General features: G+C 61.1%; 51 protein-coding genes and 2 pseudogenes (2 of these 53 only partly in view). 27 read left to right on the top strand and 26 right to left on the bottom strand.

Going from position 1 to position 56,735, the window contains the following annotated elements; genetic code table 11:
• Both AC4LE2_RS09585 and AC4LE2_RS09580 read left to right on the top strand, forming a co-directional pair.
• On the top strand, window positions 1-907 hold the 3' portion of the coding sequence (locus tag AC4LE2_RS09585; protein WP_491825529.1) for a nitrite/sulfite reductase. It extends 752 nt beyond the left edge of the window; only the last 907 of its 1,659 coding nucleotides appear in the window; its start codon lies beyond the left edge, outside the window; it ends in the stop codon at window positions 905-907.
• Window positions 891-1,385, top strand: a complete 495-nt coding sequence (locus AC4LE2_RS09580) for a DUF934 domain-containing protein (protein ID WP_491825528.1) — start codon at window positions 891-893, stop codon at window positions 1,383-1,385. The genes AC4LE2_RS09585 and AC4LE2_RS09580 overlap by 17 nt, the downstream gene beginning before the upstream one ends.
• 56 nt (window positions 1,386-1,441) lie before the next feature.
• Here the strand turns inward: AC4LE2_RS09580 and AC4LE2_RS09575 are convergent, their stop codons facing one another.
• Complete coding sequence (locus AC4LE2_RS09575) at window positions 1,442-6,565, bottom strand: NEL-type E3 ubiquitin ligase domain-containing protein (RefSeq protein WP_491825527.1); 5,124 nt, start codon at window positions 6,563-6,565, stop codon at window positions 1,442-1,444.
• Between the two features lie 111 nt (window positions 6,566-6,676).
• Window positions 6,677-7,711, bottom strand: a complete 1,035-nt coding sequence (sohB, locus tag AC4LE2_RS09570; RefSeq protein WP_491825526.1) for a protease SohB — start codon at window positions 7,709-7,711, stop codon at window positions 6,677-6,679.
• A 240-nt stretch (window positions 7,712-7,951) separates the two neighbouring features.
• On the opposite strand from sohB, the gene AC4LE2_RS09565 reads away from it, so the two are divergent.
• Window positions 7,952-8,266 carry an SCP2 sterol-binding domain-containing protein gene (locus tag AC4LE2_RS09565; RefSeq protein WP_491825525.1) on the top strand — a complete coding sequence of 105 codons (315 nt, stop codon included), beginning with the start codon at window positions 7,952-7,954 and terminating at the stop codon, window positions 8,264-8,266.
• Window positions 8,267-8,713: 447 nt separating this feature from the next.
• A pseudogene (locus tag AC4LE2_RS09560) lies at window positions 8,714-9,331 on the top strand (alcohol dehydrogenase catalytic domain-containing protein); the annotation flags it as partial.
• Window positions 9,332-9,373: 42 nt separating this feature from the next.
• Here the strand turns inward: AC4LE2_RS09560 and AC4LE2_RS09555 are convergent.
• The gene (locus tag AC4LE2_RS09555) at window positions 9,374-9,661 is read right to left on the bottom strand and encodes a DUF1652 domain-containing protein (RefSeq protein WP_491825524.1); all 288 of its coding nucleotides are present in this window, start codon (window positions 9,659-9,661) and stop codon (window positions 9,374-9,376) included.
• Between the two features lie 315 nt (window positions 9,662-9,976).
• Here AC4LE2_RS09555 and AC4LE2_RS09550 point away from each other — a divergent pair, with 315 nt between their 5' ends.
• The 3 genes from AC4LE2_RS09550 to AC4LE2_RS09540 all read left to right on the top strand — a co-directional run bounded on the left by AC4LE2_RS09550 (window position 9,977) and on the right by AC4LE2_RS09540 (window position 11,760).
• On the top strand, window positions 9,977-10,879 hold the full coding sequence (locus tag AC4LE2_RS09550) for an SDR family oxidoreductase (protein ID WP_491825523.1): 903 nt from the start codon (window positions 9,977-9,979) through the stop codon (window positions 10,877-10,879).
• Between the two features lie 104 nt (window positions 10,880-10,983).
• Window positions 10,984-11,409, top strand: coding sequence for a DUF1810 domain-containing protein (locus AC4LE2_RS09545; protein WP_491825522.1), 426 nt, complete (start codon window positions 10,984-10,986; stop codon window positions 11,407-11,409).
• A gap of 129 nt (window positions 11,410-11,538) precedes the next feature.
• Window positions 11,539-11,760, top strand: a complete 222-nt coding sequence (locus AC4LE2_RS09540) for a DUF6555 family protein (protein WP_491825521.1) — start codon at window positions 11,539-11,541, stop codon at window positions 11,758-11,760.
• A gap of 53 nt (window positions 11,761-11,813) precedes the next feature.
• Here the strand turns inward: AC4LE2_RS09540 and AC4LE2_RS09535 are convergent, their stop codons facing one another.
• A complete protein-coding gene (locus AC4LE2_RS09535) occupies window positions 11,814-12,323 on the bottom strand; it encodes a hypothetical protein (protein ID WP_491825520.1) in 510 nt (169 codons plus the stop codon).
• Between the two features lie 216 nt (window positions 12,324-12,539).
• Between AC4LE2_RS09535 and AC4LE2_RS09530 the strand changes: the two genes are divergently transcribed.
• The 5 genes from AC4LE2_RS09530 (at window position 12,540) to AC4LE2_RS09510 (ending at window position 19,335) form a co-directional block, all read left to right on the top strand.
• Window positions 12,540-14,333, top strand: a complete 1,794-nt coding sequence (locus AC4LE2_RS09530) for a di-heme-cytochrome C peroxidase (protein WP_491825519.1) — start codon at window positions 12,540-12,542, stop codon at window positions 14,331-14,333.
• Complete coding sequence (locus AC4LE2_RS09525) at window positions 14,330-15,508, top strand: catalase family protein (RefSeq protein WP_491825518.1); 1,179 nt, start codon at window positions 14,330-14,332, stop codon at window positions 15,506-15,508. Before AC4LE2_RS09530 ends, AC4LE2_RS09525 begins: the two co-directional genes overlap by 4 nt.
• 113 nt (window positions 15,509-15,621) lie before the next feature.
• Entirely contained in the window at window positions 15,622-16,821 is a 1,200-nt protein-coding gene (locus AC4LE2_RS09520; protein ID WP_491825517.1) for a GAF domain-containing sensor histidine kinase, read from the top strand.
• Between the two features lie 100 nt (window positions 16,822-16,921).
• Complete coding sequence (locus AC4LE2_RS09515; RefSeq protein WP_491825516.1) at window positions 16,922-17,545, top strand: hypothetical protein; 624 nt, start codon at window positions 16,922-16,924, stop codon at window positions 17,543-17,545.
• A gap of 86 nt (window positions 17,546-17,631) precedes the next feature.
• Window positions 17,632-19,335 carry an amidase gene (locus tag AC4LE2_RS09510; protein ID WP_491825515.1) on the top strand — a complete coding sequence of 568 codons (1,704 nt, stop codon included), beginning with the start codon at window positions 17,632-17,634 and terminating at the stop codon, window positions 19,333-19,335.
• A 36-nt stretch (window positions 19,336-19,371) separates the two neighbouring features.
• On the opposite strand, the gene eutC is transcribed toward AC4LE2_RS09510, so the two are convergent.
• From eutC to AC4LE2_RS09475, 7 genes are all read right to left on the bottom strand, one after another.
• Window positions 19,372-20,196, bottom strand: coding sequence for an ethanolamine ammonia-lyase subunit EutC (gene eutC, locus AC4LE2_RS09505; RefSeq protein ID WP_491825514.1), 825 nt, complete (start codon window positions 20,194-20,196; stop codon window positions 19,372-19,374).
• On the bottom strand, window positions 20,193-21,599 hold the full coding sequence (locus tag AC4LE2_RS09500) for an ethanolamine ammonia-lyase subunit EutB (protein WP_491825513.1): 1,407 nt from the start codon (window positions 21,597-21,599) through the stop codon (window positions 20,193-20,195). Before AC4LE2_RS09500 ends, eutC begins: the two co-directional genes overlap by 4 nt.
• 20 nt (window positions 21,600-21,619) lie before the next feature.
• Window positions 21,620-22,105 carry a GFA family protein gene (locus tag AC4LE2_RS09495; RefSeq protein WP_491825512.1) on the bottom strand — a complete coding sequence of 162 codons (486 nt, stop codon included), beginning with the start codon at window positions 22,103-22,105 and terminating at the stop codon, window positions 21,620-21,622.
• A gap of 49 nt (window positions 22,106-22,154) precedes the next feature.
• Window positions 22,155-23,306, bottom strand: a complete 1,152-nt coding sequence (locus tag AC4LE2_RS09490; protein ID WP_491825511.1) for an MFS transporter — start codon at window positions 23,304-23,306, stop codon at window positions 22,155-22,157.
• Between the two features lie 100 nt (window positions 23,307-23,406).
• Window positions 23,407-24,960: a galactarate dehydratase gene (garD, locus tag AC4LE2_RS09485; protein ID WP_491825510.1), complete on the bottom strand. Its 1,554-nt coding sequence runs from the start codon at window positions 24,958-24,960 to the stop codon at window positions 23,407-23,409.
• A 21-nt stretch (window positions 24,961-24,981) separates the two neighbouring features.
• Complete coding sequence (locus tag AC4LE2_RS09480; protein ID WP_491825509.1) at window positions 24,982-26,331, bottom strand: MFS transporter; 1,350 nt, start codon at window positions 26,329-26,331, stop codon at window positions 24,982-24,984.
• A gap of 608 nt (window positions 26,332-26,939) precedes the next feature.
• Entirely contained in the window at window positions 26,940-27,071 is a 132-nt protein-coding gene (locus tag AC4LE2_RS09475) for a hypothetical protein (protein WP_491825508.1), read from the bottom strand.
• A 155-nt stretch (window positions 27,072-27,226) separates the two neighbouring features.
• On the opposite strand from AC4LE2_RS09475, the gene AC4LE2_RS09470 reads away from it, so the two are divergent.
• Window positions 27,227-28,216 carry a threonine/serine dehydratase gene (locus tag AC4LE2_RS09470; protein ID WP_491825507.1) on the top strand — a complete coding sequence of 330 codons (990 nt, stop codon included), beginning with the start codon at window positions 27,227-27,229 and terminating at the stop codon, window positions 28,214-28,216.
• Between the two features lie 8 nt (window positions 28,217-28,224).
• Here the strand turns inward: AC4LE2_RS09470 and AC4LE2_RS09465 are convergent, their stop codons facing one another.
• The 7 genes from AC4LE2_RS09465 to gntR form a co-directional block, all read right to left on the bottom strand.
• Window positions 28,225-29,619 carry a TolC family outer membrane protein gene (locus AC4LE2_RS09465; protein ID WP_491825506.1) on the bottom strand — a complete coding sequence of 465 codons (1,395 nt, stop codon included), beginning with the start codon at window positions 29,617-29,619 and terminating at the stop codon, window positions 28,225-28,227.
• Window positions 29,620-30,972 carry an HlyD family type I secretion periplasmic adaptor subunit gene (locus AC4LE2_RS09460; protein ID WP_491825505.1) on the bottom strand — a complete coding sequence of 451 codons (1,353 nt, stop codon included), beginning with the start codon at window positions 30,970-30,972 and terminating at the stop codon, window positions 29,620-29,622.
• Window positions 30,965-32,740, bottom strand: coding sequence for a type I secretion system permease/ATPase (locus AC4LE2_RS09455; protein WP_491825504.1), 1,776 nt, complete (start codon window positions 32,738-32,740; stop codon window positions 30,965-30,967). The genes AC4LE2_RS09460 and AC4LE2_RS09455 overlap by 8 nt, the downstream gene beginning before the upstream one ends.
• A 318-nt stretch (window positions 32,741-33,058) precedes the next feature.
• Window positions 33,059-34,003, bottom strand: coding sequence for a DUF3618 domain-containing protein (locus tag AC4LE2_RS09450; RefSeq protein WP_491825503.1), 945 nt, complete (start codon window positions 34,001-34,003; stop codon window positions 33,059-33,061).
• Entirely contained in the window at window positions 34,000-34,365 is a 366-nt protein-coding gene (locus AC4LE2_RS09445) for a phage holin family protein (protein ID WP_491828102.1), read from the bottom strand. The genes AC4LE2_RS09450 and AC4LE2_RS09445 overlap by 4 nt, the downstream gene beginning before the upstream one ends.
• 89 nt (window positions 34,366-34,454) lie before the next feature.
• Window positions 34,455-35,129, bottom strand: a complete 675-nt coding sequence (locus AC4LE2_RS09440) for a hypothetical protein (protein WP_491825502.1) — start codon at window positions 35,127-35,129, stop codon at window positions 34,455-34,457.
• A 134-nt stretch (window positions 35,130-35,263) separates the two neighbouring features.
• Complete coding sequence (gene gntR / locus AC4LE2_RS09435) at window positions 35,264-36,280, bottom strand: HTH-type transcriptional regulator GntR (protein ID WP_491825501.1); 1,017 nt, start codon at window positions 36,278-36,280, stop codon at window positions 35,264-35,266.
• A gap of 231 nt (window positions 36,281-36,511) precedes the next feature.
• Here gntR and AC4LE2_RS09430 point away from each other — a divergent pair.
• The 4 genes and pseudogenes from AC4LE2_RS09430 to AC4LE2_RS09415 form a co-directional block, all read left to right on the top strand.
• Window positions 36,512-37,036, top strand: a pseudogene (locus AC4LE2_RS09430) (gluconokinase); the annotation flags it as partial.
• 84 nt (window positions 37,037-37,120) lie between these two features.
• The gene (locus AC4LE2_RS09425; protein WP_491825500.1) at window positions 37,121-38,473 is read left to right on the top strand and encodes a GntP family permease; all 1,353 of its coding nucleotides are present in this window, start codon (window positions 37,121-37,123) and stop codon (window positions 38,471-38,473) included.
• 145 nt (window positions 38,474-38,618) lie between these two features.
• Complete coding sequence (locus AC4LE2_RS09420; RefSeq protein ID WP_491825499.1) at window positions 38,619-38,939, top strand: hypothetical protein; 321 nt, start codon at window positions 38,619-38,621, stop codon at window positions 38,937-38,939.
• 12 nt (window positions 38,940-38,951) lie between these two features.
• Entirely contained in the window at window positions 38,952-39,230 is a 279-nt protein-coding gene (locus AC4LE2_RS09415; RefSeq protein WP_491825498.1) for a hypothetical protein, read from the top strand.
• Between the two features lie 69 nt (window positions 39,231-39,299).
• Here the strand turns inward: AC4LE2_RS09415 and AC4LE2_RS09410 are convergent, their stop codons facing one another.
• The 3 genes from AC4LE2_RS09410 to AC4LE2_RS09400 all read right to left on the bottom strand — a co-directional run bounded on the left by AC4LE2_RS09410 (window position 39,300) and on the right by AC4LE2_RS09400 (window position 42,217).
• On the bottom strand, window positions 39,300-40,718 hold the full coding sequence (locus AC4LE2_RS09410; RefSeq protein WP_491825497.1) for a short-chain fatty acid transporter: 1,419 nt from the start codon (window positions 40,716-40,718) through the stop codon (window positions 39,300-39,302).
• A gap of 118 nt (window positions 40,719-40,836) precedes the next feature.
• Window positions 40,837-41,493, bottom strand: coding sequence for a CoA transferase subunit B (locus tag AC4LE2_RS09405; RefSeq protein ID WP_491825496.1), 657 nt, complete (start codon window positions 41,491-41,493; stop codon window positions 40,837-40,839).
• Window positions 41,494-41,518: 25 nt separating this feature from the next.
• Window positions 41,519-42,217 (bottom strand): CoA transferase subunit A, encoded by a 699-nt coding sequence (locus tag AC4LE2_RS09400; protein ID WP_491825495.1) that lies wholly within the window; start codon window positions 42,215-42,217, stop codon window positions 41,519-41,521.
• A 111-nt stretch (window positions 42,218-42,328) separates the two neighbouring features.
• Between AC4LE2_RS09400 and AC4LE2_RS09395 the strand changes: the two genes are divergently transcribed.
• Window positions 42,329-43,222 (top strand): LysR family transcriptional regulator, encoded by an 894-nt coding sequence (locus AC4LE2_RS09395; RefSeq protein ID WP_491825494.1) that lies wholly within the window; start codon window positions 42,329-42,331, stop codon window positions 43,220-43,222.
• Window positions 43,223-43,322: 100 nt separating this feature from the next.
• Window positions 43,323-44,144 carry an aldo/keto reductase gene (locus tag AC4LE2_RS09390; protein ID WP_491825493.1) on the top strand — a complete coding sequence of 274 codons (822 nt, stop codon included), beginning with the start codon at window positions 43,323-43,325 and terminating at the stop codon, window positions 44,142-44,144.
• A 31-nt stretch (window positions 44,145-44,175) separates the two neighbouring features.
• Here the strand turns inward: AC4LE2_RS09390 and AC4LE2_RS09385 are convergent, their stop codons facing one another.
• Window positions 44,176-45,336: a PilT/PilU family type 4a pilus ATPase gene (locus AC4LE2_RS09385; RefSeq protein WP_491825492.1), complete on the bottom strand. Its 1,161-nt coding sequence runs from the start codon at window positions 45,334-45,336 to the stop codon at window positions 44,176-44,178.
• Window positions 45,337-45,442: 106 nt separating this feature from the next.
• Between AC4LE2_RS09385 and AC4LE2_RS09380 the strand changes: the two genes are divergently transcribed.
• Both AC4LE2_RS09380 and AC4LE2_RS09375 read left to right on the top strand, forming a co-directional pair.
• Window positions 45,443-47,581, top strand: a complete 2,139-nt coding sequence (locus tag AC4LE2_RS09380; RefSeq protein WP_491825491.1) for an ATP-binding protein — start codon at window positions 45,443-45,445, stop codon at window positions 47,579-47,581.
• Between the two features lie 76 nt (window positions 47,582-47,657).
• Entirely contained in the window at window positions 47,658-47,933 is a 276-nt protein-coding gene (locus AC4LE2_RS09375; RefSeq protein WP_491825490.1) for a peptidylprolyl isomerase, read from the top strand.
• A gap of 52 nt (window positions 47,934-47,985) precedes the next feature.
• Here the strand turns inward: AC4LE2_RS09375 and AC4LE2_RS09370 are convergent, their stop codons facing one another.
• The gene (locus AC4LE2_RS09370; protein WP_491825489.1) at window positions 47,986-48,255 is read right to left on the bottom strand and encodes a DUF1652 domain-containing protein; all 270 of its coding nucleotides are present in this window, start codon (window positions 48,253-48,255) and stop codon (window positions 47,986-47,988) included.
• 334 nt (window positions 48,256-48,589) lie between these two features.
• On the opposite strand from AC4LE2_RS09370, the gene ku reads away from it, so the two are divergent.
• From ku to AC4LE2_RS09355, 3 genes are all read left to right on the top strand, one after another.
• Window positions 48,590-49,489 carry a non-homologous end joining protein Ku gene (gene ku, locus AC4LE2_RS09365; RefSeq protein ID WP_491825488.1) on the top strand — a complete coding sequence of 300 codons (900 nt, stop codon included), beginning with the start codon at window positions 48,590-48,592 and terminating at the stop codon, window positions 49,487-49,489.
• A gap of 116 nt (window positions 49,490-49,605) precedes the next feature.
• Window positions 49,606-49,896, top strand: a complete 291-nt coding sequence (locus AC4LE2_RS09360) for a hypothetical protein (RefSeq protein ID WP_491825487.1) — start codon at window positions 49,606-49,608, stop codon at window positions 49,894-49,896.
• A gap of 194 nt (window positions 49,897-50,090) precedes the next feature.
• Entirely contained in the window at window positions 50,091-50,507 is a 417-nt protein-coding gene (locus AC4LE2_RS09355) for a response regulator (RefSeq protein ID WP_491825486.1), read from the top strand.
• Window positions 50,508-50,523: 16 nt separating this feature from the next.
• Here AC4LE2_RS09355 and AC4LE2_RS09350 read toward each other — a convergent pair whose 3' ends face one another.
• A complete protein-coding gene (locus tag AC4LE2_RS09350; protein ID WP_491825485.1) occupies window positions 50,524-50,946 on the bottom strand; it encodes a hypothetical protein in 423 nt (140 codons plus the stop codon).
• A 378-nt stretch (window positions 50,947-51,324) separates the two neighbouring features.
• Between AC4LE2_RS09350 and AC4LE2_RS09345 the strand changes: the two genes are divergently transcribed.
• Window positions 51,325-52,911, top strand: a complete 1,587-nt coding sequence (locus AC4LE2_RS09345; protein ID WP_491825484.1) for an ABC-F family ATPase — start codon at window positions 51,325-51,327, stop codon at window positions 52,909-52,911.
• A gap of 161 nt (window positions 52,912-53,072) precedes the next feature.
• Entirely contained in the window at window positions 53,073-54,266 is a 1,194-nt protein-coding gene (locus AC4LE2_RS09340) for an MFS transporter (RefSeq protein ID WP_491825483.1), read from the top strand.
• An 18-nt stretch (window positions 54,267-54,284) separates the two neighbouring features.
• On the opposite strand, the gene AC4LE2_RS09335 is transcribed toward AC4LE2_RS09340, so the two are convergent.
• Both AC4LE2_RS09335 and AC4LE2_RS09330 read right to left on the bottom strand, forming a co-directional pair.
• On the bottom strand, window positions 54,285-55,322 hold the full coding sequence (locus AC4LE2_RS09335; protein ID WP_491828101.1) for an alpha/beta hydrolase family protein: 1,038 nt from the start codon (window positions 55,320-55,322) through the stop codon (window positions 54,285-54,287).
• A gap of 199 nt (window positions 55,323-55,521) precedes the next feature.
• Window positions 55,522-56,352 (bottom strand): undecaprenyl-diphosphate phosphatase, encoded by an 831-nt coding sequence (locus tag AC4LE2_RS09330; protein WP_491825482.1) that lies wholly within the window; start codon window positions 56,350-56,352, stop codon window positions 55,522-55,524.
• A gap of 267 nt (window positions 56,353-56,619) precedes the next feature.
• Between AC4LE2_RS09330 and AC4LE2_RS09325 the strand changes: the two genes are divergently transcribed.
• Window positions 56,620-56,735, top strand: partial view of an AAA family ATPase gene (locus tag AC4LE2_RS09325; protein ID WP_491825481.1) — the start only. The gene runs 421 nt beyond the window's last position; the window shows 116 of its 537 coding nt (coding positions 1-116); the start codon lies at window positions 56,620-56,622; its stop codon lies beyond the right edge, outside the window.

Here is a 56,735-nt window from a genome sequence, read left to right as displayed (position 1 = left end):
CAAGATTCTGGTCAAAGCGCTCACCCCGGCCGTCTTCGCGGAGAAAGTCGAAGCTGAAATGGCGCACCTGCGTGGCGGCACCACTACGCTCACCGATGCGGAAGTCCACCGGGTGGCCCGCCACTTCGTCGACCCTACCTATAAAGCGTTAGACGATCAAGCTTCGGCGTTGGCTGCACTGGACACCGAGCACCCCGGCTTTGCACGCTGGCGCCAGCGCAATGTGCAGCCGCACAAGCGCCCTGGCTATGCCGCGGTCACCCTGTCGCTCAAGCCTACCGGCACCGCGCCAGGCGACGTCACCGATAAACAGCTCGATGCCATCGCCGACCTGGCCGACCGCTACAGCTTCGGCCAGCTGCGAACCTCCCATGAGCAGAACGTGATCCTTGCCGATGTGGAACAGTCGCAGTTGCACGCCTTATGGCTACAGGCACGCGAATCAGGCTTTGTCACGCCAAACATCGGCCTGCTCACCGACATCATTTGCTGCCCCGGCGGCGACTTCTGCTCGTTGGCCAATGCCAAGTCCATTCCTATCGCTGAGTCGATCCAGCGCCGCTTCGACGACTTGGATTACCTGTTCGATATCGGCGAACTGGACCTCAACATTTCAGGCTGCATGAATGCCTGTGGCCATCACCACGTGGGCCATATCGGGATCCTTGGGGTGGATAAAAAGGGCGAGGAGTTCTACCAGGTGTCGTTGGGGGGCAGCAGCGCTCGGGACGCCAGCATCGGCAAGATCCTCGGCCCCTCGTTTGCCCAGGACGACATGGCGAACGTCATCGGCAAGCTCATCGACGTCTACGTCGAAACCCGTACCGAAGACGAGCGCTTCATCGATACTTACCAGCGTATCGGCATCGAACCCTTCAAGGAACGCGTCTATGCAGCGAATCATTAAGCAGGGCCAGGTGGTAGACGAAACCTGGCACCTGCTGCCAAAAACAGCCACCTTCGATGAGCTGAGCAACTGCGACGACTACATTGTTCCGCTGGGGCTATGGCGCGACCATGCCACCGCGCTCAAGGCCCGCGATGGCGGCTTGGGTGTGTGGCTTGACGCCGACGAGGAAGCCGAAGAAATCGGCGACGAGGTCGCGAGCTTTCAAGTGATCGCGTTGAATTTCCCTGCGTTCACCGACGGTCGCAACTATTCCAATGCGCGCCTGTTACGTGACCGCTACGGTTTCAAGGGCGAGCTTAGGGCTATTGGGGACGTGCTGCGCGATCAGCTGTTCTATCTGCACCGCTGCGGCTTCGATGCCTTCGCGGTGCGCCCTGACAAAGACCCTTACGAAGCGTTGGAGGGGCTGCGAGATTTCGCAGTAACCTACCAGGCAGCAACTGATGAGCCTTTGCCCCTCTTCCGCCGTCGGTAACCCCAGGGCAAGCCGCGCTAAACCCGCGCGGCTCGCCCTGAGGTGGTCCTTCTCGATCAATCCGTTACAGCAACCCCAACGGTGCTCGACATGTCCAGGCCCAGCAGTACACGCGTGAACCGCAGCGCCAGGGCATTGGCCTCACGCCGCCGCTGTTCATTGACCCAGCCATAGACCATGCGCAGTTGTTGCTCAGTCAAGGTCGGGCGTTCCTGACCTGGGGCCTGCCACTGAACCTCAGGCAAGGCTTCGCTCACCCCGTCCAGCGCCGCTGGCCACGCGGGGGGTGGAGAAGCGGTTTCGGTACTAATGCTGTAAAGATAATTTGATGCTTCCTGCCAACGTTCTTCCAGCTCTGCAAACGCCTGGGCCTGGGCATGCTCAAGGTAGGTCCTGAACCCTGGCTGCTCCGCGACCCAGCCTGCGAAGGCCTCAGGAGTATCGGCCGCGATCACCTCAGCCCCAACCCTTACCACCGTGTCGGCGCTGAGCTGCGTGGTATAACGCATGCGCCTGCTGGGTGGCAAATCCAGGGTATTTTCCAGCGATTGACTGAGATAGAAGCGCACCTCTACTTCATCGACACCCTCGCCCAGGCGCTCATCTGCGATGTCATCGAGCGGGTCCAGTGCCGGGGGTTCGCCAGGGGCACCGGTGGTCAGCGCCTCATTACGGGCCGCCCTGGCACGCACAATGCGCCGGGCGATCTCATCCACCAATGCCCGCCGCCATAGCCTGCGCTGGAACGTCAGCAGCTCTCGCAACGGTCCATCTCCTGGCGCTTGGGAGTCGGCAACGGTTCGCCAAGCCTGTACCTCGAACTCCATGTCGTCCAGGGTCAAGGCCACGCCGTCGCCGCACGTACCCATGGTGTCTTCAGCCATCGCGAAGAGGCGCTCGCGCAACTCGCCCAGCCCCGGCCGAGGTTGATCACCTGGCTGCAGCCAAGTCTCTACCAGCGCCCAGATACGTTGCCGGGTTTCGGCAGGGGCCGCCCGATAATCTGCCGTGCCGGTTACGCGGCTGAGCAGTTGGTAGAAGTTCGCCGCAGGGCGGTCGGCGCGTTCGCTACGGATAAGCGTTTCCAATTCCGCTGGGCAGCCGACCAGCCATCGGTCATCTATAGCAGGCTCTGCCTCGCCCAGCTCTGACCCGGAGCTATCGGACAGGTCGGGGAAGAAGGTGATGTCCGCCCGTTGCAGCATCGCCTGGCTGTGTGCGTTCAGGGGGTTGGCGTTAAGGTTGAGTCGATTTCCGTAGTACTCAGACTCAACATTATCTCGGCCCTCTCGGGTCAACTGAGCAAACCGGGTTTGCGACAGGTCCGGCAGGTCCTCAATGGCATTGTCCGACAGGTTGATCTCCCGCAGGTGCAGCGGGTCGAGGTTCATCAGGTCCGTCAGGCCTGGCGGAAATTCGGTCAGGTTAGTGGCGCGCAGGTCTAGCATCAGGAGGTCATGCAGGTTGCTTACAATGGGCGCCTGCCCCAGTGGGTTGCCGCTGAGGACCAGCTCCTCAAGTTGAGGCAATTGGTTGAAGCCACCACGGGTGTGCTCGTCCAACGTAATAAAGTTGCCTTCAAAGTCGACCGCCCTGAGTGTCGGCAGCTGCTGCAACGCCTGATAATCGGCGGGCGCCAGGGTCAGGTCGACCCCAGCCAGGTCCAGCTGGGTCAAGGTTTGAGCGGCGGGTAGCGCGGCGGTAATCACTTCGTTCAGTTGCCGAGGGCCGGCGTAGTCCAGGCTCAATCGATGAAGCCTGGGTGTGTGATTGAGGTTCGGCAGTACTTCAACCCTGTTCATGCTCAAGTCGAGCCACACCAGGTTCGGGAAATTGGCTAGGAACTCATCACTGATCCGGGTCAGGTCCATGTCCACCAAGGACAGGCGATTCACATGCTCCATACGCACCGACAAACTGGGCAGGTCGGTAACTGGCACGTCGCGGATAACGATCCCGTAACCTATGGTGCCCATGCCAAGCGTTGTGAACCGGCGTTGCCATGCCAGGATCAATCTATCGGCCACCGCTCGACGATGAACGGCTTCGTTTTGCGGCGCGTTTTCCGCGACGTTGTCGTCAGCGCGCGCTACCCAGACGTCCAACTCATGGCGTAGGCGCGCCAGATCCGCGTTCAAGCGCTCCAAAGAGCGCGTCGCTTCCTCGCCTTGACCAAGGCGCGCGTGTAACTCAGCCAGCTCTGCCTCACTGACGTCAGGGTACAGCGCCCTCAGTGCTACTCGGTGCTCCAGAGGCAAGCCTGGCAGGCCCTCAGCCAACCGACCGCGCCCGCTAAGCGAGTAGCCTACCGCGCCGTTCACTCGGCTGGGCGGGCGGAAGAAGCGCCGGTTGTCCCTGGCCATGCCCAGCAACAGGCGGAGCGTATCGCGATGGTCCAGTGCGTGCGTGAGTAGCGCCTGGCGCAAGCTGGTGCCGTCGGTGAAGGTAGCCCTGGCAGTGGCGCGCAGGGTATCGGGAAGTGACGCGAACAGGGCCCTCTCAAGGCTGACGGGCGGGCTCAGTTCAAGGCCCTGCTTATCGAACGCCTGGTACTGCGCGCCCCTTCGCACGATCACCTTGCGGGGGGCGGTAGGCTCTCCTGTAGCCTGCAGCAACGGCCCATCGACGTGCCCCTCACGCAGCTCCAGCCTGATCTTGCTGGCCCAACTGCCCAACCGTGGCCATAGCCCGAATACCAACTGGTCTCGGTCTGCACTGGGCCGACCCTGCGCCAGGGCATCACAGGCGTTCATTATTCGCTGCTGGCGCAGCGCCTCGGCCGCCTGCTCGGCAATGGGCAACGGTGTACGACCAGCCTCCAGTGCGCGTCGCTGGGTGCGATTGCTGGTACGGACCAAGGTATCGACACATTCTGAAGCCAAGCCTGGGAAGTGCTGATTCAAGGTGCGCTCGGCGGTGCCGCTTGAGGTCGCGGGGGGTGTCAGACGCTTTATCAGTGCCTCACGCTGCGATTCAAGGACCCGGGCCCATCGCTGGGCAAACGATGCCTCGGCGTGCTCAGCCGGTACCAGAGACGTCTCGGCGCCGAGCAACGCCTCCAAGGTGGCTGCATCAAGCTGGGATATCAGCCGTCGAGCCCAACTGCCGTCTGCAACGTTCGCCTGGGCCAGGCGAACCTGTCGTGTGGTATTACCCGACCCGAACAGGTAACGGTTGACCTCGTCTTGGTAGGCCAGGCCCAGGTCCTCTGGCCAACCGGGCAATTTGGACAGAGCCTCGACCAGCGGCGCGGCGATGTGTTCCAACCGGCGCGTCCCCTGCAGCGCCGTCATGGCCGTCTCCAGTACCCCCTCAGCCAAGCGTCGCGCCAGCAAATGTTTTAGCAGCGCGGGCATTGCGCTGTTGTCTAGGTGCGCCTGGCGAAGCTGTTCGTCGCTGATGCCCGCAATGCGCTGGGCTTCGAGCAAGGTATGCGGTGGTAAGTCTTGGTAACGCCCATTGAAGCGCCGCATCAAGGTAACGCTGTCCCAGTCAGCCGGTTGTTCGTGAGCTGCGCGCCAACCCCCAGCGCCATCACTGGTCAATTCAGGCGTGTAACCGCTTCGCTCCGGGTGTAACAAACGGGCCGACGTCGGCGTGGCATCCGGCGCCACCTCGTAATATTCTCCGGCCAGCTTCAACCAAACCCGGCCGCCGTGCCGATAGAGGCCTGGCTCATCGGCTTCTATATGGGGCGCCGGTACGTCACGGGCGCGAAAATCGTCCAAATCGGGGCACCACAGCCGCACCTTGCCCTCGGCGTCAGTGACGGGCACCAGTCGCTCAGCGAAACCCACCGCTTTGCGAATGGCTTGCGGGCGTTTACCGATGCCGAAGAACCCGATGTTTTCGACCGCGCCAAACAGGCACTCCATGGCAGCTTCGGAATCCCCACGGCTCCATGCCTGCCCTGCCTCATAAACGCTATACATACCCTGAGCGATCATGATGGCGTCCACGATCACATTGATGCCCGGCAGCGCACCGCCGATCAGCAGCGCGATACTCGTCCCTACTTGGTTGCCGATCTCGACCCAGTGTGCATAGCGCTCAAACCGATCACGGTGGTCCACCGAGGCCGTCGGCACGGCGACGGTAGCCGCTTCCGCCAAGGTTTGCTGTGCCCATATCCGATAACTTTCTGCAAAAGGGTCGCCGCTTACCGGTACGGGTGACCAAACCAGGTGTGGCGGTAGCCAGCCGTCGGTACGGGTCGCGGCCTGTACCCGCGCAATAAACTCCGCGCGGCGCGCCAAGGGCACGAAGCCGCTGAAAAATGTGAGGAAGCCCGCCGACTTGAACTGTGCAGCCAGCGCGATGGCGAAGGCCCGCGCGTCCGCGTACTCCACCACCGAGCCCTCCGGTGCGCCAGGCAGGTAAGCCACGATGCGCTGCGGCTGCCCAGCAGGAGCCTCTTGCCTGAAGACCATCAGCCTGGATAACGGGAAATCGAATAGCGTCAGCCGCACGACGTCACCCGTGAGCGGCGCCACACCCTGGGAGGCGAGCCCCCAGTTGGCCAATAACGCCTCACCTTCGGCGCTAAGCTGGCCGGTGAGCCGCGCGACGCAGGCATCAGCGATAAACGCCTTACGTTGTGCATCGTACACATGCCAGGCGAACGACAGGGGCAACGCATTCTCATGAACGGCGGTGTCTACCTCTGGGGTGACGTGTTCGCTCAGCGCTCGCTGCAACTGGCCACCAAGGTCCAGCATTCGGCAATGAGCCGCAAAGGTGTGCGGGCGCATGGCCAATGGCCGAGAGAGGTCGGCCTTGCCATCAGCGTTAACGCCGGCAAATAGGCCAGAGCCTTCGCCATAAGCGGTTGGCAAGGTGTCGCGCTGATGGAAATTGAGCAGCGCCGCCTCAAGCAAGCTGTGTTCCAAGGGTGCCTGATCGCCCTCCGGCGCCACCCAACGCAGCACGGCCTTGGCTGGGTCTACCTCACTTCCCAGCCATGAGGCCATGAGCGGGCGAAGGCGTTCCAAGGCGAACGTCCGGACAACTGGCAGGGCCTTGCTGGCGTCCTTGAGATTGAAACGGGCAGTGTCGGCAGCCAGAGATAGCTCTCGCAAGGGCTTGAGTTGCGCCGGGGTGAGCTGGCGAAGCCAAGGGGGGAGCTGCGCCTGAATGAAGGCATGATGGGGAAGCGGGGTAGCAGAAAACACCTGGGTCATGGGAACCTCCTTTTAGGAGGCGCCGATGGTAGGTAGTGGCGGTACAACGTTGCGGTACATACCGCTACAAAGGGGCTAAAGGCAAAAGCCCCTTTGTGCTACGGGTGCGCCTTAGTAAAAACGGCCAGCAGACAGCTTGGCCCAGAGCCGGTTAAACAGGTGTTCGACAGACCCGCTTGCCGCCAGCCCCACGCGCTCGGTCAGGCTTTTGCGCTCGGCGTAATGCAGGTGAACCACCTCAGCGGTGCGTGCCTTTTCGGCCAGGTATTCATCACTGGTCTTGATCTCATCTACCAGTTTCCGCTCCATGGCCGCCACCCCCAGCCACACTTCCCCGGTCGCCACCTCATCGATCGACAACTGGGGCCGGTAATGCACGACGAAGTTCTTGAACAGTCGATGAGTGATGTCCAGCTCTTCCTGGAACTTCTCCCGGCCTTTTTCGGTGTTTTCACCGAACACTGTCAGGGTGCGTTTGTACTCGCCTGCCGTGTGCAACTCTACGTCGATGTCATGCTTGCGCAATAAACGATGAAGATTAGGCAGTTGCGCCACTACACCGATAGAGCCCAGCACTGCAAAGGGTGCGCTGAGGATTTTTTCGCCAATGCAGGCCATCATGTACCCGCCGCTGGCCGCGACTTTGTCCACACAGACAGTGAGCGGAACGCCTGCCTGACGAATCCGTGCTAACTGCGAGGAGGCCAGGCCATAGCTATGGACCATGCCGCCGCCGCTTTCCAGGCGCAGCACGACTTCGTCCTTGGAAGTGGCCAGGGTCAGCAAGGCGGTGATTTCATGACGCAAGCTTTCTGTGGCCGATGCCTTGATGTCGCCGTCGAAGTCCAGCACGAACACTCGCCCCTTGCTCTCACCACCCTTGGCCTTGGCCTTGCGCAGGGCCTTGTCTTCCTTGACCTGCTGCTTGCGAAGGCGCTTGAGTGTTTCTTTGTCCAGCAAGGTGGCCTCAAGCCGCTCGCGTAGGCCTTTGTACAAGTCGTTCAGACGGGTGACCTGCAGCTGCCCGCCGCTTTTGCGGCGCCCTTTGCTACGCAGGGACGCAAGCCCGGCGAACACCACCAGCAGGGCAATGACCAACGTGACGGTGCGGGCCAGAAAGCCCAGGTATTCGGAGAGAAACTCCACGGTGACTCCTGCAACGGGTAGAAAGTGGCCCAGCATACCGAGGAGCGCACGCTTGGCATAGCGGCGAGCCGACAATGCAGGTACCTGACGCCCGCATGGCGACGAGCGCGGTGAAACGCCCTTTTGAAACGCTTGTATGAATGTCGTTGACACGCCCTTCAGCCGTCCCTAACCTCGCTGCATTGCGCCTCGATCACGCGTTGCGCATCTTGCCCGCCATTCACTCGAACGGAGCTCTCCATGAGCGATATCCAGCAGTCAATCGAATCCATGAAAGCTAAATTCAACCCCGCCGCCGCCGCAGGGCTGGACCTCGTCTTTGGCTTTCGCATCGACGAAGACAAGCGTTACAACCTGGTGGTCAAAGACAGCACCTGCGACCTCCAGGAAGGTGAAAACCCTGACGCCAACGTGACGCTGGTCATGGACAGCGAAACCCTTGAAGGCATCGTCAGCGGTGAAACCGACGGCATGCAGGCCTTCATGCAAGGCAAACTGCGCGCCGAAGGCGACATGATGCTTGCAATGAAGCTGAGCGAGCTGTTCCCGGTTTAAACGCTGAGGCCGCGCAAAGCGCCTGCGGTGTGCTGCAGGCGCCTTGTCAGAGGGTCAGGCAGGCATTCAGTCGTTACTTAACGGTGCGGCCGGAAGCTCGGCCAATCGATCACGCAGCCACTGGTGCAGCGCCTGAACCACCGCAGAGAACTGCCTGCGGTGAGGGCATACCAGGTATAGAGGGGCCGCTTCCCCTTGCCAAGCCTCAAGCACTCTTTCCAACCGACCCAGCAGGTACCTCAGGCACGGGTGAACCCTGAGCCGATCAGGCGTGAGCGGCTTGCCTGCGCGCGCCAAATAGGTGGGCGCGGCCACTAGTACGCGGCAATTGCCAGGGGCCCAGGGGCGGGGCTATTGAAATAGAGAAGTGTTACGCCATTTTGCCTGTTTCCAGGTTAAACCAGAAAGGCTCACCATGGCCCCTTCTTCAACCTGAGTGCGTACCTGATGAAAGCTGTTGCCTACCGCCAAGCCGGATTGCCATTAGATCACCCAGACAGCCTGGTAGACCTTGAGTTACCGTTGCCCACGCCCACCCCCCGTGATCTGCTCGTGGAAGTACGTGCAATTGCGGTGAACCCTGTGGACACCAAGGTGCGCGCCGGTGCGCAGGTGACCGAGCCCCGAGTGCTTGGCTGGGACACCGTGGGAACGGCGCGGGACGTCGGTAACGATGTGTCGCTGTTCAAGGTGGGCGATGAGGTGTATTACGCCGGCGCGCTTGACCGTCTGGGTGTGCCCGAAGGCGGCGGTGAAGGGCAAAGCCTGCTTATCATGGGTGCTGCTGGGGGCGTAGGCTCAATGCTGGTACAACTGGCCCGACGCTTGACACGTCTCACTGTCATTGGCTCGGCGTCCCGGCCTGAAACCCGAGACTGGGTCACAGGCTTGGGCGCTCATCACGTCGTGAACCACAGCCAGCCGGTACTGCCTCAGCTTGAGGCCGCTGGGGTGGGCCAGGTAACCCATGCCGCCAGCCTGACGCATACCGACCAGCATATTTCAGCCTTGATCGAGGCCCTGCAGCCTCAAGGCAAGCTGGCTGTAATCGATGACCCTGCGACCTCGAGGGGTTCTAGGCCCTCGCCCGGTCGCTTGCCCGCAGGGTCAGTAGTAGCGGGCCACGCCATGGCTGGGCGGCAGGGTGTGGAACACTGATCGCGGGTTGTGCAGTTCGCTGCGTAGCTCAGCGATCAAATGGCTGATCTCGCCGCTGCTTGCAAAGCGCTCCATCGACACCCGCTCTGCGATGACGTGGACGCTTCCGGTGTGAAGGTCTTCGATTCGGATGGTGAAGCAGTCGCCCTCCACTGCCTCGCAGGTGCAATGCAGGGGTTGGAACGCGCTTTCAACGATCCCTCTCATTTCTAGCAAACTCAGGCCCAAGGGCTTCATGGTCTGTCTCCTGGCAACGGCCGGGACCCTAAGGCTGATGAAGTGAAACCATACATCCTTCCCGGGCTTGCCTTTAAGTTATAGCCCCGTAGCAGGGCCTGGGCAAACTGCAGCACTACCGTCCAGCACTCCGTGCAACATCAACACCCTTGTCGGGTTACAGGTGATCGCATCTTCTGTGCTAAATCCCTTCAGCTTGCCGGATGCGCGCCGACTGCTACGCCATGCCGCCCGTCGCAAACTGCCGACATGGCGTGAAACGCCTCGGTACTCCTTCCTTCGAATCATTATCTTCCCTGCTGACAGGAGCCTACCGTGGCGACGACATTGAACCAGTATCAAATGCAGAACCCCCTCACCCAGTACCCTGTTCCGCCCTTCGAGGATCAGCCTCAACAGGCGCCAGGGCTCGACAGCAAGATGAGCCCCGAGCCGGATCATGGGGAAGCGACCTATAAGGGCTCAGGGCGCCTTGAAGGGCGTAAGGCGTTGATTACCGGTGGCGACTCCGGGATCGGCCGCGCGACGGCCATCGCCTATGCACGCGAGGGCGCCAGCCTGGTGATTAATTACCTGCCTGAAGAAACGGCCGATGCCCGTGAAGTGATCGAGCTTATAGAGCAGGAAGGCGGTAAAGCGGTAGGCATCCCTGGTGACCTGAAGGACGAAGCGTTTTGCACCCAGTTGGTGAAAGAGGCGCATACGGCTTTGGGTGGCTTGGACATCGTGGTGAACGTGGCGGGTAAGCAGACCGCGCGGCAGGCCATCGACGAGGTGACGACTGAGCAATTCGACGCAACGCTCAAGACGAACCTGTACGCCTTGTTCTGGATCTGCAAGGCCGCCGTGCCGCTACTGCCAGCGGGTGCCACTATCGTCAATACTGCATCGATTCAATCCTATCAGCCGTCGGCCACGCTGCTGGACTATGCCACCACCAAGGCCGGTATCGTCGCCTTCACTAAAGCGTTGGCCAAACAAGTGATCGAGAAAGGTATCCGCGTGAACGCGGTGGCGCCCGGCCCGATCTGGACTGTGTTGCAGCCGAGCGGCGGCCAGCCCCAGGAGAAAATTCCACACTTTGGTGAGCAGACGCCCATGAAGCGCCCAGGCCAACCAGCGGAATGTGCTCCCTTGTATGTATTCCTGGCCTCACAGGAATCGAGCTATATCACCGGTGAAGTCTTCGGCGTGACCGGCGGCAATCCCCTGCCTTGAGTCTTCAACCTCCTGCCTGGCCGCACCCTGAGGGTCGCTGGGCAGCGAGGCGTAACGCCGGCCTGCACCTAAGCCTGTGATGGATACCCCTTTGGAGGGACACGATGACGTCAGCCTATGACCTTGAACGCTTTGTCGATGCCCAGGCCAGTACCTACGGGCACGCGCTGAAGGAACTGGAAAACGGGCAGAAGGTGAGCCACTGGATGTGGTTTATCTTCCCTCAACTCAAAGGGCTGGGGCGCAGCCCTACGGCTCAGCAATATGGCATCAGCGGTGTCGCTGAAGCCGTTGCCTACCTTGCCCATCCGCTGTTGGGCGCCAGGCTTGAAGCCTGTTGCCGTGCGCTCCAACGTCACGAAGGTAAGGCTGCAACGGCGATATTTGGCGACATCGACGCACTCAAATTGAAGTCCAGCCTGACCCTGTTTGCCCGCGCGTCTCACGGTAACGCGCTCTACACCCACCTGCTCGACTGCTATTTCGATGGCGAAGATGACCCTAAAACCCTCGAACTGCTCGGCGCCTAGCACTACCCAGACGCGGCTTGACGCGCTTAGCCATTGCCGGACGTTCCAATCAAGCGACGGCACCACTGAATTTTCTGGCCGTCGCGCTTTCTTCTGTTCATACCTAAACGGCCAGAGGAGAGGATCGCCATGAGCGCAGCGTTATTTGTCATCGATTACACACAACACGGTGCGGCGAAGTCCTTCATTATTCGGGCAGACACCATGAATAACGCAGAGGCTTGGCATTGGGCCAGTTGTGACGCCGGGGTGGGCCGAATCGGCCGTTTCGGCCTTGAAAAAGTACGCAAAACCAGCAAGCCCATGGCCGAAAAATTCGGTATTGAACAGGTGGTTTGGCGCAAGGCCTGAGGGGTATCGACGCTACCCGGCATCTCCCCCAAATTGCCTTGCGCTGACAGCCGCTAGAACAGCCAGGGGTGGTGCTCAGGCAACTGACCGGTTTCTAGCGCTTCGCGCAGTTGCTGTGGGTGCAACACCCACGCCCTGCGATCGAAGGCTTGTTGCAAGTCGCGCCACGCTACTTGCTGGCCACAGCAGCAGAACTCGAGCCGCCGCGGCAAGGTGGGCATCACATGAATACCCTTTTCGGCGGCCAGTATCTCAAGCGCTTGCCGCTCTACGCAGGTAAAGCCCAGGAAATACAAGCGTGGGCTAAAGCCCCCTGCTGCCTTGGCCAGGGGATCAGGCGCTGCCGGGGCCTGGGCGCGACGCAAGAACGCTTCTCCTGCCCTGATGGTTACTATGCCCTCTTGACGAAAGCTTGCAAACGCGCCCGTATGCTCGCGGCCCTGGATCGCCTGGCTGTTTTCCTGCCAATACAACAGGGTGTGGTCACTTAGGCCGCCAGTGCGACAACGGTAAGTGAAGCTGATAGGGGGTGCCTGTCGACGACCGAAATTACGTATGTCCATACCACTCTGCACGCCTGCTATGAGATCCAGCCTTCACGGTAATAGCCCGCCCGCTCCCATTTCAAATCCGTGCTGCCTTAAATACGTGTAGGAAAGTTCTCCCACTCCCACAGCCGTCAATAAATCCAAGGGGAAGCCTTCTACGGCGCACATATAGCTACTTGCCATCACCGAAGGGATCAGGCATAACGGTGTGCGTTTCCAAGGATGGCTTCGATGCGTACTCTCATTCGTTTGTGTATCGCGCTGCTGCTTGCCGTACCTATCGGGGCAGCGGTCCTTCTGTATTACATTGCCTACCCTGACCTACCGACCTATGCCCCGCCCGAGCGGAGGGTGTACCTGCCTCAGTGGAGCGCTGAGGACCGCCATACCTATTACCTGACACCTCAAGGCACTCAGATCAAAGGGCTGCGCTACCGTTGGTTCACCGCGCTGGAGCAGCCGTTTTCAGCCGCACCCTTCGCCCTGCAGCGCAACCTTGGCCGGTTTGGCTTCCTGTTCGACAGCCCGCCGTCACACCCCGACGGGGGCAAGCTCCCCGTAGGCTTCACCCAGCACCTCAACCCCGCCGATGGCCAGCGTTATCTGGACATTACCTGCGCGGCCTGCCATACGGGCGAATTGCGCTACAAGGGCACGGCGGTGCGTATAGATGGCGGCGCTGCGCAGCACGTCTTGCCCTCGTCGGTGCCCACCCTGCGCGGAGGCAGCTTCGGTCAGGCCCTTGCTGCCAGCCTGGCGGCCACCGCCTACGTGCCTTGGAAGTTTGACCGCTTTGCCCGCAAGGTACTGGGCGACGCTTACCCCCATGGCAAGGCCAAGTTGCGCCAGGCGTTGCGGGCGTCCCTGTTTGCCTTCGTACGCACGGCCTGGAACGACACCCATCGTGGTTTGTACCCCGTCAAAGAAGGCCCGGGGCGCACCGACGCCTTCGGGCGTATTGCCAACGCTGCGTTCGGCGACGGCCTGACTGCGGCCAATTACCGCCCAGGCAATGCGCCGGTCGACTACCCGCAGTTGTGGGATATCTGGACCTTCGACTGGGTGCAGTGGAGTGGCTCGGCGCGCCAGCCCATGGCACGCAACGTTGGCGAGGCGCTTGGGGTAGGCGCTACGCTGGAGTACCGTGATGCCCAAGGCCTGCCCTATACCGGTGACGCCCGGTACCCGTCCAGCGTGCAGATCAACAACCTGTACCTGATCGAGCAAACCCTTCAGCGTCTGGCCCCGCCCAGTTGGCCGGAGGCCGTGTTCGGCCCGGTGGACCTGCCTCTGGCCACCGAAGGGCGAGCGTTGTTCCAGGCCCACTGCGCAGGTTGCCATGCCCCACCCACCCACATGAGAAACGGCCGCCCCGAGGCAAACCTGACGTTTATCCCAACCTCGGTCATAGGCACTGATCCTACCGCCGCCGATAATATCGTCGACCGCCGTTTTGACCTGTCGGCCCTGCAGTGGACCCCCGCAGACCTGGCCGCCTTGAACGTCTACCCCAAGCCTGCTCAGGTAGACCTTCACAACGTCTCGGTCGCCATGGGCCTGGCGTGGGTGACCGCCTTCGTGGAGCGTCGCGCCTACGCCGACGCCGGTATTGCACCCGCGCAGCAAGGCGCGCCTAACGGTTTCGATCTGCCCATCGAGGTACGTGAGGCGCGGGCCTACAAGGCACGCCCGCTGGCAGGGGTGTGGGCGACGCCGCCATTTCTGCACAACGGCTCGGTCCCATCCTTGTACCAGCTGCTGTCGCCACAGGATGAGCGCGGCCAGACGTTCTACCGCGGCACTGTCGACTATGATCCTCTGCACCTCGGCTATCAGACCCAGCCCTTTGCCGGGGGCTTTTTGTACGACACACGCCTTGCAGGCAACCTCAACGGTGGCCATGAATTCCGCGACGGGCCACGCGGTGGTGGCGTAATCGGCCCCTTGCTGCAGCCCCAGCAGCGCTGGGCTCTGCTGGAATACCTCAAAGTGCTGGGTGGCCCCTTGGAGAAACACCTGCCATGACACGACGTACGCTGTTCACAACCCGCACGGCAGGCACCGCAGCAGCACTGTGGTTACGCCTGGGCCGCTTGCTGGCCTGGTCGTTGGCGGCGGCGCTGGTACTGGCGATGGCAGGCTGGACAGGCGCGAGTCTCTGGTACGCCTGGCGCTTCTCCGGGCCCGTGCCGACTGTAGAGCAGGTACCGCCCGGCGAAGCGGCCATGACCCAGGACATCATCCAGACCGCCTTGCGTATCGTGGACGCCTACCGTACCGATACCCGCTACCTGCGCGACGCCCACGCCAAGGCCCATGGTTGCTTGCAGGCCGAGGTGCAAGTAGACCCACACCTGGAGCCCGCCCTGGCCCAAGGCGTTTTCAGCAAACCGGGCACGGCCTGGCACGCTTGGGTGCGGCTGTCCAACGGTAACGCGTACCCACAGTTCGACAACATTGCCGATGCCCGAGGCATGGCGATCAAATTGCTGAACGTGCCGGGTGCCCCTCTGCTGGCCAGTCAGGCCGAGCGTCATGAACAGGACTTCGTGATGTTCAACCACCCTAATTTTTTCGTCAGCGACGTGGCCGAATACCGTCAGAACCTTGCAGCGCAAGCCGAAGGCCGGCGCGGCCTTGCGTTTTTTCCATCATGGGACCCACGCACCTGGCAAGTAAGGCACCTGCTGATTGCGCTGGCCACCCTGAGCAAGGCCCCGGATACGTCTGTCGACGGCACCTACTACTCGGTGTCGCCCTACCGCTTTGGCTCGGCCAATGCCAAGTTCCGGGTGATCCCGGAGCCCTCCGCCTGCCCTGCCTATGTGCTACCCGCGCTCAACCACAACCAGCCTAATTTCCTGCGTGAGGCGTTGTACCAACAGCTGACCACTGACCGTCAGCCGGCGTGTTTCGCCATCCAGGTGCAACTTCAGGTGCCTGACCGCCCTATGCCACTGGAGGATGCCAGCGTGCTGTGGTCGGAGCAGGATTCGCCGTTTCGCACCGTGGCTCATCTGCGCCTGCCTCCTCAAGCCTTCGACACACCTGCGCAGAACCTGGCCTGCGACAACCTTCGTTTCAGCCCCTGGCATGGCATCGAGGCCCATCAGCCGCTGGGCGGCATCAACCGCCTGCGCAAGGCGGTGTATGAGGCGGTGGCAGACTACCGCAGCGCCCGTAACGCGCAGGGCCAATGAACGCAGGAAGGCGGCGTAAAGCGCTACACCTAGGTTGAGGCATTGCGCGCGGCGGCTGTATATCCATACAACTAGCCGGTATAGTGTGCCGCTTCGCTGACCTGGATGCCCCAATGCCCGACACTTACAGTGAGTTGCTGTGCACCTCAGTGGCCCAACTTGAGGTCATCCCGACTATGCTGCGCCTAGTCAGAGAGGCGACAGGGTTACGGTTCGCAGCGGTCGCTTACGTCAATGACGCTACTTGGATGGCCTATGCGGTAGATGACGCCGCAGGCCTTGGCATTCCCGCCGGCAGCGAGCGGCCCTTGGCCGACACCCTGTGTAGGGAGGCACGAGAGCGCCGCCAGTCCTTGGTCTATGGCCCTGGGCTGTGCAAGCTTGCGTATGCAGGGTATGCGCCCCACCGGCCGTTCGCGTCGCACTACCTGCAGAGCCACATTTCCGTCCCCATCGTCGCGTCGGACGGCCGTTGGGTGGGCACCCTCTGTGCGCTGGATTCAGTCGCGGTCACGTTGGACAAACCCAGCGTCATCGAAACCCTGGAGCTGTTCGCGCAGCTCATCGCCGCGCACCTGGTGCTGCACAAGCGCCTTGAAGACAGCGAATCCGCGCTAGGGGTATCGGTGGAAACAGGCCGGTTGCGTGAGGAGTTTGTCGCGGTATTGGGGCATGACCTGCGCACGCCGTTGAGCGCGGTGCGCTTGAGTACCGAGCTGCTTGAAAGCAAAACCACGGAGGGGAGTGCGAAAAAGCTGTTATCGGCTATCCATACCAGTACCCAGCGGATGGTGGGCCTGATCGATGACGTGCTGGATTTCGCACGCTGCCGCCTCGGCAGCCAGTTCACCATCGCGCCCAAGGTACTGCCTGACCTGTTTACGTCGTTACGGCCGGTCGTTGACGAGGTACAGGCCGCCCACCCACTGGCTCATGTCAGTTACTGCTACACGTCGGCCCAACCGGTGTTGGGTGATTTCGGCAGGCTCAGCCAGTTGCTGTCCAATCTGCTCACCAACGCAATCGTGCATGGCGCCAAAGGCACTCCGGTCGTGGTCACCGGTTGGGTTGAAGGCGACTGGCTCCTGGTGTCGGTGGGCAACCAAGGCCCCGCTATCCCGGCACAACAACGCGAGCTGCTGTTCAAGCCCTTCTCCCGCGCCGAGGGTGAGCATAAAAGCGAGGGGCTGGGTTTAGGGCTCTATATCTGCTCACAGATTGCGCAGTCCCACGGCGGTACCTTGGCGGTGCAATCAGGCCCTGACCTCACCACGTTCACGGTCAAGCTGCCGCTGATGCCGGCGTCTGCGTAGGGCCATAACGTTCAGGCATCTACCATCAGTAACGCCACAGCGCACACAGCGTGCGTTGCGTCTAGGCTTGCTAGCATCCCTAAAAGCCTGACGGTGTCTCATGAAAACGTATTTTACAGTGCCTGCCTTGATGCTTACCCTGGCTGTCGCCAGCACCACGGCGGCGGCAGCGCCTGAGGCGCCGGGGATGGTTCAGGCGTTGCGAGGCACCCTTACCCGCGTACAGCCCGATCAAGTGCAGGTAGCCGCTGATAACGGCGACTCCGTGGCGCTTACGCTCACCCCCAACACCCAATACCGCCGGGTGAGCCTGGCACGGCCAGAGGACATCACCCCTGGCAGCTATGTCGGCACGGCGGCCGCCGTCCAGCCAGATGGCACCCTTAAGGCCATGGAGGTCCACGTGTTCGCCCCCGACCTGCGTGGCAGTGGCGAAGGGCACCGCCCCTGGGCTGCCGCCGGTGGCACGACGGCCACAATGACCAACGGGACCGTCGGCAACTTGGTGGTCAGTGAAGGGCGGCGCATGACGGTTAAATACGGCAACGACGAGAAAACCGTCGTGGTGCCGCAGGACGTACCGATCGTGAGCCTTCAGGCCGGGGATGCGAGCCTGCTCAAAGAGGGCGCGCACGTGGTGGTGTTCCCTGCCCAGGGCCCGGGCGGCAGTGTGGTTGCGCGCAGTATCTCCGTGGGCGAGAACGGCATCACGCCGCCTATGTAATCAACAGGGCTGTCCCGCTCGACGGTTTGCAGTTCGGCCAAAGGCTCGCCAGAATGGCCGTTTTCTACTGTTGAACCGGTGACAGCATGATCGAGGTAACCGAGGTATCCATCGCCCAATTGCGGGCGGCGCTCGAAGCGGGCCACACCACGGCCGTGGCGCTGGTACAGGCCTACCTGGCCCGGATCGATGCCTACGACCCTGCCGGTACCCCCACCGCGCTCAATGCAGTGGTGGTGCGCAATCCCCAAGCACTGGACGAAGCTCAGGCCTCCGACGCCCGTCGCGCACGAGGCGAAACCCTGGGGCCCCTCGATGGCATTCCGTACACGGCCAAGGACAGTTATCTGGTAAAAGGCCTTACCGCGGCCTCCGGCAGCCCGGCGTTTGCCCACCTGGTGGCCCAACGCGATGCGTTCACCGTAGAGCGATTACGCGCTGCCGGGGCGATCTGCCTGGGCAAGACCAACATGCCGCCCATGGCCAATGGCGGCATGCAGCGCGGCCTGTATGGCCGGGCCGAAAGCCCTTACAACGGCGCTTACCTGACCGCCCCTTTCGCCTCGGGCTCCTCAAACGGTGCCGGTACCGCCACGGCCGCCAGTTTTGCCGCCTTCGGCCTTGCAGAAGAAACCTGGTCCAGTGGGCGAGGCCCTGCCTCCAACAATGGCTTATGCGCCTACACCCCGTCCCGGGGCGTTATTTCGGTTCGCGGTAACTGGCCCCTGACGCCCACCATGGACGTTGTAGTGCCCTTCGCTCGGACCATGGCCGACCTGCTGGAGATCCTGGACGTGATCGTGGCAGACGACCCCGACACCCGTGGCGACTTGTGGCGCTTGCAGCCTTGGGTGCCGCTCCCGGCCGCTTCCCAGGTGCGGCCGGCGTCCTACCCTGAGCTGGCGTCCGGCCCAGGGGCGCTGACGGGCAAGCGCTTTGGTGTGCCGCGCCTGTACATCAATGCTGACCCTGACGCTGGCACCAGCGAACGCCCCGGTATTGGAGGGCCCACCGGGCAACGCATACACACCCGCCCCTCGGTGATCGCATTATGGGAGTGTGCCCGCCAGGCGTTGGAAGCGGCTGGCGCACAGGTGATCGAAGTGGACTTCCCCTTGGTGTCCAACTGTGAGGGCGACCGCCCCGGCGCACCCACGGTATTCAACCGTGGCATCGTGTCCGAAGCCTTTCTGCACCATGAGCTATGGGACCTGACTGCGTGGGCGTTCGACGACTTTCTGCGTGCAAACGCGGACCCACAGCTCAATCGGCTGGCCGACGTAGACGGCCCGCTGATTTTCCCGCACGACCCTGGCACCCTGCCCAATCGCGAGGGTGACCTGGCGGCTGGCATGGACGAGTACGTGCGCATGGCACAACGGGGCATCACCCCGTGGAACGAGCTGGCGACACTGCCCGACGGCCTTCGTGGCCTGGAGCAGACCCGGCGCCTGGACCTTGAAGACTGGATGACCCACCACGGGCTGGACGCGGTGGTCTTCCCCACGGTCGCTGATGTAGGGCCGGCCGATGCCGATGTGAATTCAGCCTCGGCGGACATCGCCTGGAGCAACGGCGTGTGGGTTGCGAATGGCAACCTTGCCATCCGTCACCTGGGGGTCCCCACGGTGACAGTGCCAATGGGCTTAATGGCCGACATCCACATGCCCGTGGGCCTTACCTTCGCTGGCCGTGCCTATGACGACTCAGCCTTGCTGCGCTTTGCCGCCGCGTTCGAATCGACCGACAACCGACGCAACGTACCGCCCCGCACGCCACCACTGGCTTGACCCTAGGGCGCTGCAACGTGTCCGGCAGGGTGCGCGCTAACGTGGTGGCAACAGAAAATTCCCACCCGCTGCAGGCCCGGTTCCACCCTCTAACACCGGCACAGGCGCCTCATCCTTGAGGCGCACGCCCGACAGCTTGCGAGTACAGGCTTCGCGCATCAGGTAGGCCAGTTTATGCGCAGCGGTTGCGTAGCTCAGCCCCTCCGGCCGCACATTGGATATGCAATTTCGGGCCGCGTCCGTGAGGCCGGCACGGGGTGCCCAGGTGAAGTACACGCCCAAGCTGTCAGGCGAACTCAAACCTGGACGCTCCCCGATCAGGTTGACCACCATACGCGCGCCCAGGCGCTCGCCAATTTCATCCGCAACCGCGACGCGTCCCTGGCGGACAATCACCACCGGCCCCAGCGCCCAGCCTTGTTCGCTGGCCACGTGCTGAATGTGTGTGAACATCGGCACTGCATGACGCTGCACGGCAAGCGACGACAACCCATCCGCCATGACCACCACCACATCAAGCCCCTGCCCAAGCGTGTGGGCCAGTGCATCGAGCTGCGCTGCACTGTCTGGCGCCAACTGCCGGCCCAGGTCGGGGCGCTGCAGATACTGGGGGCGGTCCTGCGCCGCACTGTGGGCCTGCACCACCTGCACCCCAAGAGGCGCAAGCTCAGCGGCGAGCGCCTCGGCGTCCAGCGGAACATGAACCGCATCGCGTGCCATGGCGTGAGCGAGCTGGAAGTCCAGGTGGGCTGCCGTCGGCAGGCTGGTGCCAGCGTGCCCTAAGGCAATGCGCGCGGGGGTCAGGCGGCGCAAGGCCTGCCAGGCATCGGGTGTCACCCCGCCAGACGTGTCATCGCTCATGGCCTATCTCCCGCCAAAGGGGCCAGTACCGACGCAAACGCCACAGGCAGGTCGCTGCCCAACCGCAGTACACCGCCGGCGTGCTGCAAAATACCGGTACGCGCCAGCCAGGCTTCGAACTCAGGCGCTGGCCGCAAACCGAGTACCTGCCGGATATAAAGCGCGTCGTGGAACGACGTCGTTTGATAATTCAACATCACGTCGTCAGAGCCGGGAATGCCCATGACAAAATTCACCCCGGCGGTGCCCAGCAAGGTGAGCAAGGTGTCCATGTCGTCTTGGTCGGCTTCGGCATGGTTGGTGTAGCAGATGTCACAGCCCATGGGCACACCGAGCAATTTGCCGCAGAAGTGATCCTCCAGGCCGGCGCGGATGATCTGCTTGCCGTTGTAAAGGTATTCAGGGCCGATAAACCCGACCACGGTGTTCACTAGAAACGGCTTGAAATGCCGGGCGACGGCGTAGGCGCGTGCCTCGCAGGTTTGCTGATCCACACCGTGGTGCGCATTGGCGGATAACGCACTGCCCTGCCCCGTTTCGAAGTACATGACGTTCTGCCCCAGCGTGCCGCGTTTGAGGCTCAGGCCGGCTTCATAGCCTTCTTGCAGCAGACCAAGGCTAACGCCAAAGCTTTCATTGGCCGCCTGGGTGCCGGCAATGGATTGAAACACCAGGTCCACGGGCGCACCCTGTTCGATGGCAGCAATGGATGAGGTGACATGGGTGAGTACACAGGCCTGGGTAGGAATGTCGTAGCGCTGAATCACCCCGTCCAGCATCTTGAGCAGCTCTACAATGGCCGCGAGGCTGTCGCTGGCCGGGTTGATCCCGAACATGGCGTCGCCGTTGCCATACAGAAGGCCGTCGAGCAAGCTGGCGGCAATGCCGGCCGGGTCGTCGGTCGGGTGATTGGGCTGCAAACGTGTAGACAGCCGGCCTCGCAGGCCCAGCGTGCCTCGAAAGGCAGTCACTACTTGGACCTTGCGCGCGACCAGGATCAAATCCTGCACCCGCATCAGCTTGGATACCGCCGCCACCATTTCAGGTGTAAGCCCCGGTGCCAGCCCTGCTAATACCTCGCCGGTTACAGCCGAGCTTAATAACCAGTCACGAAAGCCACCGACCGTGAGGTGCCGCACCGGGCCAAAGGCCTGAGCATCGTGACTGTCCACGATCAGGCGCGTCACCTCGTCGGTTTCGTAAGGGATCAGCGCTTCTTGGACAAAGTGCGTGAGCGGCACATCGGCCAGCGCACATTGCGCCGCTACCCGCTCGACATCACTGCTGGCAGCAACGCCGGCCAACAGGTCACCCGAGCGCGCGGGGCTCGCCTTGGCCATCAGGCTGGCCAGCCCTTCAAAGTGCCAACGCTGGCCGCCTACGGTGTGGCTGAACGTCGTCATGGTGCGGGCCTCCGGCCGGGTTAGCGCTCAAGGTCAAGGCGCTGATGCCACTGAGCGATGGACTCTTCGGGGTAGGCGTCGAAACGCTTGTCGTTAGGCCCTCCCGCCACCTGCACCCAACTGGCCTTGGACTCTACCATCAGGTGGGTATGCTCCGGCGGAACCGGCAACTCGGTATCGATGGCGCTGGCGAAGGGGTGGACCAGCTCGGGCCATTCAGGGCTGAACAACCACAAGCCACTGCCGCAGTGCCTGCAAAAATGCCGCTCGGCCGTGCTGGGGGTCGTCCCGCCCTGCTCGTTGGGCATCAGGGCATGGTAGATGCTGATCGCCTCGCGCCCCCTCACGTCAAGGGTAGTGGCATCGCCGCCCAAGTTGATCGCATACCCGCCGCCGCCTTGAGTCTTGCGGCAAATCGAGCAGTAACAGCGCTGATAAGGATAGGGGTGGGCGCTGTCAAGGCTGAAGTGAACGGCGCCGCAGTGACAGGATCCTTCAAGGTGCATAGGGGTACTCCAAAGGCTAGGCGTTGCTCCAGAAATAGATACCAAGGCCTCAGTCACGCAGGTAGCGAGCACTGAGGCTGACGAACACCAGCAGGGGTAGCAGGCTGGCCAAGGCCCAGCTCAGGGTTGTCCAGTGCGCCAGAAAACCAATGGTCGCCGGGCCCAGCAAAATGCCTGCGTACCCCAGGGAAACCATCGCCGGTACGGCGGATGCCTGAGGCATGCGTTGCTGCCGGCCCACGGCAGAAAACAGCACCGGCACGATGTTGGAACAGCCGGCGCCGACCAAAGCAAAGCCCACCAGGGCCGCAGGCCAACCTGGTAGCAGCAAGGCCACGGCAATGCCGGCCGCCGCGCATGCCCCACCGAACAGCACAACCTTGACGCCCCCCACGCGGTTGACAAAAGCATCCCCCGTAAGGCGCCCCAGGGTCATGGTCGTGGCAAACGCGGCGTAGCCCAGGCCGGCCACGGCCGGGGCCATGTCACGGGTAGACACCAGAAACACCGCGCTCCAGTCCAGCATAGCCCCCTCAGTCAGGAACACGATAAAGCACACGGTGCCCAAGAACAGGACAATCCCCTTAGGTACCGCAAACAACGGCCCATCGCGCTCAGCCCCTTGGCGCAGAAACGCACCGCCTGAGTGCCACAAGGCAACCGCTACCAGGGCCACCGTCATCAGTGCCGCACCTGCCGGGGGCACACCCAGGCTCAGCAGCGCAGTCATACCGGCCGCACCTGCGATTCCGCCCAGGCTGTACATGCCATGGAAGCCTGACATCACGGCTTTGTCTGTGGCTTTTTCGACCATCACCGCCTGGATGTTCATGGCGCAATCCAGCAGCCCCATGCTGGCGCCAAACAGGGTCAAGCCGATCGCCAGGGACGCAATACCCGGCGCGACCGCCAGGGTCGGCAACAACACGCACAGGCACAGGGCGCTGACGATCATCACCCAGCGACAGCCACGATGGGCCGTAAGGTAGCCGGCGAAGGGCATGGCCAAAATCGACCCTATGCCCAACCCCAGCAGTAACAGGCCCAGGGTGCCGTCGTCCAGGCCTGCGCGGGCCTTGGCCAAGGGCACCAGTGGCGCCCATGAGGCCATGACGAAGCCTGCGATGAAAAAAGCGACACGGGTAGAAACCCGCTGCGGGCGCCCTAAGGCAGAGGTGATAACGGCAGACGCGGTGTTCATGGCTGTCCCTGGCAAAAACCGTCACCTTGCAATCGCTGTGGGACAAAAGCAAGGTGACGGCCGCGCGCCAGGAAGGTTCCTCGCGCGCTCGGCTCGGGGCTCAGGTAATAGGCGCCGGGTTGAACAGCACGATGTCGTTGTGCAAACGGTGCTGCTCTGCCCAGGTACGCTGGCGGCCACTGGCGACGTCCAGATAATAGTGGAACAGCTCCCACCCCAACGTTTCGATAGACGAACGCCCCGTGGCAATGCGCCCCGCGTCGATGTCGATCAGATCCGGCCAGCGCTCGGCCAGTTCGGTACGCGTGGACACTTTCACCACCGGTGCCATGGCCAGGCCATAAGGGGTGCCACGGCCGGTGGTGAACACGTGCAGGTTCATGCCGGCCGCCAATTGCAGCGTACCGCAGACAAAATCACTGGCGGGCGTGGCGCAATAGATCAAGCCCTTGCCGCTTATCCGCTCGCCAGGCCCCAGCACCCCATTGATCGCAGAGGAGCCAGACTTCACGATTGAGCCGAGGGACTTTTCTACGATGTTGGACAGCCCGCCTTTTTTATTTCCCGGCGTGGTGTTGGCGCTGCGGTCGGCCGCACCCTGATCAAGGTAGCGGTCATACCAGTCCATCTCCCGGACTAACGCCTGGGCCACGTTGTGATCTTGTGCCCTGGAGGTGAGCATGTAGATGGCGTCACGCACTTCGGTGACTTCCGAAAACATCACCGTCGCCCCCGCGCGAATCAGCAAGTCAGAGGCAAAGCCCAATGCAGGGTTTGCGGTGATCCCGGAGAACGCGTCACTGCCCCCGCACTGCATGCCCAGGATCAACTCAGCAGCAGGTACAGTTTCGCGCCGCCGCCGATTGAGCTTTTCCAGGCGGGCCTCGGCCAATGCCATGATCTGCTCGATCATCTCTACAAACCCGTGACCGGAATCCTGCAGGCGGTACAGCCAGGGTTCGCTCAGGTCCACCGAGGCGTCGCCCTCGTGCATCACCTGTTCGGCCTGAAGCTTTTCACAACCCAGGCCGATTACCAGAGCCTCGCCCCCCAGGTTGGGGTTACGCGCCAGGTTGCGCACGGTACGAATGGGGATGTAGGCGTCACGGGCGTTGATCGCAACGCCGCAGCCATAGCTATGGGTGAGCGCAACCACGTCGTCCACGTAGGGGTAGCGTGGCAACAATTCGTCACGGATGCGCTTGACAGCATGGTCAAGCACGCCGGTCACGCACTGCACCGTGGTGGTGATGCCCAGAATGTTACGCGTACCCACGGTGCCATCGGCGTTGCGATAACCTTCGAAGGTATAGCCCTCCAAGGGCGGCAGCGGCGCGGGCACGGCGTTCGACATCGGCAGGCTGTCCAGAGGCGGAGCCGACGGCATGGCCAGTTGGCTTTCTTTTACCCAACTGCCTTGGCGCAGGGTCTCCAGCGCATACCCAATCACCTGCCCGTAACGGCGCACCTCGCCCCCTTCAGCGATCTCCACCAGGGCTACCTTATGGCTTTGGGGTATGCCCTCGACCGTGGTCAGGCCGCCGGGAAACACGCTGCCCTCGGCCACGCCTTGGTCGTTGACCACTACCACTACATTGTCAGCGTCGTGTAGGCGCACGTAGCGCGGCGAATCGGAATGTTCAATCAACTGCATGGGGTTGGCCCCTTATGATGTTCAGGCTTTCACAGGTTCTGGTTCAGTCAACGGTTGGCCGTTGGTATCACGCAACTGCACGCGACGGATCGGACCTACGATGACCAGGTAACTCAACACTGCGACCAGTGCGTTGGCACCAACGTACACCAGCGCCCATTTAAAGGAGCCAGTGGTCGAGATCAGGTAACCAATAACGATAGGGGTAGTGATCGAGGCGATGTTGCCGAACATGTTGAACAGCCCGCCACTGATGCCTGCGATTTGCTTTGGCGAAGTGTCGGACATCACCGCCCAGCCCAGCGCCCCTACGCCTTTGCCGAAGAACGCCAGGGCCATGAGGCTGACCACCAGCCAGTCCAGCTGCACGTAGTTACACAGCACCATAGTGGTAGACAGCAGCAAGCCACAGACGATTGGGAGCTTGCGGGCGAAGGTCAGAGAATGCCCGCGGCGCAGCAGCCAGTCGGAGATCACCCCGCCCAGTACCCCACCAATGAACCCGCAGATCGCGGGCAGCGAGGCCACGAAGCCGGCTTTGAGGATGGTCATGCCCCGCTCTTGCACCAGGTACACCGGGAACCAGGTGAGGAAGAAATAGGTGATGCCGTTGATGCAGTACTGACCCAGGTAGATACCCAGCATCATGCGGCTGGTCAGTAACTGGCGCACGTAGCCCCATTGAGGCCCTGCCTGCTTCTTGCCCGCCTGATCCATGTCCACCAGGCCGCCGTTGTCGGCGATCAGCCGGTACTCGGCCTCCCCGATCATGGGGTGTTGTCCTGGGTTGTGCACGAACTTGAGCCAGACCGCCACGAAGACCACACCCAAGCCGCCCATGACGACAAACACATGCTCCCAGCCCCAGGCGTGAACGATCCAGCCCATCAGCGGGGCGAACAGCACGGTGGCGAAGTATTGGGCGGAGTTGAAGATGGCCGAGGCGGTGCCGCGTTCAGCGGTGGGGAACCAGGCCGCTACGATGCGCGCATTGCCTGGGAAAGACGGCGCCTCTGCAAAGCCCACCATAAAACGCAGGGTAAACAAGGCCATGACGGCGGTTGCAACGGGCATGAACCCTACGAACCCTTGCAGGATCGTGAACACTGACCACGTAAAAATGCTCAGGGCGTAGATCTTCTTGGAGCCGAACCGGTCTAGCAGCCAGCCGCCGGGAATCTGCCCTGCTACATACGCCCAGCCGAAGGCCGAGAAGATAAAGCCCAAGGTGAGTGGATCGATGCCTAAGTCTTTTTGGATGCTGGAACCTGCGATAGAAATCGTCGCGCGATCCGCATAGTTGATGGTCGTAACCACAAATAACAGGAACAAAATCAAATAACGCACATGCGTTTTCTTGCTGGCGTGCATGCAGTCCACTCCCCACTTTTTATCTTTATTCGGGCTACCGCCTTCGAGGGCGGCATGGAGTGCTACGTTATCGTACAAGTACACAGTCGGCTAGAGTGGACGACAGATTTTTTTCCCTGAGCCAGCCATTTTTCATGTTTTAACGGGCGAGGTTGTCCTACAGGTATGCGTTTTTTCTGCTTTGAAGCTGTTGAAGCCTGTCCACGCATCCGATACACCAGCAGGCTGTGCAAGTTCAGCGCACAACGCCAGACCGCGACCTTAGCTGCCCTATTGCTGAGCGGGTGCGTACAAGGGCCGTCCCCGAAATACACTGCCTTCGCGACGCCGGCGGCAAGGTGGCCTACCCACGCTGTGACCAATAGCGCGCTGGCTATCAAGAAGCCGCACGGGGTGGAGCGGATCACCAATGGCCCAGCGCACCATCTAAGACCCCATGGGCAGCATCACGCAGGCATAAAGCACAGGTCGCGATAGGCGCCGCTGCTGAGCCTTCAGCCCCTCAGCCGCCAGCCACGCAGGGAGGCGGGCCACTGCGCAACGCCGAAATACGGCTGCCTGCACCTAGACCCGGCGAGTCATTTGCGTTCTGAGCACGTCCCCTCGGCTCATGCAGGGTTTGTGAGGGCTTCATCAGGCTTAGGTGCCTGGGTGTCGCCGCCCTCTTCGTCTTGTTGCGGCTCATTGCCGTATTCGTCGTAATCGTGCGGCAGCTGGGTTGGTACTTGTTCATCGGCCACGGTGGCCTCCTATTCATCAGTGTGTGCAGTGCTTCGACGCATCATCTTGACTGAGCGTTCCGTTCGGCGGCTTGTCGAATACCTTACAGAGCCGCAGTCAGCCACTACACTCAGCAAGGCTGTACGGTACGCAGCTCACCCGCCATGGAGCACACATGAATCAAGCCGTAGAGGGCACGGACGCGGTGCTGGATAAGCTGTATTGGGGGATTATCGCCGCACACTCGGCCATTCGGCCTGCGGTGGTGGTGACCCCGCTTACCTATAGCGAGCGGTTGTCAGCTGCCATGGGGTGCGAGGTGTACCTCAAGTGCGAGCACCAGCAGCACAGTGGCTCCTTCAAGTACCGGGGCGCTTATAACAAGCTACGCCTGTTATCCGCTGATAATCGAACCAAGGGCGTTTATGCGGCCAGCTCAGGTAACCATGGGCAGGCCATGGCACTGGCCGGCCGGTTGGCCAAGGTGCCTATTACCCTTTACACGCCCGCCCGCATATCGCCCTACAAGGTAGAGGCCATGCGGGCGCTGGGGGCCACGGTGGTACAGGTGGCAGGTAGCGCGCTCGAAGCGGAGCTGGCCGCTGCCCACGAGGCTTCTCGGCGCGGGCTGACGTACGTTTCCCCCTATAACGACCTGGACGTAATAGCCGGGCAAGGCACGGTTGGGGTGGAAATGAATGAACAACAGCCAGACCTCGATGCCGTGTTCGCGTCCGTAGGGGGCGGTGGCCTTGTTTGCGGCCTGGGCACGGCGTTGTCTCGGCTCAACCCTGGTGCAGAGATTATTGGCTGTTCGGCCGAGCGTGCCGCAGCCATGCATCAGTCCCTAGAGGCCGGCCGGATCTTGCCCATGGACGAGCAGGATACGCTCGCCTACAGCACGGCAGGGGCCCTGATGCCCGGCTCGATCACCTTCAGCCTGTGCCAGCGGCTCCTGGATCGCCGGGTACTGGTGAGCGAGGAAGAAATCCGCCAGGCCTTGCGGGGGGTGGCCATAGACGAACAATGGATCGTCGAAGGCGCGACGGGCGTTTCCCTGGCCGGTGCCCTGAAACTAGCCCATACCCTGCGCGGCAAGCGCATCGCTATCGTGCTTTGCGGCCGCAACATCGACTGGCCGATGTTCATGCAGGCGGTGTCCTGAGGCAGAGGCTAGAACAGGCTTTCAACCTGCGCTAGCACTGCCCTGTCCATCTGACCAGTGTGCACATGCAGGGTTACGTAGCTTTGGAGCATGTCCAGCTTGGCATTAAGTAAGTCCCGCCGTGCCTCGAACAACCGCTGTTGCGCATCCAGAATGTCTACGGTTGACCGCACTCCGCCCTGAAAACCTTTTTCGGTAGACACCAGCGCACGCTGGTTGGACTCCACCGCACGCTGGGTCGCGCGGCACTTGGCATAGCCTGCCACTACGCCGGCGTACGCGGTTTCAACGTCCTCGGTCAACTGTTGCCGTTGGGCATCGGCGTCCGCTTCGGCGCCGGCCAGGGCGGCCGTGGCTCGGCGCACCGACGCATTGGTAGCGCCTCCGCGATACAGCGGGATGTCCAGGTTCAAGCCCACGTAGTAGCTGTCCTGGCGCGGTGAAAGCTCTTGGTACTGGCTGTTATCCCGGCGGGTCAGCTGCGTGGTAAGGGACAGCGTTGGGTAATGCCCGGCGCGCTCCGCTTCTGCCTGGGTTTCGGCCACTCGCACCTGGGCCAGGCGTGCCGCCAGCTCAGGGCTCGCGTCGCGGGCCAGGGCCGTCCAGTAAGGAAGGTCATATTGAGCAGCCAGCGGGCTGGTGTCTGGCGGTAGCTCCCGCATGGCCTGGATTTCAAGCAGCGGCAGGCTGCCCCTGCCAGAGAGCGTGCGCAACGCTGCCACGCGCTGGGCCTGGTTCTCGGCCTCCTGCGCTTCTACTAGGTCATAACGGGCCCGCGCCTCGTCCACGTCCGTTATGGCACCCTGCCCCTTGTCGAACAGCCGCTGGCTTTGCTCCACCAGGCCACCGATGGCGGCCTTCTGCTGGGAAATCAACTTGAGCTCGTTTTCGACACGGGCTACGGCGAAATAGGCCTTGGCTACACGGTCGAACAGCGCTTGATTGGCCACCTCATACTGCACCTCGCCCAGCTGGCCGCGGGCCTTTGCGCCCTGATAAGCCGCCCAACGCCCCTTGTCATAGATGGGTTGCTGGGCAACCAGCGACAAGGTATTGGATTGATAGTCGTCGCTGTCCACGTAGCTGGCATCGGTGCCGCCGTCCGTGCGGCCACCCTTACCATAGCGCGAGCTTAACGACAGTTGCGGCAAGAGGCCGCCGCGGCCAATGGCCTCTTCGTTCTGCGCGGCCTTATGGCTGAAATCAGCCGAGCGGATGACCGGGTCATTCAGGCGGGAGGCATCGTACAGTGCCAACAGGCCCAGTCGGCCCCTATCAGCAGAAGGGGCCTGCGGTACACCTTGCAGGGGGGAGGCAGCCTGCGCCTGAGGCTCAGGCCGAGGCTGGGCCTGCACCTGTATGGCCAGGCACAGGAGCGCGAGCGGGAACCAGCGGGTACTCATTTATTCTTCCTTGAAGGCTGCAAGCAAACGCTCGCGCAAGGGTTTCATCAGATAGTTGACCAGGGTGCGTTCGCCGGTCACCACGGTCACGTCCGCCAGCATACCGGGCTTGATAGGCAAGCCTGCCTCTTTAAGCGTTGGCAGGGTATCCGGGGGCAACTGGACTTTGGCCGAGAAGTACGGCTGGTGCGTTTGCTCGTCGAGCAGTTGGTCCGCCGAGACGGTCGCGACCGTTCCGGTCACCGTAGGGGTGTCAACGCGCTGTAATGCCGTGAAGTGCACCTGCACCGGCAGGCCGGGGCGCAGCTTGTTGGCGAGCATCGGCGGGAAGCGCGCGGTAATGCCCAAGGGCGTGTCTACCGGTACCACTTCCATCAGTGCCTGGCCGGCCGTGGCTACCCCGCCAATGGTGTGCACGGTAAGGTTCATCACCTCCCCGGCCACCGGGGCGTGCAGCGCGCCGTTTTCCACCTCGAAGCGCAAGCCCCTGATCTGGTCGGCGTAACCACTGGCCTCGGCGGCTACGTCACTGAGCTGGCTTTCGGCATCACGGCGGAACTCTTGCTCCTGCTGCATGCCCTTGAGTTTGCTTTCGTTGATGGACTGCTCGGTCTTGCCAATGTCACCGATGGACGATGCAATCTGGCCAGAGAGCTGAGCGGTATTGCGCTCTGCCTCGAACAGCTTGGCGCGTGGCACGTAGCCATCTTGGGCGAGATCACGTAGGCCGCTCAGCTCCTGCTGCTGGAAGCCCATCTGTGCGTCGTAGTTGCCCTTGACCTGGCGGTAGGCGCGCAATTGCTGATTTAGCGAAGCCACTTCGTGATCAACGATGCCCTGACGGCTGGCCAGCTCGGCCTTACGGGTAAGGAAGAGGTTTTGTTGCAGCGCCATGGCCGCCTTTGCCCGGGGGTCATCGGCGTGTGCCAATAAATCCTGTGGCCACTCGATGGTGTCTTGGCGAAGGCGTTCGGCGGTAAGCCGGGCTTCAGTGGCACGGGCGGTAAGCAGCTTGCCCAGGGTCACATCCAGTTGGGCCTGCGCCTGTACGGTATTAAGCTGCACCAGCAACTGGCCCTGGCTGACCAGGTCACCCTCGCTCACCAGTATCTTCTCGACCACTCCGCCCACCAGAGGCTGCACGGTCTTGCGTTCACCCACGACCACCACTGTGCCTTGCCCGACCATGCCTTGGTCCAGGGGTGCCAGGAACGCCCATAGCAGGAAGCCGCCGAACGCGATCGCTAAAAACAACATGCCTTTGCGGGCGGTGCTGGCCGCATCGGCGTTAGCGCTTTCGTTATTGACAGGGCCCACCGGCGCAAGCGGGCGTCGAGCAGTGACATCACGCATCGTTACGTGCCTCTTTGGTGGGGGCCGCTGGGCCAGGGGTGGGCGCTGGCACGGGAGGCTGGGCCTGGCCCTGGGCAGGACGATTGGCGTGTGGCAACACCGCCTTGAGGACCTGATCGCGGGTGCCAAACAGTTGCTGGCGCCCTTCGTTGAGTACCAGAATTTTGTCTACCACGCCCAGTACGCTTGGCCTGTGAGTGATCATGATTACCGTACTGCCGGCGGCTTTGAGTGCGCGCAGGGCATGCACCAGTGCCTGCTCACCTGCTTCATCCAGGTTGGAGTTAGGTTCGTCCAGCACGATCAGCGCCGGGTGCCCGAACACCGCCCGTGCCAGCCCGATGCGTTGCTTCTGGCCACCGGACAACCCCTGCCCACCAGCACCCAGCACCGTGTCGTAGCCTTGAGGGAAGCGCAGGACCATCTCGTGAATACCGGCATAACGGGCCGCCTGAATGATCGGCTCAGAATCCAGCGCGCCAAAGCGTGCGATGTTTTCCGCCACGCTGCCATCGAACAGCTCGATGTCCTGTGGCAGGTAACCCAGGTAGGGCCCTAATGCTTCGGGGGCCCACTGGTCCAAGGGCGCACCGTCCAGGCGAACCGAGCCTTCAAGCGTGGGCCACACGCCGACCAGCGCCCGCGCCAAGGAAGACTTGCCCGATGCGCTTGGGCCAATCACCGCCAGAATTTCGCCTCTGGCCAGTTCGAAGTCCACGCCGCGCACGATAGGCTCTTGCGACCCCGGTGCGGCTACTTGCAAGCGTTCGACCTTGAGCGCACCAGTAGGCGGCGGCAACGCCATCGGCGTCACCGCTGCAGGCTCTTCAAGCAATAGCTGGCTAAGCCGATGGTAGCTTTGACGGGCGCCTACGAACTGCTTCCACGAGCCGATGGCAATTTCCACCGGTGCCAGGGCGCGCCCTAACAGCAACGACATGGCGATCATCATGCCGCCAGAAATCTGCCCTTCCAGCACCAGCAGCGCACCTAACCCAAGGGACAGGCTCTGGGCAGCAATGCGCACGAAACGGGTCATGGCGGTAATCCGCGCGCCATGGTCACTGGCCACGGCCTGGGAGGCAATCATGCCCTGCTGCAACCAGCCCCAGCGCTTGCGCAGCGCGGGCAACATGCCAAGGGCTTGGATCACTTCAGCATTGTGCAGCGTGCTGTTCACGTACAGGTTGGCTTTCATGGACAGCGCATTAGCCTGGCCCAGACTTGGCCGGGTCGACAGCTCACCCCACAGTGCCAGCCCTACCAGCGTGACCGCGATGACCAGCGACAGCACCCCGAACCAGGGGTGAAACAAAAAGGCAATGACCATGAATACGGGTAGCCACGGGGCATCCAGCATGGCCAGCAGGCCCTGCCCTGTGATGAATTGACGTACCTGGGTAAGGTCGCCAAATACCTGCGCCGGGTTGCTGTCCTGCTTGCGCAGGCTGCGGGTGAAGGCGGCGTCAAACAAACGCTGGGCCAGCCCCTCGTCGATCCCAGCGCTCATGCGGATCATCACCTGGCCACGCAGCCACTCAATGGCGCCGCTCAGGGCGAACAGACCCAGTGCGATCAGGGTGAGCATCAGCAGCGTGGTTTCATTGCGGCTGGTCAGCACTCGGTCGTACACCTGCATCATGTACAAAGACGGAACCAGCACCAGCAAGTTGATGACCCCGCTGAAGACCGCAAGTGACCAAAATACCTTCCGATACCTCAACAGTGCTGCGTCAATGTCATTGCGAGGATCGAGTGTCAGGCGCATTGAAACCATACCAAGTGGGGAAACCGTGGCTCAGACCATCAGAAGGCGATTTCATTCCGCCACCACTGTTGATCCGAGTTCATTTGTTCGCTCCAGGCTCCGCCTGAAACAGCACGCGCGCAGACTGGTATAAAAATTGGCGTAATGCAAGGCTGGAACGCTGTATGGATTAAGCAGCGACATTTTATTGACGCAACGACTCTTTAACGCTCCAGCCCCGCTCAACCTACGGTTATCGCCTGACCCCACACATTCTTGAGCCCATAAAAAAGCCCAGTGCAAACGCACCGGGCTTTGAGGGTAAAAGACGGTCAGCGGTCAGGGCTTGATGCCCAGCCCCTGCGACAGGTCAGTGTCGCCGCCTTTGGTGTTAGACGTGTCCGTCTTGCTGCTGTGCTCACCCTTGTACTGGGCCGTAGTGCCCGGCGTCTGCGCCTGTGTGTCTTTAGGTGCAGTAGCCGCCTTGGCCTCTTGTTTGACGTCATGAGCAGCCGATTTTACTTCGCTGGTCACGGCATCCTTGACGTCCTGCGCCTTGGCCTTTACCTGCCCGGTCAAACTGTCACTGGTTTTGCCCATCAGGCGGTTTTCATGGCGCGTGGTCGGCAAGGCTGCACCAAAGGCAGCGCCCAAAGCGAGGCCTACAGCGGCCAGTACCAGTGGCTGCTCTTTGAGCAGGTAATCGAACTGACCCTTCAGTTGGCTGCCGGCCTGCTTGGCCTGGTGGGTCACATCATGAGCGGTGCGGTTAAGGCTATCACTGGTGTGGCTGAGATGATCGCTGGCCTGGCCGTGCAGCGCACTGGCGCTGTTCTTCAGTGAGGACGCCTGGCCTGTCACGCTGTCTTTGACCGCCGAAGTGCGAGCAGTGACGCTGTCTACCGCGCCATGCAGTTGGGCTTTAGCGCTATCGACCACATCCCCTACCTTGCCCACGGCCGCTGCTGCACGCTCCATCAGGCCAGGGCCTTCATGGGGCCGACGCGGGGCAATGGGCCGGTTCTGGTTCATCGCCAGCCATGCCAGGCTCAGTGACGCCAATACGGTGGGTACAGGGTTGTTCTTGACTGTGGTACCCAGGTTCTGGAAGAACTCGTTGCCATTGCCTTTGGTATAGGCCAAGGCCTGGTCAAACAGCTGCCCCGGTGTGAACTTGCTTTCCAGCGCGTCAACCAGATTGCTGATGCTGGCGCGCTGCTCGTCTATTTCATGTTCCAGGGTTTCAGGGCTTTTATGAGACTGAGCGGTGATAGACGAATTCATGGCAATTTGCTCCGCAGGGCTTGCTGATCTTTATCCAAGGCATTGATGGTACGGTCGGGGCGAAAGTGAGAAGGCTCGAACTGCTTCTTGCCGCTCTGCACCATTACAAAACCGATGATCACCACGATACCGCCAACGATCAGGGCAGCAAGCCAGGGCTGCATCACCGTGCTGAGGCCATACACCGCAGACATCAGCAACACGATAAACCCGGCCAGCAGCACGATCGCACCGCCTGCTACTGCTGCGACGCCCGCTTTCAGAGTGGTGACGCTTTGCTCTATCTCAGCCTTCGCCAAGGCCAATTCCTTGCTGAACAAGGCTGGCACTTCATGGGTCAGCTGCCGCAACAGGCCGATCATGCTGGCATCGCCCTCAGGCGTTTGCACTGTGCCAGCGGGGCGTGGCTGCGCCGTTGATGCAGTAGGTTGTGTGGGTTGAGTATCCAAGGTCATACCAGGCCTCCTTTGTTCGACGAATCACCCAGGATGGGGTCCTTAACCGGGTCAACCGTAGGGTAGGCCGCAGGTGCACCCAAAGGGTCGCTGGCCGGCATTGGGTTAACTGCGGCCTCATGACGAGGTACTAGCGTGTCGCTGACCAGGCCACTGCGCGGGGCAACCGAGGTCTCGAATGGGCCATTGGCACCGTAGGCTTCGGCAGGCGTCGGGGCCATGGCACCCAACCCGTTATCGGTATGGGCGCCGGTAGTGGATGCACCTGCCGAGGCCTTCAGGAAACGAGACAACGCAAACCCGACGGCAGCAGTGCCTGCCAAGAACAGCATGGGGTTCTCTTTGGCAAGCCGTGCACCTTCCTGCAGCAGCTCTTCTGCGCTCTTGTTGCGCATACGGTCAGCAAACTCACCCAGGCTTGAGGCCATGTCGGAGATGCCTTGAGCGAGGCCGAGGGTGTCATGACCTTCCATAGACGCGGCCATAGACTGCGCGCCTTCCACTAACCCTTCCAGCTGGTCGGCGGCTTTGTCACGGTACTGCTCGAACTGCTGAGTACCCTGCTCTTTCAAGTCGCTGACAGCGGCACTGGCATCACTGCCTAACGTGTGGAGGTGTTCCTGCGCAACGTCCGCGCCTTTTGGCGTCGGTGACGGGTTAGGTGTATTCATCGTGTCGCTCCTTTAGGAAGTGGGCTGTTGATGCGTACCTGCAGAGCCGTGAAGTCGCACCGCCGTACCTTATTGAGGACGCAATTACCCTAAGAGGAGTTCACTTCATTCGCTGCGCTTCCGTTAACCGGTCGTCAGCTTTCGCGTACGATCAGCTCAAACCCTAGGTCACGAGAGCCTGTGGACGCGGGGTTTCCCGCCAGATTTTCCAGCAGCAACAGCGCCGCCTGACGCCCTATCTCCGCCCTTGGCGTGCGAATAGACGTCAGCCGTGGAACCATGTGCGCCGAGGCAGGCAAATCGTTGAAGCCCACCATGGCAACCTGTTGCGGAATGTTCACGCCTAAACGCTGTGCCTCGAAAATTGCACCCTGCGCAAGGTCGTCGTTGCAGAAAAACACCCCGTCCAGGGACGGGTCGCGCTCCAGCAACTGGCGGAACAACTCGCCCCCCAGGCCAATCGAGGAGGCTTGGGGGCACAGCAGCTCCATGGGCGGCGATGCCAGCCTGGCGGCCGTCACGGTGCGGCGAAAGCCCTCGGCGCGTCGCAGTACCCGAGGGTCCAACTGAGCCCCCACATAGGCCAGCCGGGTGCGCCCGCTGCCTAGCAAATGCTGAGCCGCCGCCGCACCGGCAGCCTCTTGGGAAAACCCCACGCACGTTAGGCTGTCGTCCTTGCTCAGTTCCATCATATGCACGCACGGCACACCAGAGGCTGCCAGCAGCCGCCGAGTGCTATCAGGCCGCTGCACACCTGTAAGCAACAGGCCGCACGGCTGGTAGGCCAGATAATTGCGAATGAGGGTTTGCTCTTCGTGTTCGTCGTAATGGAAGTTGCCGATCAGCACTTCCATGCCCCTGGGCCGGAGCACCTCGTGAATGGCTTCCAGGGTATCGATGAACAAATGGTTCGACAGGGACGGCACCAGCACTACCACCGACTGACTGCGCGCAGATGCCAGCGCCCTGGCCGCAGGGTTGGCTACGTAGCCGAGGTTGGCCGCGGCCTGGTGTACCCGCTCGGCCAACTCGGGCGCGACGGTGCTAACACCGCGCAGCGCCCTGGACGCGGTGATAGGGGACACGTTGGCCAGGCGGGCAACCTCGTCAAGGGTTGGGCGGCCAGTGGTACGTGTTCCAGAGCGAGCCATGGAGAGGGGTTTCCTGAAGGGCAAAGGGAGGCGCAGTGTATGAATTTACACTTGCCAAATGTAGGAATTTGACTAAGGTAGCGCTGTCTCAGGCCACGAGCAATGCATTACCCTGGCATCGCCCGTCGCTGAAGCCCTCACTGTGCTTCAGCTATACAAACAACAACATGGGGTAGCCTTGACGCAACGGCCTACGTGCGCCAGGACAGCGCTACTCCGCTGGAGGTACCGATGGTTTCCCCCCTCAGCGCGCTGGTAGTGATGGGCGTGTCCGGCTGCGGCAAAAGCAGTGTCGGTGCGGCTATCGTTGAATGCAGCGGCGGCCGCCTGATCGAAGGCGATACGTTCCACCCCGCCGCCAATATTGAAAAAATGAGCGCTGGCATTCCACTGGACGATGCAGACCGTGCGGGTTGGTTGCAACGTTTGGGTGAAGAAATGGCTGCGCGGGTAGCCAACGGCGAGCGCCCTGTTCTGACTTGTTCAGCCCTCAAGCAGCGCTACCGAGACACCCTGCGCGCTGCCGTTCCTGAACTAGGCTTTGTGTTCCTGGAGCTAACGCGCGAAGAAGCAGCGTACCGCGTTGCACATCGGCCGGGGCACTTCATGCCAGCGAGCTTGATCGATAGCCAGTTCGCAACCCTGGAATCCCCCACTGGCGAAGCCAACACGCTGACCGTGGACGCTGCCGAACCTATCGATCAACTGGCCAAGCGTGTGGACGGCTGGTTGCGTGATAACGGTGCGGCCGGGCTCACGCCTGCCAGCACCGACAATGCTGACGCCGCTGCTGGCGACCCCTTCTGTGCCCTTAATAATCACAATACGAGGCCTTGAACCATGTTCGGTATGCCCCTTGATACGTTCTTGCTAATGGATGCGCTGGTGACCATCGTTGGGCTGATCCTGTTGATCACCAAGCTCAAGGTTCACCCGTTCGTGGCCCTTACCCTGGCTGCAGGCTTTTTAGGCCTGACCTCGGGCATGCCGGTCGCCAAAGTCATGAAGTCGTTCCAGGATGGCTTCGGTGGCGTGCTGGGCTTTGTCGGTATCGTGCTGGGCCTGGGCACGATGCTGGGCAAGCTGATGGCAGATTCAGGCGGGGCCGACCAGATCGCCCAGACCCTGATCCGCTGGTTCGGGGTGCGCTACGTACACTGGGCCATGATGTTCTCGGCGTTCCTGGTGGGCATCCCGCTGTTCTTCGAAATCGGCTTCGTGCTGCTGATCCCGCTGGTGTTCATCGTGGCGCGGCGTTCTGGGGTATCGCTGGTTAAAATCGGCATACCGCTGCTGGCCGGGCTGTCCGTGGTCCATGGGCTGGTACCGCCGCATCCAGGGCCGCTGTTGGCCATCGGTGTATTTGGTGCAGATATCGGCAAGACCATCTTCTACGGCCTGTTGGTGGGCCTGCCTACGGCCATGATCGCAGGCCCTTTGTTTGGTGCGTTTATTTCCAAGTACGTGCCCGGCAACCCTTCGCAGGAGCTGATGGACCAGATTGCCAAGGAGGCCAGTGCCCGTGAGCTGCCCAGCTTTGCAATCACTTTGGTAACGGTGCTGTTGCCGGTGTTCCTGATGCTGCTCAAAACCTTCGCGGACGTGACGCTGCCGGCAGATCATGTGATTCGCGTTTGGATGGACTTGATCGGCCACCCGATCACCGCCCTCCTCGCCGCCTTGTTGCTCGCTTTCTACACCTTTGGTTTCGCCCGTGGCTTCTCGCGTCAGCAGGTCATGAAGCTGCTGGATCAAAGCCTTGCCCCCACGGCGGCGATTATTCTGATCGTGGGTGCTGGTGGTGGCTTCAAGCAGATGCTGGTCGACACCGGTGTCGGTAACGTCATCGGCCAAATGGCAGTGCATGCTCAGATCAACCCGCTGTTGCTGGCCTGGTTAGTGGCGGCGGTGATCCGTGTGGCCACAGGCTCCGCCACCGTGGCCACCATCACCGGTGCAGGCATTGTGGCACCGGTGGTGACCTTGATCCCTGACGTGAACCGTGAGCTGTTGGTGTTGGCCACCGGCGCCGGGTCAGTGATTCTGTCTCACGTGAACGACGCCGGCTTCTGGCTGGTGAAGCAGTACTTCAACATGACCGTGGAAGAAACCTTCAAGACCTGGAGCATGATGGAAACCCTGCTCTCAGTGGTGGGTATCATCTTGATCATGCTGCTGTCGATGGTGGTGTAAGCCACTCTGCGCCACGGCCGTGCAACGCGGCCGTGGCGCTATACACCCCACCTGCTGCGGCTAACGACCGCTCGTCGCCCCGCTAGCACTTTGCCTGCTTGTGCCCACCCTAAGTCATGTGTCTTTCATACCGCTGGAGACGAACATGACTAATAAACGCCTGACTACATTGATGCTTGCTGCTGCACTGACTGCAGGCAGCGCTTTCGCCATGGCCGATTCAAGCACTGGCACCACCCACCCCTCCACCTCCAAGGCACTGCCAACCGAAAATGGCGGTGATATGGGTAGCGGTACCGGGACCATGCCGAAAGGGACTGGCGACGGCAACATGGAGACCATGCCCACAAAACCGGATGGCATAAACCCAGGCGCGCCTAAACCAGCTGATACCCGGCCAATCAACGGCAAAACCGGTATGGGCGGTACAGGTTCTGAAGGCAGCGGCGCCGGCGGCACTAAATAAGGGAGGCACCTCATGACCACCCGTGCACCTAATGAACAAGATCCTCGCACGCCTGACGCACCGGGGCCGCGCAATGACTACGGGATCGATCCCGAAGGGCAGCTGCCACCGGAAGTTCAGGGAGAGGACGGCGCGCAGACTGCACCTTCCAACGCCTCTGATTCTGGAAACGCCAGCGAGGGCAGTGATACGCCCGAAGGAAACGAATTCAGCCCAGACTTTGAGCCTAAGGAAGACAATACGTCATCCAGCAAGCCCAAAGATGCCGACATCGACACCGACGGGGGCTAGTCCCCGGCTCAGTGCATCTGGTTTATCACTACCCCCGCCATGTGCGGGGGTAGTCGTTTTTATCGCACCTCAAGGGATAACAGGCGGGGTGTACGCCAACGTACTGCCCAGGGCCCACAGCAGTACCAGCACAAGTGGTGCGTGAACCAGCAACTGCACGAAGGAAAACCCAATCAGCTCGCGGGCCTTGAGGCCAAGCACGCCGAGTAATGGCAGCATATAGAACGGGTTGATCAAGTTAGGCAGCGCTTCGGCCGCGTTGTAAATCTGCACCGCCCAGCCCAAGTGGACCTTTAAATCGTTTGCCACCTGCATGACGTAAGGTGCCTCGATGATCCACTTGCCGCCCCCGGACGGAATGAAAAAACCCAGCACGGCTGAATAGACGCCCATGAGCACCGCATAGGTGTCGTGGCTTGCGATCTGAACGAAGAAGGTCGAAATATGGTGAGCCACCGTTTGCCCCTCTCCCCCTTTGACGGTGGTCATGATCGCGGCAATAGACCCGTATAGCGGAAACTGAATCAGCACCCCCGTAGTGGTCGGCACTGCCCTGGCTACCGCGTCGAGAAAGCTACGGGGCCGCCAATGCAGTAGCGCGCCGAGCATGATGAACAGGAAGTTATAGGTGTTAAGCCCGGAAATAGCGGTGATCGCCGGCTTGCTTGCGAACTCGCGCGCCAGCCACACCCCTGCCAAGGCCACCAGGATAAGGGTCAGCACTGGACTGTATTCCAACCACTCCCCAGGGCGTTGCCGTTTGGGCAGTGTTGGCAGGCTGAAACTAGGGTCCACGCCGCAAGCACGCGCATCCTTGGCCGTAGCAGCCCCCGGTGCGGTGGCATAGGCGACGATCAGCGACACGCCCACCAGCACTAGCAAGAGTGCCCCGGACTGCCAAAGGAAGATGGTTTGGGTGAACGGGATGACCCCGGTAATCGCCAGAATAGAGGGCGGTAGGCTAGCTGGGTTCGCCTGCAACTGCGCGGCAGACGACGACAACCCCAGCGCCCACACCGCACCCAGCCCTAAATAGGCAGCAGCGCCCGCAGCGCGGTAATCCATGCGCAGGTCTTCCCGGCGGGCCAGCGCCCGTACCAATAAGCCCCCGAACACCAGCGAGAGCCCCCAGTTGAGCAAGGACGCCACCATGGAAATCAAGGCCACCCACGCGACGGCCGAGCGGCCGTTGCGGGGCACCTGGGCCAGGCCTTCGATCAAGCGCACCGCAGGCGGTGAGCTGGCCACTACATAGCCGCCAATGACCACAAAGGCCATTTGCATGGTGAACGGAATGAGGCTCCAGAATCCGTCACCGAACGCTGCCGCGGTTGCCATGGGGGCGCCGCCGATAGACAGCGCTGCCAGGGCAACCACCACCACCGCCAGCGCGGCAAATACGTAGGAGTCGGGGAACCATCGTTCGGCGAAGTGTGAACAGCGCAACGCGAATCGGGCGAAGCGGCTGTCTTCAAGTGCAAGGGGCATATACGCAACCTCTTATTGTCATTATGGGTAAACCACAGCCGCCCCGGCCTTGCCTTCAGTGACGCGTGAGCATCAATGAAGGCAGAGCCGGGGCGGTTGCGGCTGCTTGGCTAAAAGCCTAGAAGGTCATTTCCGGCACGTGGTCTGGCACAAGCAGACGCCCAGCAGTCTTGGCAACGATCTCCTCCACACTCACACCCGGCGCGCGCTCGCGCAACACGAAGGCGCCGTCTTCGATTTCCAGCCAGGCGAGGTCTGTCAATACTTTGCGGATGCAGCCGGCACCCGTCAGGGGCAGGCTGCACCGGGGCAGCAACTTAGACTCACCGTCCTTGGATGCATGGGTCATGGTCACGATGATGTTGTCAGCGCCGGCTACCAGGTCCATCGCACCACCCATGCCCTTGACCAGCTTGCCTGGGATCATCCACGACGCGATATTGCCCTCGACGTCCACCTCGAATGCGCCCAGTACCGTGAGGTCCACATGCCCCCCGCGAATCATCGCGAAGGACGTCGCCGAGTCAAAAATCGACGCGCCTGTGCGGGCGGTCACGGTCTGCTTGCCCGCATTGATCATGTCGGCGTCCAGAGTGGCCTCGGTCGGGAATTCACCCATCCCCAGCAGGCCGTTCTCGGACTGGAGCATGACGTCCATGCCAGCAGGTACATAGTTGGCCACCAGCGTGGGGATGCCGATGCCGAGGTTTACGTAAAAACCGTCCTGCAGCTCCTGGGCGACGCGCTGGGCCATTTGTTCACGGGTCAAAGCCATGTTCAGACTCTCCAAGTGGCGGCGCTCAGGCCTTCAGGGTGCGTTTTTCGATACGTTTTTCAAAACTGCCCTGGATCACCCGGTCCACGAAAATGCCGGGGGTATGGATCTGGCTGGGTTCAAGCATGCCGGGCTCGACGATCTCCTCCACTTCCACCACTGTAATACGCCCTGCCGTTGCGGCCAGGGGGTTGAAGTTCTGGGCGGTATGGCGGTACACCACATTGCCAAAGTGGTCGGCTTTCCAGCCTTTGACGATGGCAAAGTCTCCGGTGATGGCTTCTTCAAGGATGTAAGGGCGACCGTTGAATTCGCGCACCTCTTTGCCGTCAGCAATGGGTGTACCGTACCCGGTGGCGGTGTAGAAGGCCGGAATGCCGGCGCCGCCGGCCCGCATTTTCTCTGCCAATGTGCCCTGGGGGGTGAGCTCTACTTCCAGCTCACCGCTGAGCAACTGCCGCTCGAATAGCGCGTTCTCGCCCACATAGGACGCAATCATTTTACGGATCTGGCGGTCTTCGAGCAGCATCCCCAGGCCGAAGCCGTCGATGCCGCAATTGTTAGACACCACGGTCAAGCCGCGCACACCAAGGTGCCTGATATGCGCAATGAGGTTTTCGGGAATACCGCACAGGCCGAAGCCGCCGGCCAATACCGTCATGTTGTCGGTAAGGCCTTCAAGGGCCTCTTGATAGCTGTATACCCGCTTGTCGAGTCCGGCCATGTGAATGCCTTTTTATGGTTATTGGCGCCTGGAAGGCCTGTGCCCGCTATATTCCGCCGGTGCGAGTTATTTGTTAATTTTGTTTTATTGATCGATTAATAAGGCATGCCAATGAATCCCCGCCAGCTCAGGGCATTTCTCGCCGTGGCGCAGACGCTGAACTTTGCCCAGGCCGGCGAGCGCCTGCACCTGTCTCAACCCGCCCTGAGCCTGAGCATCAAAGCGCTCGAAGACGACCTGGGTGGCCCGCTGCTAGTACGCACCACCCGCAGTGTAGGCCTCACGCCTGAAGGCGAAACCCTATTGCCCCTGGCTCGACAGCTGCTAGCCGATTGGGACAATGTCGAAGAGCGGCTGCGTCAGCACTTCACCTTGCAACTGGGTAAGGTGGCCATTGCCGCGATGCCCTCCTTCGCCGGTAACCTGCTGCCGCACGCCCTGCGGCGCTTCAAGGACCAGCACCCCAAGGTTAACGTGGCGGTGCATGATGTGGTCAACGAACAGGTACTGGAAATGGTACGCCAACGCCGGGTGGAACTGGGTATCGGCTTTGAACCCCCTGCTGCCCCTTCCCTGCTGTTTCAGCCCTTGTTCACAGACCGCTTCGTAGCAGTGGTCCCTGGAGACTGGCCGTTGGCCAAGTCTGCCAGCGTAACCTGGGCACACTTGCTCACCCACGACTTCATCACCTTGCAGCGCCCTTCCGCTGTGAGGCTATTGCTTGAAGCGGACTTACAGCCACGCCATGGCCGCCTGGCGGTTGCATTCGAGACGCATCAATTGAGCACCGTTGGCCGCATGGTTGCCCACGGCCTGGGGGTGAGCGCAGTGCCAGCCTTGTGCGCTCAGCAGATGCACGAAGCGGGCGCGTGCTGCCTGCCCCTGGAGGAACCCCGGATCGAAAGACGAATCGGATTAATGCGGTTGGCCGATCACCGGCTGTCCAGCGCCGCCCAGGCCCTCTACGACGTGCTGGTGGCAACGCTGACGAGGGCCAGCGAGTAACCGGCTGATTAGCCACTCAGGTTCGTGTCGCCTGCACCGCGACGCTAGCCCACTCATTATCGGTAAAGGTGTTCTACCCTGCGCTTTGAGGATCCGTGTCATGGCTACGCTGCAACTGGCTGGAACATCACTCCCCCCTATCGGGCAAGGCACCTGGCACATGGGTGAAGACCCCGCCTTAAAGCAGGCTGAAATCGCGGCGCTGCGCCTTGGCCTTGACCTGGGCATGACCCTGATCGATACCGCAGAAATGTACGCTGAAGGCGGTGCCGAGCGCGTTGTCGGCGAAGCACTGCGCGGATGCACGCAGCCTGTTTACCTGGTGAGCAAGGTGTACCCGCACAATGCGAGCCGCACGGGCGTAGTGGCTGCGTGCGAGCGCAGCCTGAAGCGTTTGGGCGTGGAGCGCCTGGACCTTTACCTGCTGCATTGGCCAGGGCAGCACCCGCTGGAGGAGACAATCGAAGGCTTCGAGCAGCTCAAGGCCAGTGGCAAGATAGGCGCATGGGGCCTGTCGAATTTCGACGAGCCTGAGCTGCGGCATGCCCTGCTCGAAGGCTGCGCCACTCAACAGGTGCTCTACAACCCAGAGGCCCGAGGGGTTGAATTCGACCTATTACCTTGGGCTGCCGCGCACCAGATGCCGGTTATGGCTTATTGCCCTATTGGCCAGGGTGGACGCTTTCTTCAACACCCTGTGCTACAGGCCATTGCCCACAGGCACCAGGCAACCAGCGCGCAGGTGTGTCTGGCGTGGGTCATTCGCAGCGGTCAGGTGATGGCCATTCCTAAAGCCGTGGACCCTGAACACCTACGACTCAATGCAAGCGCGGCGGCCTTAAGCCTGACCGCCCAGGACCTTGCAGACCTAGACGCTGCCTTCCCCGCCCCTCAGCGTAAACACGCGTTGAAAATGGTTTAGAGCGCTGGCACCTCCAGCGGCTCGTACGGCGTCAGTCGGCCGCGTCTTCGTCCTCGACCAACCCCCAATTGCGTACGGCTGGCTGTGGGGCGGGCGCTGGCCTGCCCGCTGGCAGGCTGCGCTCGGCAGATGCATCGGGCTGTAATTTCAGGCGCAAGCGCAGGTTATTGACTGAGTCCGCGTTCTTCAGGGCTTCCTCCTCGCTAATGGCCCCTTCCACGACGAGGTCGAACAGCGCCATGTCGAAGGTGCGCATGCCCAGGTTCACCGACTTTTCCATAATGCCCTTGAGTTCACCGAATTCGCCCCGGTGAATCAGGTCCCGAACGGTGGGCGACCCCAACATCACCTCAACGGCCGCACGACGCTTGCCGTCGACAGTCTTGACCAGCCGCTGTGAAACGAACGCTTGCAGGTTATTGCCCAAGTCATTGATCAGTTGAACCCGGCGCTCTTCGGGGAAGAAGTTGATGATGCGGTCCAGCGCCTGGTTGGCGTTATTGGCATGGAGCGTTGAAATCGCCAAGTGGCCGGTGTCCGCGAACGCCAGGGCGTGCTCCATGGTCTCGCGGTCACGTATTTCCCCAATCAGGATCACATCTGGGGCCTGACGAAGGGTATTTTTGAGCGCGGCGCGAAAACTTCGGGTATCTACGCCCACCTCCCGCTGGTTGACGATGCACTTCTTGTGACGGTGGATATACTCCACAGGGTCTTCGATCGTAATGATGTGGCCACTGCTGCTACGGTTACGGTGGTCGATCAAGGCAGCCAGGGAGGTAGACTTGCCGGAGCCTGTCGCACCGATGAAGAGCACTAGGCCATGCTTGCGCATGACCACGTCGAGCAACACAGGAGGCAGCTTGAGATCATCGAACAACGGAATGTCCAGCTTCACATTGCGCGCGACCACGGACACTTCATTGCGTTGTTTGAAGATGTTTATCCTGAATCGGCCGACGCCAGGTACCGACAGTGCTAGATTCATTTCCAGTTCTTTATCGAACTCGGCCCGTTGCTCGGCGTCCATGATGCTGGCCGCGATCTGTGCCACTTCACCGGGCTTTAGCGCATCGGTGCCGAGCGGGCGGAGTACGCCATTGAACTTAGCGCACGGTGGCGCACCTGTAGACAGGTACAGGTCCGAGCCGTCCTGTGTGGCAAGCAGCTTGAGCAGGGCCGTAAGGTCCATGAGTAAGGTCCACCAGTGATGGGTTGAGGTCGGTAGGCGTGACGGCCTATAGAGTGGCCGTTATTGGCCACATGGTGCAAATCCAATGGCAGGGACAGGTAATACGATGACAGTCAGCAACCCGGCGACACCCAGGAGCGCGGGCCGCGCTGCCGGCGAACCGATACCCGGCGCCTGGCCTCACGGCCTGGGCATGGCGGTAGACATCGCACTCAACGCACCGGTGCCCACGGCGGTGGTCTGGGGCAGCGAGCAAGCCGTCCTGGGTAACCCGGCGTTCTTTTCCTTGTTTGGGTTAACTGACGCCAGTCAGGGCTTGGCGCTGAGCAAACTGTTTCCGAGCCTGATAGCTCCGTTATGCAAGGCGCTTGCCACCGTCAGTGAGGGCGTGCCAACCCGGCTGGAAGATGTAGCCAGCGGCTTTGGGCGCGCCGCTACAGCGCAGGCCAGCGAACGGCTGGACGGCTATTTCACGCCTTTGCGTGCCGATCACGGCGGCGTGGTAGGCGCCCTGATTACCGTGGTCGCGCCTCCTCAGCCCAAGCAAGGCACTCCACTGCAGCAGCGGCTTGCGTACCAACAGCGGGCCAATCAGGCATCTGAGGAACGGCTGCGCCTGGCGCTGGACGCTACCAACGCCGTCGGCACCTGGGACTGGTTCATTCGCGAAGACCGCTTCATCGCCGATGCGCACTTCGCGCATATGCACCATGTGGAGCCATTGCAAGCGGGGCACCGCCCCATAGGGGATTACCTCGCTGCAGTGCACCCCGACGACCGGGCCTTCGTGGCGCGGCAAATCAAAGCCTGTATTCATGGCAGCGGCGAGTTTGCCGAAGAGTACCGCTTGCTACAAACCGGCAGCACCTGGCACTGGGTGTTCGCACGCGGCCGCTGCTTCAGAGACGATCATGGCCGGCCCTTCCGCTTTATCGGCGCCTCCATTGATATCACTGAGCGAAAGCTGGCCGAGCAAGCCCTGCGCGAGCTTAACGAAACCCTCGAGCAGCGCGTGATCGAGCGCACTCGTGCTTTGGCTGACGCGAACCGGCGCCTACTCAATGAAGCTCAGGAACGCGAGCGCGCCGAAGAGCTGTTGCGCCATGCGCAGAAGATGGAAGCTGTCGGCCAGCTCACCGGCGGCATCGCCCACGACTTCAATAATATGCTTACCGGGATCATGGGTAGCCTGGAGCTGATGAAACGCTACATCGCTAAGGGCAACACTGGCGATATTGGCCGGTTTGCCGACGCCGCTCTGGGCTCCGCACAGCGCGCAGCGGCCCTGACGCATCGCCTGTTGGCCTTCTCCCGCCGCCAGTCCCTTGACCGGCAGCGTATCGAGCCCAACGCGCTGGTTCATTCTCTGGAAGACCTGTTAGCCCGCACCACGGGTGAGCACATTGACTTGGTACTGACGCTGAATCCAACTACCTGGAGCGCACACACTGATCCCAACCAACTGGAGAGTGCCCTGCTCAACCTGGTTATCAACGCGCGGGATGCCATGCCTGAGGGCGGCCGCCTAACCATTGCCAGCACCAACCGGGCGTTCACTGAGCCCCATGCCAATCAACCCATGGAACCGGTACGGCCGGGGGAGTATGTAGTTTTAAGCGTGAGCGATACCGGTACGGGCATGTCGCCCTCCACCCAGGCCAAAGCCTTTGACCCCTTCTTTACCACTAAACCCATGGGCCAGGGCACTGGCCTTGGCCTATCGATGATCTACGGCTTCGCCCAGCAGAGTGGAGGCCATGTCACCTTGAAGAGCGAGCCAGGTCAAGGCACCGAAGTGTGCATTTACCTCCCCCGCTACCAGGCGCCAGAGGAAGCCAACAGCACGACGCAGCCGGAAAACGCCGCACCTTTGGCCCAACGGGGCGAAAGTGTACTTGTGGTGGAAGATGACCCGGCGGTCCGTATGTTGGTATTGAACGTGCTGGATGAGTTGGGCTATCACGGTCATGCGGCGGCTAATGCAGAAGTCGCAGTGCCGTTGTTGGAGTCTGCACTGCGCATAGACTTGCTGGTCACCGATGTGGGCCTGCCGATAGTCAACGGGCGCCAACTTGCCGAAATAGCACGCCGCCAACGGCCTGGGCTCAAGGTGTTGTTCATGACGGGCTACATCGACAAGGCTGCCGACCGCAGCGCCTACCTTGAAGAAGGCATGGATATCGTCGGCAAGCCTTTTACCCTCGAAGCCCTGGCCGTGAAGATTCGCGAGATGATCGGGGAATAAGCCACAAGCGGGCGGGCACGTATAAACTAAGCGCTCATTCATACGCCCTTTTTAGGAACAGGTCATACCTTCGTTTATGAAAGCCCAGGCTCGCCATATCTTAGTCAAGACAGCCGAACAGGCTGAAACCCTCCGGACCAAGTTGGCTAAAGGCGAAGCCTTTGACCTGCTTGCCCGCAAACACTCCGTATGCCCCTCAGGGAAACGCGGCGGCGACTTAGGCGAAGTGCGGCCTGGCCAGATGGTCACTTCCATCGACCAGGTGATTTTCCGCAAGCCACTCAAAGTCGTGCACGGCCCTATCAAAAGCCGCTTTGGGTATCACCTGGTGCAGGTGTTTTACAGGGACTAAAAAACCCGCAACGCCGTGAGGCGGTGCGGGTTTTCGGAAACGGAACCGCAGCTTATGCGATGGCTGCCATCTGTCGAAGCCGGTGAGCCTGCACGACTGGGCGACTGGTCATGTCCTTCCGCACGCTGGCGATAAGGTTCGAGATGGCGCGGCTACTGGTCAGCTGGCGGGCATCGATCCCTGTAGCGACGACCTCAGGGCGGTCGGAGTTGGGCGCGAACACCTTGACGGTCAATGACTGGCCTGGGCCCTGGATGCACTGGCAGCGTTGTGGCAGGAAGCTACTTTCAATGATATTGCGTAGTTCTAGCGTCGACAGCATTGTCGCTCTCCCTTTTATTCAGTGAGTGCCCTGACCGCCTAGCTGCGGGTAACTCACCGGCAGACAACACACTCTCCATGAGTTCGCGTTTCAGAACACTCCCTGCTAAGCAGCTTCCATGCCTGAGAAAATACCGCTCGTCAGTCCTTTATAAACAATAGCTTACGTCCATGTCTTAATAAATCACACGCAATCGACCGTGCATTTTGCACTCTTGCGAGGCGTGCTGTCGTGCAGTTTACCCATCTGCTCACCAGCCCTGAAGGTGCGCGTGAACTTCAAGCAAGCCTGGTAGGTCCGTTAATCATCATCCTCATTTGGCAGGTTCACCTCCATGCCCCGTGCTATTTGGAAAGGCGCCATCAGCTTTGGTTTGGTTCACATCCCTGTTGCGCTGGTGTCCGCAACCGCGTCCCACGGGATAGATTTTGATTGGCTCGACAAACGCAGCATGGACCCGGTCGGCTACAAACGGGTGAACAAAGCCACCGGCGAAGAAATGAAGGCTGAGAATATCGTTAAAGGGGTGGCGTACGAGAAAGGCCGCTACGTTGTGCTGAGCGAAGAGGAAATCAAGGCAGCGCACCCGGTGTCGACCCAGACCATTGAGATTTTCTCGTTTGTCGACAGCGCCCAGATACCCTTGCCCAATATCGACACCCCTTATTACCTTGCCCCTGACCGCCGCGGCGAAAAAGTGTATGCCCTGCTTCGCGAAACACTGAGGCAGACGGACAAAGTTGCGCTCGCTCTGGTAGTGCTTCATACGCGCCAGTACCTTACTGCGGTAATGCCGCTCGACGATGCGCTAGTGTTGGTAAAGCTCCGCTGGCCCGCCGAAGTACGCGGCCTCGACACCCTGGAGCTAGGGGCTGAGGTGACCGAGGCCACACTTAAAAAGGGTGAACTGGACATGGCCAAGCGCCTGGTAGAAGACATGAGCGGAGACTGGTCCCCAGAGGGCTACACCGATCAGTTCGAAGCCAAAATCATGGAGCTTGTACACCGCAAGGCTAACGATGGCGAGATCGAAGACGTTGAATCCACTGAAGACACGGCCAGCAAGCAGGGCGCGGACGTCATCGACCTTACCGAGTTGCTGAAGCGGAGCCTGGGGGGTAAAGGCAGCGCTAAGCCTGCTGCAACCTCAGCCGCCAAGCCCGCTTCGCGTGAGGCACCCACTACCAAGGCCGCGAAGCCAAGGGCTACACGCAAGCCGCGCAAGGCATCATGATGGCTGGCTCCGGTTGTCGCCTGAATTTGCCACCGCGTGCCAGCTTGCGGATGATGCCTACCTAGGCTAGGGCAGGCCATAGGCCCTGGCTAAACGCAATGGAGGCGTAGATACAGATGAGCCTTGGCAAAACTGAACAGGAACTCAAGCGCAACCTTGAAGGCATCGCACTGGACCTGAAGTGGTCTGCAGTGGAACTCAAAGGGATTGCCCATCGGTTGCAGGACACTAACAATCACGCGCACGCCCATGCTTTCCAGGCTCATGCGCAGGCCTTGCTGCGCATGGTCGAAGTGTTCGAGCGTGGCGAGTCACGCCTCAAGGTGTACGCTGATGAGGTAAGTGCAGGTCATATCACGTGTGCAGTGGCGACCGAGCCGTTGTCCGGGGCCGATGCACCTTACTAGGCGCGCGAGCCACCTTGCCTTAAATCAGTGCCCAAGGCCCTGAAAAAGGTGACAGAGGCCGCGACCTGCACCTAAGGCCTGACACTTTTGTACACTCACGCGGAACCCTTTGTTATTCTGGGGTCAGAGGCTTGCAACATCCCCGTGCCTGGAAGCCTGTCTAGTGCCAGTGGTCGTTGGGGAAATGCTAGTCAATGGAGTTCAGTGCAGTGACGGGTGTGCCATTGTTTAACGAAGGTTCTCGCCTTAAAGTGCTTATCGCCGAAGACGATGAAGTGCTGCGTTTCCTCGCCGAGGTGGTAGTCGAGGAATTGGACCTCTTGGTCGTCAGCTTTGAAACAGCTGATGAAGCGATGAGCTACATGCGCAAAAACCCAGATGACGTGGCGATCGTGGTCACCGACTATATGATGCCGGGCACGCTCAATGGCTGGGAGTTCGCCAAAGAAGTGTGTAAAAAGTGGCCTTCCATTCCGATCATCCTTACTACGGGCTCTGCGGGTGAAAGCGAAGGCAATATTCGTTTCCTGCAAAAGCCTTGGCAGATCGGTGAGCTGACCGACTTGCTGCGCTCGATCACTGCCTCGATTCACCGCAGAATATTGCGTTAACGCCGCCGACCTGGCATTAGCCCACTTTGGGCTCGCTGGCGAAGCCAAACCCCCTTCCGCATAGCCAGCCCCAATGAAGGGCCAGCATCAGCCCTGCTTCCGGCAGTGGTCTGAGCACCGTCATTACAGGGCAGGCCAACGTCAGTTGAACGGCACCCGCGAAGGCGAAGACGGTTGCCAGGCGTAGCGGCAGGCCTGGTACCGCCCCTGCCTGGATAAACAGAAAGAACACCCGCCACAGGCTTAGTACACCAAACCAGCACAGTGCGAGCGTAACCGCCCCGACCGCCTCTTGCAGGTGCCAGGGTTGGCGGGAAACCAGGGCTTCCAGGCCCAGACCCATGTAGAAGTAACTCCAGAAAATCAACCAGGCCGTGCCTGGGATAAGTACCAATGCAAAGCCCGCCCCTACCAGGGTTTTAGACAACCAACTTCTCACCTGACTGACTCCTTTCAGCTTGCTGTTCCGGCAGCGTCCGCTGCGCAAGGCCCCTAAAGCTAATCCAGATTGTGACCCACGTCACTCTTGGATTTGATCCAATGGGACCAATCCTTATTAAATTTGTGGCTATTAGCATGGTAAGCACACGCAGCAGCGCCCCCACTGCCATACAATTGCTGTCATACCTATGCGACAATACCGCCAACGCTCGCACTCACCGACACCTGCTCTTCTCACATTGCTGGGTAATTGCCCTTACCAGCATGCCGGTTCGTTTCACACCAGGCACATGCCCCCATGCGCAGGTGAGCGGAAGCATTCTAAATTGTTATCAGCAGCATCAGCTCCGCTGTACGTCATTGAAAGGTAAAACACTTGATCTCCACCGCCAATATTACGATGCAGTTCGGTCCAAAGCCGCTGTTCGAGAACGTCTCGGTCAAATTCAACAACGGCAATCGCTACGGCCTGATCGGTGCGAACGGTTGCGGAAAGTCGACCTTCATGAAGATCCTCGGCGGCGATCTGGAGCCTAGCGGCGGTCAGGTAATGCTTGAACCGAACGTACGCCTTGGCAAACTGCGCCAGGATCAGTTCGCGTACGAGGCCTTCAGCGTCATCGACACCGTCATCATGGGCCACGAGCAGCTCTGGAAGGTCAAGGCGGAGCGCGACCGCATCTACGGCCTGCCAGAAATGTCCGAAGCCGACGGCATGGCTGTCGCGGAGCTGGAAACCGAGTTCGCTGAAATGGACGGCTACACCGCCGAATCCCGCGCCGGGGAGCTGCTGCTAGGCCTGGGCATCCCCCTCGAACAGCACTTCGGCCCGATGAGCGAGGTGTCCCCTGGTTGGAAGCTGCGGGTGCTGTTGGCTCAGGCACTGTTCTCCGACCCGGATGTACTGCTGCTGGACGAACCCACCAACCACCTGGACATCAACACCATCCGCTGGCTGGAAACCGTGCTAACTGCCCGTAACAGCACCATGGTGATCATTTCTCACGACCGCCACTTCCTTAACAGCGTGTGTACCCACATGGCTGACCTGGATTACGGAGAGCTGCGACTGTTCCCCGGCAACTACGATGAGTACATGACCGCCGCCACTCAGTCGCGTGAGCAACTGCTGGCGGACAATGCGAAGAAAAAGGCGCAGATCGCCGAATTGCAGACCTTTGTCAGCCGCTTCTCTGCCAATGCCTCCAAAGCCAAGCAGGCCACGTCCCGCGCCAAGCAGATCGACAAAATCCAGCTGTCGGAAGTCAAGCCGTCGAGTCGAGTCAGCCCGTTCATTCGTTTCGAGCAGAACAAGAAGCTGCACCGCCAGGCGGTCACGGTCGATAACCTCTCCAAAGGCTTTGACGGAAAGCCCCTGTTCGAACGCCTTGGCTTCCAGGTAGAAGCCGGCGAGCGTGTGGCAATCATCGGCCCCAACGGCATTGGCAAGACCACCTTGTTGCGCATGCTGATGAGCGAACTGCAAGCAGACAAGGGCCTGGTGAAATGGACCGACAGCGCAGAGTTGGGCTACTACGCTCAGGATCACGCCTCCGATTTTGAAGACGATGCCACGCTGTTCGACTGGATGGGCCAATGGACCCAAGGCGGCGAGCAACTTGTGCGAGGCACGCTGGGCCGCATGCTGTTCTCCAGCGACGAAATTGCCAAGTCGGTGAAGGTGATCTCCGGGGGCGAGCAAGGCCGTATGCTGTTCGGCAAGCTGATCCTGCAAAAGCCTAACGTGCTGATCATGGACGAACCCACCAACCACCTGGACATGGAATCGATCGAGGCGCTGAACCTGGCGCTGGAAAATTACCCAGGCACCCTGCTGTTCGTGAGCCACGATCGGGAGTTCGTGTCTTCGCTGGCCACGCGCATTCTTGAGCTGACACCCACCGGCGTGGTGGATTTCAGCGGTACCTATGACGAATACTTGCGTAGCCAGGGCGTGGTGTAGCAGCGCCTGGCAGGTATCGGCGTATAGCCGATCAGCGCCACTGCGTGAACGACTCGGGCCTGCTGCGCTGGCACAGGCCCGAGTCGCTGCTGCTCAGCCTTCTTTCATTTTGGCGGCGGGCTGGCCATCATAGGCGCAGGCCCACTGTCCATGAGCGCGCCATGACCCTTTCGCCCGGCACTACCCCTGAGCGCTCCAGCGCTATCACCCTGCAAATCCTGTCCATCGTCTTCTATACCTTCATCGCGTTCTTCTGCATCGGCTTGCCCATCGCCGTATTGCCTGGCTACGTTCACGATGTGCTGGGCTTCAGTGCGGTCCTGGCCGGTGTGGTGATTGCAGCCCAATACGTGGCCACGCTCCTGATACGCCCCCTCGCGGGACGTTTGGCTGACAGCTTGGGCACTAAGCGCACCATCACCTATGGGCTATATGCAGTCGCCGCCAGCGGCGCGCTGACCCTGATCGCAACCCTGTCACAGGCATGGCCCCAGGCAAGCGTGACGGTACTGGTGGTCGCGCGGCTGCTGTTGGGCGTAGGCCAAGGCCTGATAGGGGTGGGCACCAGTAGCTGGGGCATCGGGCACGTAGGGCCCGAACACACGGCCAAGGTGATTTCCTGGAACGGTATTGCGTCCTACGGCGCCATTGCCATCGGCGCACCCCTGGGCGTGGTCATGACCGCGGACCTGGGCTTCCACTCCCTGGGCGTAGCCCTTCTGGCACTCGCTACACTTGGGCTGGTCATGCTGCGCAAACGGGAAAGCGTGCCGGTGATCCGGGGCGAACGGCTACCCTTCTGGTCAGCGTTCGGCCGGGTGGCGCCTTACGGCATAGGCTTGTGCCTGGCGTCCATCGGGTATGGCACGCTCACTACGTTCATCACCCTGTACTACTTCGAACAGGGCTGGGCAGGCGCGGCCTTCTGCCTCACGGCGTTTGGTGCCTGCTTCGTATTGGCTCGGCTGGTGTTTATCAACGCCATTAACCACTACGGCGGCTTTACCGTAGCCTTTGCCTGCTTGAGCGTAGAAACCCTGGGTTTTCTCTGCCTATGGTTGGCGCCCTCCCCTGTGTTTGCCCTGATCGGCGCAAGCCTGGCGGGGTTCGGCCTGTCATTGGTCTACCCTGCACTAGGGGTGCTCGCCATCGAACGGGTACCTGCGGCCAGCCGAGGTTCGGGGCTCGGGGCGTTCGCGGTGTTCTTCGACATCGCACTTGCCCTGGCAGGGCCGATGATGGGCGCACTGGCGGCCAGCGCTGGCTATGCGCCGATATTCCTCTGCGCAGCAGGGCTGTCCATGACGGGCCTGGGGCTAATCGGCTGGCTAGCTCGTGAAGGGCGACCAGCCTGAGCACGGCCGCGCCAGCTGCTATTGGTCGGCGGTCTGCAACCCGGCCCGGCTGGGCCTGCCAAGGGCCTGGGTGAAGAAACGGCCGGCCTCGTCGATCATGCTGCGATGGATACCCGCCCTGTCTACGCCTTGGGCGTCTTGGCACAGTGCAGGCAGTTCTCGAGCCTGCTCAGGGGTGCAGGGCGCCATGAAGACAAAATGCCCCGCGCCAGCCAACGCATGATAACGCGCCTTCACAGGCAGCTTTCGCGCAAGCGCTTCGGCGTTTTTGTCCACCGCCACCAGTTGGTCGTTGTCGCCAGCGTAAATCAACGTGGGCACATGAACCGTCGCCAGCGCATGGCGGCCAAACATCAGGCTCAGCGGTGCCATCAGCAACAGCGCATGCACCCGAGGGTCGGCTTTGGCAGTCAAGTCCTTGCGGTCAGCGACGAGTTCACCGTGGCGCTTACAGGCATCGGCGTCATAGGGCCGTTCTACACAATAGGCCTTTAACCGGGAGAGGTCCGGCTGGGCCCCTGAGAGGATCAACGCTGTTTCGCCGCCAGCGGAATAGCCGATTACCCCAACCTGTTGGGCATTCACGAAGGGTGACAGCATCGGCTCATCCAGCGCTGCAGTGATGGCCGCCGAAATCTGCAAGGGTCGCCCATACAGGTTACTAAGCGTGCCCAGCCGGCTTTGATCGAGGTAGTTATCACCGGGGTGCAGCACGGCTATGACCACAAACCCGCGTTCGGCAATCGACGTAATGACGTCATGCAGCGCCAACGGGGTGCCTGTGTTGCCATGAGACAGCATCAGCAGCGGAAAGCGCCCAATGGCGATCGCTGCATTCTCGGTCGCTGCGACTTGGTAGCCTTCCAGGCGCCCCGTGTGGGCAGCGTCCCTGGAGGGATAAAAGGCGTAGGCGTGCATAGGCTTACCATCGAGCGGGTCCGCAAAGGTAAGGCGATGAAAGCCTACGCCCCAGTGCAGATGCGGTGCTGCCTGGGCCTGCACTGTTACGAGGCCTAGCAACACCAACATGCCCACAAATCTTGCCACGCCACTCATTGCAACGCCCTCATGCCACCTGCGAGCGCCCTTCAAGGTCGCGCTCATTGCCTGCCTGGCCCACACGGCTGGCCTGCGCTCATGTCATCCCGGACACAAGCATAAGTCAGGCCAGCACTGCGCCAAGGTAAAGCCGTGGCGGTAGGTGTGACGGGTCACGTGCAGTATCGACTCGTAGCCCTTACCGAGGTTCAGTCGATTAGCCTTGCGCGGTTGACCAGTCCACCCAGTGGAATTGCCACGTCATCAAGATAAGCACGCCGAACACTACGCGGTACCAGGCAAATGCGGCATAGCTGTGACGCGCGATGAACGCCAGCAGCCCCTGCACTGCGATCATGGCGAAAATAAACGACACCACGAAACCCAGCGCGAACACCGGGAGGTCCGAGGGTTGGAACAGGTGGCGGTATTTCCAGCCCGAGTACACGGCGGCCCCTACCATGGTTGGCATGGCCAGGAAAAATGAAAACTCGGTGGCCGCCGTGCGCGAGAGGCCGAACAGCAGACCGCCGATAATGGTGGACCCCGAGCGTGACGTACCAGGAATCATCGCCAGGCACTGAGCGCAGCCGATTTTCAAGGCGTCCGTCCATTGCATGGCCTCCACGGTATCGACGCGCACCGAATGGTCGCGCTTCTCGGCCCAGAGCATGATCACACCGCCTACGATCAGCGCAATGGCGACCGTCACGGGGTTGAACAGGTAACGGTGAATCAAATCCGAAAAGAGCACGCCAAGCACAACGGCGGGCAAGAAGGCGACCAAAAGATTTACGGTAAAACGCCGCGCCGACGGGTCACTGGCAAGGCCACCTGTAACAGCGACGATTTTGGCTCTGAAATGCCAGACCACCGCCAGGATGGCGCCCAACTGAATGATGATGTTGAAGGCCATGGCGCGTTCGCCACCAAAATCAAGCAGGTCTGCAACGATGATCTGGTGCCCGGTACTTGAAATGGGCAAAAATTCCGTCAGGCCTTCAACGATGCCCAACAGCATGGCCGACGCGGCCGTCCACATGTCCATTCACTTACCCCGAAGCGATGCCGTTGAACAACGGCGAATTTGAAGAATGACCAATGGCGACGAAAACAGCGGCGTTTTATAAAAAATTGGTTAGTTTTCCGGCAGGTTTTCGTTCGCGCCGCGATTCTGAACCAAGCGCGGGTGCAACGCCAGCACGGATCCTTGCGCCCTGCCCTATGAGACAGGGATGCAGTTGACACCCACAACCGCAGGCCTTCCAATGCCTCCCTTGGCACACCCCTTCCACCCTGCCACAAGGCCCTAGTCATGAACGTGGTGGTCATCACAGGCCCCGAATCCTCCGGCAAAAGCACCCTCGCCCTGCGCTTGCAGCGAGCCTATGGCGGGCGTGTGTGCGAAGAATATGTGCGCACCTTTATCGA

This window comes from Pseudomonas sp. 9.3L (assembly GCF_058536285.1).
The sequence above is the reverse complement of the archived record's forward strand: the minus strand, read 5'-3'. Positions and strand labels throughout refer to the sequence as shown.

Excerpts from the sequence above, each read along its gene's own strand:
- AC4LE2_RS09580 (WP_491825528.1), top strand. The coding sequence starts at position 891 with ATGCAGCGAATCATTAAGCAGGGCCAGGTGGTAGACGAAACCTGGCAC.
- AC4LE2_RS09575 (WP_491825527.1), bottom strand. The coding sequence starts at position 6,565 with ATGACCCAGGTGTTTTCTGCTACCCCGCTTCCCCATCATGCCTTCATT.
- AC4LE2_RS09565 (WP_491825525.1), top strand. The coding sequence starts at position 7,952 with ATGAGCGATATCCAGCAGTCAATCGAATCCATGAAAGCTAAATTCAAC.
- AC4LE2_RS09555 (WP_491825524.1), bottom strand. The coding sequence starts at position 9,661 with ATGAAGCCCTTGGGCCTGAGTTTGCTAGAAATGAGAGGGATCGTTGAA.
- AC4LE2_RS09545 (WP_491825522.1), top strand. The coding sequence starts at position 10,984 with ATGACGTCAGCCTATGACCTTGAACGCTTTGTCGATGCCCAGGCCAGT.
- AC4LE2_RS09540 (WP_491825521.1), top strand. The coding sequence starts at position 11,539 with ATGAGCGCAGCGTTATTTGTCATCGATTACACACAACACGGTGCGGCG.
- AC4LE2_RS09535 (WP_491825520.1), bottom strand. The coding sequence starts at position 12,323 with ATGGACATACGTAATTTCGGTCGTCGACAGGCACCCCCTATCAGCTTC.
- AC4LE2_RS09530 (WP_491825519.1), top strand. The coding sequence starts at position 12,540 with ATGCGTACTCTCATTCGTTTGTGTATCGCGCTGCTGCTTGCCGTACCT.
- AC4LE2_RS09525 (WP_491825518.1), top strand. The coding sequence starts at position 14,330 with ATGACACGACGTACGCTGTTCACAACCCGCACGGCAGGCACCGCAGCA.
- AC4LE2_RS09520 (WP_491825517.1), top strand. The coding sequence starts at position 15,622 with ATGCCCGACACTTACAGTGAGTTGCTGTGCACCTCAGTGGCCCAACTT.
- AC4LE2_RS09515 (WP_491825516.1), top strand. The coding sequence starts at position 16,922 with ATGAAAACGTATTTTACAGTGCCTGCCTTGATGCTTACCCTGGCTGTC.
- AC4LE2_RS09510 (WP_491825515.1), top strand. The coding sequence starts at position 17,632 with ATGATCGAGGTAACCGAGGTATCCATCGCCCAATTGCGGGCGGCGCTC.
- eutC (WP_491825514.1), bottom strand. The coding sequence starts at position 20,196 with ATGAGCGATGACACGTCTGGCGGGGTGACACCCGATGCCTGGCAGGCC.
- AC4LE2_RS09500 (WP_491825513.1), bottom strand. The coding sequence starts at position 21,599 with ATGACGACGTTCAGCCACACCGTAGGCGGCCAGCGTTGGCACTTTGAA.
- AC4LE2_RS09495 (WP_491825512.1), bottom strand. The coding sequence starts at position 22,105 with ATGCACCTTGAAGGATCCTGTCACTGCGGCGCCGTTCACTTCAGCCTT.
- AC4LE2_RS09490 (WP_491825511.1), bottom strand. The coding sequence starts at position 23,306 with ATGAACACCGCGTCTGCCGTTATCACCTCTGCCTTAGGGCGCCCGCAG.
- garD (WP_491825510.1), bottom strand. The coding sequence starts at position 24,960 with ATGCAGTTGATTGAACATTCCGATTCGCCGCGCTACGTGCGCCTACAC.
- AC4LE2_RS09480 (WP_491825509.1), bottom strand. The coding sequence starts at position 26,331 with ATGCACGCCAGCAAGAAAACGCATGTGCGTTATTTGATTTTGTTCCTG.
- AC4LE2_RS09470 (WP_491825507.1), top strand. The coding sequence starts at position 27,227 with ATGAATCAAGCCGTAGAGGGCACGGACGCGGTGCTGGATAAGCTGTAT.
- AC4LE2_RS09465 (WP_491825506.1), bottom strand. The coding sequence starts at position 29,619 with ATGAGTACCCGCTGGTTCCCGCTCGCGCTCCTGTGCCTGGCCATACAG.
- AC4LE2_RS09460 (WP_491825505.1), bottom strand. The coding sequence starts at position 30,972 with ATGCGTGATGTCACTGCTCGACGCCCGCTTGCGCCGGTGGGCCCTGTC.
- AC4LE2_RS09455 (WP_491825504.1), bottom strand. The coding sequence starts at position 32,740 with ATGCGCCTGACACTCGATCCTCGCAATGACATTGACGCAGCACTGTTG.
- AC4LE2_RS09450 (WP_491825503.1), bottom strand. The coding sequence starts at position 34,003 with ATGAATTCGTCTATCACCGCTCAGTCTCATAAAAGCCCTGAAACCCTG.
- AC4LE2_RS09445 (WP_491828102.1), bottom strand. The coding sequence starts at position 34,365 with ATGATCGGCCTGTTGCGGCAGCTGACCCATGAAGTGCCAGCCTTGTTC.
- AC4LE2_RS09440 (WP_491825502.1), bottom strand. The coding sequence starts at position 35,129 with ATGAATACACCTAACCCGTCACCGACGCCAAAAGGCGCGGACGTTGCG.
- gntR (WP_491825501.1), bottom strand. The coding sequence starts at position 36,280 with ATGGCTCGCTCTGGAACACGTACCACTGGCCGCCCAACCCTTGACGAG.
- AC4LE2_RS09425 (WP_491825500.1), top strand. The coding sequence starts at position 37,121 with ATGTTCGGTATGCCCCTTGATACGTTCTTGCTAATGGATGCGCTGGTG.
- AC4LE2_RS09420 (WP_491825499.1), top strand. The coding sequence starts at position 38,619 with ATGACTAATAAACGCCTGACTACATTGATGCTTGCTGCTGCACTGACT.
- AC4LE2_RS09415 (WP_491825498.1), top strand. The coding sequence starts at position 38,952 with ATGACCACCCGTGCACCTAATGAACAAGATCCTCGCACGCCTGACGCA.
- AC4LE2_RS09410 (WP_491825497.1), bottom strand. The coding sequence starts at position 40,718 with ATGCCCCTTGCACTTGAAGACAGCCGCTTCGCCCGATTCGCGTTGCGC.
- AC4LE2_RS09405 (WP_491825496.1), bottom strand. The coding sequence starts at position 41,493 with ATGGCTTTGACCCGTGAACAAATGGCCCAGCGCGTCGCCCAGGAGCTG.
- AC4LE2_RS09400 (WP_491825495.1), bottom strand. The coding sequence starts at position 42,217 with ATGGCCGGACTCGACAAGCGGGTATACAGCTATCAAGAGGCCCTTGAA.
- AC4LE2_RS09395 (WP_491825494.1), top strand. The coding sequence starts at position 42,329 with ATGAATCCCCGCCAGCTCAGGGCATTTCTCGCCGTGGCGCAGACGCTG.
- AC4LE2_RS09390 (WP_491825493.1), top strand. The coding sequence starts at position 43,323 with ATGGCTACGCTGCAACTGGCTGGAACATCACTCCCCCCTATCGGGCAA.
- AC4LE2_RS09385 (WP_491825492.1), bottom strand. The coding sequence starts at position 45,336 with ATGGACCTTACGGCCCTGCTCAAGCTGCTTGCCACACAGGACGGCTCG.
- AC4LE2_RS09380 (WP_491825491.1), top strand. The coding sequence starts at position 45,443 with ATGACAGTCAGCAACCCGGCGACACCCAGGAGCGCGGGCCGCGCTGCC.
- AC4LE2_RS09375 (WP_491825490.1), top strand. The coding sequence starts at position 47,658 with ATGAAAGCCCAGGCTCGCCATATCTTAGTCAAGACAGCCGAACAGGCT.
- AC4LE2_RS09370 (WP_491825489.1), bottom strand. The coding sequence starts at position 48,255 with ATGCTGTCGACGCTAGAACTACGCAATATCATTGAAAGTAGCTTCCTG.
- ku (WP_491825488.1), top strand. The coding sequence starts at position 48,590 with ATGCCCCGTGCTATTTGGAAAGGCGCCATCAGCTTTGGTTTGGTTCAC.
- AC4LE2_RS09360 (WP_491825487.1), top strand. The coding sequence starts at position 49,606 with ATGAGCCTTGGCAAAACTGAACAGGAACTCAAGCGCAACCTTGAAGGC.
- AC4LE2_RS09355 (WP_491825486.1), top strand. The coding sequence starts at position 50,091 with ATGGAGTTCAGTGCAGTGACGGGTGTGCCATTGTTTAACGAAGGTTCT.
- AC4LE2_RS09340 (WP_491825483.1), top strand. The coding sequence starts at position 53,073 with ATGACCCTTTCGCCCGGCACTACCCCTGAGCGCTCCAGCGCTATCACC.
- AC4LE2_RS09335 (WP_491828101.1), bottom strand. The coding sequence starts at position 55,322 with ATGAGTGGCGTGGCAAGATTTGTGGGCATGTTGGTGTTGCTAGGCCTC.
- AC4LE2_RS09330 (WP_491825482.1), bottom strand. The coding sequence starts at position 56,352 with ATGGACATGTGGACGGCCGCGTCGGCCATGCTGTTGGGCATCGTTGAA.